The 57,671-nt window shown below is 40.4% G+C and carries 49 protein-coding genes, 3 tRNA genes and 3 pseudogenes (1 of these 55 running past the window's edge); 39 read left to right on the forward strand and 16 right to left on the reverse strand.

All coding sequences use genetic code 11. The annotated features are described in order from the left end of the window. Nucleotides 1-23: 23 nt before the first annotated feature. Nucleotides 24-125, reverse strand: a pseudogene (locus WCP75_RS02935) (type II toxin-antitoxin system HicB family antitoxin); the annotation flags it as partial. A gap of 193 nt (nucleotides 126-318) precedes the next feature. Here WCP75_RS02935 and ssb point away from each other — a divergent pair. The 4 genes and pseudogenes from ssb (at nucleotide 319) to WCP75_RS02955 (ending at nucleotide 1,887) form a co-directional block, all read left to right on the forward strand. Then, nucleotides 319-747: a single-stranded DNA-binding protein gene (gene ssb, locus WCP75_RS02940; RefSeq protein WP_336276766.1), complete on the forward strand. Its 429-nt coding sequence runs from the start codon at nucleotides 319-321 to the stop codon at nucleotides 745-747. Between the two features lie 10 nt (nucleotides 748-757). Beyond that, nucleotides 758-958, forward strand: a pseudogene (locus WCP75_RS02945) (hypothetical protein); the annotation flags it as partial. A 208-nt stretch (nucleotides 959-1,166) separates the two neighbouring features. Continuing rightward, a complete protein-coding gene (locus tag WCP75_RS02950) occupies nucleotides 1,167-1,385 on the forward strand; it encodes a hypothetical protein (RefSeq protein ID WP_336276767.1) in 219 nt (72 codons plus the stop codon). Nucleotides 1,386-1,517: 132 nt separating this feature from the next. Then, nucleotides 1,518-1,887: pseudogene (locus WCP75_RS02955) on the forward strand (XRE family transcriptional regulator). A gap of 101 nt (nucleotides 1,888-1,988) precedes the next feature. Here the strand turns inward: WCP75_RS02955 and WCP75_RS02960 are convergent. Together WCP75_RS02960 and WCP75_RS02965 are read right to left on the reverse strand one after the other, a co-directional pair. Beyond that, a tRNA-Ser gene (locus tag WCP75_RS02960) sits at nucleotides 1,989-2,078 on the reverse strand. A 698-nt stretch (nucleotides 2,079-2,776) separates the two neighbouring features. Continuing rightward, nucleotides 2,777-2,852 (reverse strand) — tRNA-Val (locus WCP75_RS02965). 199 nt (nucleotides 2,853-3,051) lie between these two features. Between WCP75_RS02965 and WCP75_RS02970 the strand changes: the two genes are divergently transcribed. From WCP75_RS02970 to mfd, 22 genes are all read left to right on the forward strand, one after another. After that, a tRNA-Asp gene (locus tag WCP75_RS02970) sits at nucleotides 3,052-3,128 on the forward strand. 289 nt (nucleotides 3,129-3,417) lie between these two features. Continuing rightward, complete coding sequence (locus WCP75_RS02975; protein ID WP_336276768.1) at nucleotides 3,418-3,783, forward strand: NADH-quinone oxidoreductase subunit A; 366 nt, start codon at nucleotides 3,418-3,420, stop codon at nucleotides 3,781-3,783. After that, on the forward strand, nucleotides 3,774-4,355 hold the full coding sequence (locus WCP75_RS02980; RefSeq protein WP_336276769.1) for a NuoB/complex I 20 kDa subunit family protein: 582 nt from the start codon (nucleotides 3,774-3,776) through the stop codon (nucleotides 4,353-4,355). The genes WCP75_RS02975 and WCP75_RS02980 overlap by 10 nt, the downstream gene beginning before the upstream one ends. Before the next feature lie 18 nt (nucleotides 4,356-4,373). Next, nucleotides 4,374-5,003, forward strand: coding sequence for an NADH-quinone oxidoreductase subunit C (locus WCP75_RS02985; RefSeq protein ID WP_336276822.1), 630 nt, complete (start codon nucleotides 4,374-4,376; stop codon nucleotides 5,001-5,003). Nucleotides 5,004-5,104: 101 nt separating this feature from the next. Continuing rightward, nucleotides 5,105-6,295 (forward strand): NADH-quinone oxidoreductase subunit D, encoded by a 1,191-nt coding sequence (locus WCP75_RS02990; protein WP_336276770.1) that lies wholly within the window; start codon nucleotides 5,105-5,107, stop codon nucleotides 6,293-6,295. Next, a complete protein-coding gene (gene nuoE / locus WCP75_RS02995) occupies nucleotides 6,295-6,966 on the forward strand; it encodes an NADH-quinone oxidoreductase subunit NuoE (protein WP_336276771.1) in 672 nt (223 codons plus the stop codon). Before WCP75_RS02990 ends, nuoE begins: the two co-directional genes overlap by 1 nt. A 137-nt stretch (nucleotides 6,967-7,103) precedes the next feature. Next, on the forward strand, nucleotides 7,104-8,411 hold the full coding sequence (gene nuoF / locus WCP75_RS03000) for an NADH-quinone oxidoreductase subunit NuoF (protein WP_336276772.1): 1,308 nt from the start codon (nucleotides 7,104-7,106) through the stop codon (nucleotides 8,409-8,411). A gap of 62 nt (nucleotides 8,412-8,473) precedes the next feature. Then, nucleotides 8,474-10,546 carry an NADH-quinone oxidoreductase subunit NuoG gene (gene nuoG / locus WCP75_RS03005; RefSeq protein ID WP_336276823.1) on the forward strand — a complete coding sequence of 691 codons (2,073 nt, stop codon included), beginning with the start codon at nucleotides 8,474-8,476 and terminating at the stop codon, nucleotides 10,544-10,546. Between the two features lie 15 nt (nucleotides 10,547-10,561). Continuing rightward, nucleotides 10,562-11,608, forward strand: a complete 1,047-nt coding sequence (gene nuoH, locus WCP75_RS03010) for an NADH-quinone oxidoreductase subunit NuoH (protein ID WP_336276773.1) — start codon at nucleotides 10,562-10,564, stop codon at nucleotides 11,606-11,608. A 14-nt stretch (nucleotides 11,609-11,622) separates the two neighbouring features. Next, the gene (nuoI, locus tag WCP75_RS03015; RefSeq protein WP_336276774.1) at nucleotides 11,623-12,114 is read left to right on the forward strand and encodes an NADH-quinone oxidoreductase subunit NuoI; all 492 of its coding nucleotides are present in this window, start codon (nucleotides 11,623-11,625) and stop codon (nucleotides 12,112-12,114) included. A 92-nt stretch (nucleotides 12,115-12,206) separates the two neighbouring features. Further along, the gene (locus WCP75_RS03020) at nucleotides 12,207-12,827 is read left to right on the forward strand and encodes an NADH-quinone oxidoreductase subunit J (protein WP_336276775.1); all 621 of its coding nucleotides are present in this window, start codon (nucleotides 12,207-12,209) and stop codon (nucleotides 12,825-12,827) included. A 9-nt stretch (nucleotides 12,828-12,836) separates the two neighbouring features. Further along, the gene (gene nuoK / locus WCP75_RS03025; protein ID WP_336276776.1) at nucleotides 12,837-13,145 is read left to right on the forward strand and encodes an NADH-quinone oxidoreductase subunit NuoK; all 309 of its coding nucleotides are present in this window, start codon (nucleotides 12,837-12,839) and stop codon (nucleotides 13,143-13,145) included. A 6-nt stretch (nucleotides 13,146-13,151) separates the two neighbouring features. Beyond that, entirely contained in the window at nucleotides 13,152-15,116 is a 1,965-nt protein-coding gene (gene nuoL / locus WCP75_RS03030; RefSeq protein WP_336276777.1) for an NADH-quinone oxidoreductase subunit L, read from the forward strand. After that, nucleotides 15,116-16,585: an NADH-quinone oxidoreductase subunit M gene (locus tag WCP75_RS03035; RefSeq protein WP_336276824.1), complete on the forward strand. Its 1,470-nt coding sequence runs from the start codon at nucleotides 15,116-15,118 to the stop codon at nucleotides 16,583-16,585. Before nuoL ends, WCP75_RS03035 begins: the two co-directional genes overlap by 1 nt. A gap of 15 nt (nucleotides 16,586-16,600) precedes the next feature. Continuing rightward, nucleotides 16,601-18,058, forward strand: coding sequence for an NADH-quinone oxidoreductase subunit NuoN (gene nuoN, locus WCP75_RS03040; RefSeq protein WP_336276778.1), 1,458 nt, complete (start codon nucleotides 16,601-16,603; stop codon nucleotides 18,056-18,058). 5 nt (nucleotides 18,059-18,063) lie between these two features. Next, nucleotides 18,064-18,867, forward strand: coding sequence for a biotin--[acetyl-CoA-carboxylase] ligase (locus WCP75_RS03045; protein ID WP_336276779.1), 804 nt, complete (start codon nucleotides 18,064-18,066; stop codon nucleotides 18,865-18,867). Between the two features lie 60 nt (nucleotides 18,868-18,927). Next, nucleotides 18,928-20,604, forward strand: coding sequence for a ribonuclease J (locus tag WCP75_RS03050; RefSeq protein WP_336276780.1), 1,677 nt, complete (start codon nucleotides 18,928-18,930; stop codon nucleotides 20,602-20,604). Between the two features lie 221 nt (nucleotides 20,605-20,825). Continuing rightward, on the forward strand, nucleotides 20,826-22,151 hold the full coding sequence (gene proS / locus WCP75_RS03055) for a proline--tRNA ligase (RefSeq protein WP_336276781.1): 1,326 nt from the start codon (nucleotides 20,826-20,828) through the stop codon (nucleotides 22,149-22,151). 22 nt (nucleotides 22,152-22,173) lie between these two features. After that, entirely contained in the window at nucleotides 22,174-23,442 is a 1,269-nt protein-coding gene (locus tag WCP75_RS03060) for a lipoprotein-releasing ABC transporter permease subunit (protein ID WP_336276782.1), read from the forward strand. Next, a complete protein-coding gene (locus WCP75_RS03065) occupies nucleotides 23,442-24,122 on the forward strand; it encodes an ABC transporter ATP-binding protein (protein WP_336276783.1) in 681 nt (226 codons plus the stop codon). The genes WCP75_RS03060 and WCP75_RS03065 overlap by 1 nt, the downstream gene beginning before the upstream one ends. 72 nt (nucleotides 24,123-24,194) lie before the next feature. Further along, nucleotides 24,195-24,488 carry a succinate dehydrogenase assembly factor 2 gene (locus WCP75_RS03070; protein ID WP_336276784.1) on the forward strand — a complete coding sequence of 98 codons (294 nt, stop codon included), beginning with the start codon at nucleotides 24,195-24,197 and terminating at the stop codon, nucleotides 24,486-24,488. A gap of 5 nt (nucleotides 24,489-24,493) precedes the next feature. Continuing rightward, nucleotides 24,494-27,985, forward strand: a complete 3,492-nt coding sequence (gene mfd, locus WCP75_RS03075) for a transcription-repair coupling factor (RefSeq protein ID WP_336276785.1) — start codon at nucleotides 24,494-24,496, stop codon at nucleotides 27,983-27,985. Between the two features lie 152 nt (nucleotides 27,986-28,137). Here mfd and WCP75_RS03080 read toward each other — a convergent pair whose 3' ends face one another. After that, nucleotides 28,138-29,949: an extracellular solute-binding protein gene (locus tag WCP75_RS03080; RefSeq protein ID WP_442894943.1), complete on the reverse strand. Its 1,812-nt coding sequence runs from the start codon at nucleotides 29,947-29,949 to the stop codon at nucleotides 28,138-28,140. Nucleotides 29,950-30,250: 301 nt separating this feature from the next. Here WCP75_RS03080 and WCP75_RS03085 point away from each other — a divergent pair, with 301 nt between their 5' ends. Further along, nucleotides 30,251-30,865, forward strand: a complete 615-nt coding sequence (locus tag WCP75_RS03085) for an invasion associated locus B family protein (RefSeq protein WP_336276787.1) — start codon at nucleotides 30,251-30,253, stop codon at nucleotides 30,863-30,865. 83 nt (nucleotides 30,866-30,948) lie between these two features. Here the strand turns inward: WCP75_RS03085 and WCP75_RS03090 are convergent, their stop codons facing one another. Further along, nucleotides 30,949-33,591, reverse strand: coding sequence for an Rne/Rng family ribonuclease (locus WCP75_RS03090; RefSeq protein WP_336276788.1), 2,643 nt, complete (start codon nucleotides 33,589-33,591; stop codon nucleotides 30,949-30,951). Between the two features lie 609 nt (nucleotides 33,592-34,200). On the opposite strand from WCP75_RS03090, the gene WCP75_RS03095 reads away from it, so the two are divergent. The 3 genes from WCP75_RS03095 to prfB all read left to right on the forward strand — a co-directional run bounded on the left by WCP75_RS03095 (nucleotide 34,201) and on the right by prfB (nucleotide 39,387). Beyond that, complete coding sequence (locus WCP75_RS03095; RefSeq protein WP_336276789.1) at nucleotides 34,201-35,418, forward strand: N-acetylmuramoyl-L-alanine amidase; 1,218 nt, start codon at nucleotides 34,201-34,203, stop codon at nucleotides 35,416-35,418. Nucleotides 35,419-35,576: 158 nt separating this feature from the next. Beyond that, the gene (locus tag WCP75_RS03100; protein WP_336276825.1) at nucleotides 35,577-38,042 is read left to right on the forward strand and encodes a penicillin-binding protein 1A; all 2,466 of its coding nucleotides are present in this window, start codon (nucleotides 35,577-35,579) and stop codon (nucleotides 38,040-38,042) included. Between the two features lie 216 nt (nucleotides 38,043-38,258). Beyond that, nucleotides 38,259-39,387 (forward strand): peptide chain release factor 2 gene (gene prfB, locus WCP75_RS03105; protein ID WP_336276790.1). Its coding sequence is split into 2 segments (ribosomal slippage): nucleotides 38,259-38,327 and nucleotides 38,329-39,387, totalling 1,128 coding nucleotides; the frame shifts between segments, so codons are not numbered across the junction. Between the two features lie 119 nt (nucleotides 39,388-39,506). On the opposite strand, the gene WCP75_RS03110 is transcribed toward prfB, so the two are convergent. The 3 genes from WCP75_RS03110 to WCP75_RS03120 form a co-directional block, all read right to left on the reverse strand. Then, complete coding sequence (locus tag WCP75_RS03110) at nucleotides 39,507-39,986, reverse strand: peroxiredoxin (RefSeq protein ID WP_336276791.1); 480 nt, start codon at nucleotides 39,984-39,986, stop codon at nucleotides 39,507-39,509. A 220-nt stretch (nucleotides 39,987-40,206) separates the two neighbouring features. Next, nucleotides 40,207-41,460: a tyrosine--tRNA ligase gene (gene tyrS / locus WCP75_RS03115; RefSeq protein ID WP_336276792.1), complete on the reverse strand. Its 1,254-nt coding sequence runs from the start codon at nucleotides 41,458-41,460 to the stop codon at nucleotides 40,207-40,209. Between the two features lie 252 nt (nucleotides 41,461-41,712). Continuing rightward, nucleotides 41,713-42,393 carry an alpha/beta hydrolase gene (locus WCP75_RS03120; protein WP_336276793.1) on the reverse strand — a complete coding sequence of 227 codons (681 nt, stop codon included), beginning with the start codon at nucleotides 42,391-42,393 and terminating at the stop codon, nucleotides 41,713-41,715. A gap of 179 nt (nucleotides 42,394-42,572) precedes the next feature. On the opposite strand from WCP75_RS03120, the gene WCP75_RS03125 reads away from it, so the two are divergent. The 6 genes from WCP75_RS03125 (at nucleotide 42,573) to WCP75_RS03150 (ending at nucleotide 49,123) form a co-directional block, all read left to right on the forward strand. Continuing rightward, the gene (locus WCP75_RS03125; protein ID WP_336276794.1) at nucleotides 42,573-43,733 is read left to right on the forward strand and encodes a cysteine desulfurase family protein; all 1,161 of its coding nucleotides are present in this window, start codon (nucleotides 42,573-42,575) and stop codon (nucleotides 43,731-43,733) included. A 148-nt stretch (nucleotides 43,734-43,881) separates the two neighbouring features. After that, on the forward strand, nucleotides 43,882-45,393 hold the full coding sequence (gene sufB / locus WCP75_RS03130; RefSeq protein WP_336276826.1) for a Fe-S cluster assembly protein SufB: 1,512 nt from the start codon (nucleotides 43,882-43,884) through the stop codon (nucleotides 45,391-45,393). A 50-nt stretch (nucleotides 45,394-45,443) separates the two neighbouring features. Then, nucleotides 45,444-46,199, forward strand: a complete 756-nt coding sequence (sufC, locus tag WCP75_RS03135) for a Fe-S cluster assembly ATPase SufC (protein WP_336276795.1) — start codon at nucleotides 45,444-45,446, stop codon at nucleotides 46,197-46,199. A gap of 11 nt (nucleotides 46,200-46,210) precedes the next feature. Further along, nucleotides 46,211-47,476 carry a Fe-S cluster assembly protein SufD gene (sufD, locus tag WCP75_RS03140; RefSeq protein WP_336276796.1) on the forward strand — a complete coding sequence of 422 codons (1,266 nt, stop codon included), beginning with the start codon at nucleotides 46,211-46,213 and terminating at the stop codon, nucleotides 47,474-47,476. Nucleotides 47,477-47,484: 8 nt separating this feature from the next. Then, nucleotides 47,485-48,729, forward strand: a complete 1,245-nt coding sequence (locus WCP75_RS03145) for a cysteine desulfurase (protein ID WP_336276797.1) — start codon at nucleotides 47,485-47,487, stop codon at nucleotides 48,727-48,729. Beyond that, nucleotides 48,722-49,123 (forward strand): SUF system Fe-S cluster assembly protein, encoded by a 402-nt coding sequence (locus WCP75_RS03150; RefSeq protein WP_336276798.1) that lies wholly within the window; start codon nucleotides 48,722-48,724, stop codon nucleotides 49,121-49,123. Before WCP75_RS03145 ends, WCP75_RS03150 begins: the two co-directional genes overlap by 8 nt. A gap of 430 nt (nucleotides 49,124-49,553) precedes the next feature. On the opposite strand, the gene WCP75_RS03155 is transcribed toward WCP75_RS03150, so the two are convergent. The 5 genes from WCP75_RS03155 to WCP75_RS03175 all read right to left on the reverse strand — a co-directional run bounded on the left by WCP75_RS03155 (nucleotide 49,554) and on the right by WCP75_RS03175 (nucleotide 52,936). Next, nucleotides 49,554-50,066, reverse strand: coding sequence for a superoxide dismutase family protein (locus tag WCP75_RS03155; protein ID WP_336276799.1), 513 nt, complete (start codon nucleotides 50,064-50,066; stop codon nucleotides 49,554-49,556). Nucleotides 50,067-50,422: 356 nt separating this feature from the next. Further along, nucleotides 50,423-50,728 carry a hypothetical protein gene (locus WCP75_RS03160; RefSeq protein WP_336276800.1) on the reverse strand — a complete coding sequence of 102 codons (306 nt, stop codon included), beginning with the start codon at nucleotides 50,726-50,728 and terminating at the stop codon, nucleotides 50,423-50,425. Continuing rightward, nucleotides 50,721-51,065, reverse strand: coding sequence for a hypothetical protein (locus WCP75_RS03165; RefSeq protein WP_336276801.1), 345 nt, complete (start codon nucleotides 51,063-51,065; stop codon nucleotides 50,721-50,723). Before WCP75_RS03165 ends, WCP75_RS03160 begins: the two co-directional genes overlap by 8 nt. Nucleotides 51,066-51,225: 160 nt before the next feature. Beyond that, nucleotides 51,226-51,699 carry an NUDIX hydrolase gene (locus tag WCP75_RS03170; RefSeq protein WP_336276802.1) on the reverse strand — a complete coding sequence of 158 codons (474 nt, stop codon included), beginning with the start codon at nucleotides 51,697-51,699 and terminating at the stop codon, nucleotides 51,226-51,228. Continuing rightward, nucleotides 51,686-52,936: a UbiH/UbiF family hydroxylase gene (locus WCP75_RS03175; RefSeq protein ID WP_336276803.1), complete on the reverse strand. Its 1,251-nt coding sequence runs from the start codon at nucleotides 52,934-52,936 to the stop codon at nucleotides 51,686-51,688. Before WCP75_RS03175 ends, WCP75_RS03170 begins: the two co-directional genes overlap by 14 nt. A gap of 211 nt (nucleotides 52,937-53,147) precedes the next feature. Between WCP75_RS03175 and pcsA the strand changes: the two genes are divergently transcribed. Genes pcsA through WCP75_RS03190 form a run of 3 tightly spaced genes read left to right on the forward strand, consistent with a single transcriptional unit; the run spans nucleotide 53,148 to nucleotide 55,416 of the window. Further along, nucleotides 53,148-53,918, forward strand: a complete 771-nt coding sequence (pcsA, locus tag WCP75_RS03180) for a phosphatidylcholine synthase (RefSeq protein ID WP_336276804.1) — start codon at nucleotides 53,148-53,150, stop codon at nucleotides 53,916-53,918. 26 nt (nucleotides 53,919-53,944) lie between these two features. Continuing rightward, entirely contained in the window at nucleotides 53,945-54,991 is a 1,047-nt protein-coding gene (locus WCP75_RS03185; RefSeq protein ID WP_336276805.1) for an enoyl-CoA hydratase/isomerase family protein, read from the forward strand. Next, complete coding sequence (locus tag WCP75_RS03190; RefSeq protein ID WP_336276806.1) at nucleotides 54,988-55,416, forward strand: DUF6163 family protein; 429 nt, start codon at nucleotides 54,988-54,990, stop codon at nucleotides 55,414-55,416. Before WCP75_RS03185 ends, WCP75_RS03190 begins: the two co-directional genes overlap by 4 nt. A 414-nt stretch (nucleotides 55,417-55,830) precedes the next feature. On the opposite strand, the gene WCP75_RS03195 is transcribed toward WCP75_RS03190, so the two are convergent. The 3 genes in view from WCP75_RS03195 to metG are tightly spaced (at most 9 nt apart) and all read right to left on the reverse strand, a layout consistent with a single transcriptional unit that may run on beyond the window. After that, on the reverse strand, nucleotides 55,831-56,643 hold the full coding sequence (locus WCP75_RS03195) for an MBL fold metallo-hydrolase (protein ID WP_336276807.1): 813 nt from the start codon (nucleotides 56,641-56,643) through the stop codon (nucleotides 55,831-55,833). A gap of 9 nt (nucleotides 56,644-56,652) precedes the next feature. Then, the gene (locus WCP75_RS03200) at nucleotides 56,653-57,426 is read right to left on the reverse strand and encodes a TatD family hydrolase (protein WP_336276808.1); all 774 of its coding nucleotides are present in this window, start codon (nucleotides 57,424-57,426) and stop codon (nucleotides 56,653-56,655) included. Further along, nucleotides 57,416-57,671 carry the final stretch of a methionine--tRNA ligase gene (gene metG / locus WCP75_RS03205; protein WP_336276809.1) on the reverse strand. It continues 1,304 nt past the right edge of the window, so the window shows 256 of its 1,560 coding nt (coding positions 1,305-1,560); its start codon lies beyond the right edge, outside the window; the stop codon is at nucleotides 57,416-57,418. The genes WCP75_RS03200 and metG overlap by 11 nt, the downstream gene beginning before the upstream one ends.

Here is a 57,671-nt window from a genome sequence, read left to right on the forward strand (position 1 = left end):
CATTATTAAAGGTGGGAAGGTAGTTATACTGCATCTTTGATTGTAATAACTACTTGTTTGCCAAGAACTGTTAATGCTTGCTCGAGTGTTTGAAGCTTAGTCGGATAATTTGGATCAAGAATGCGTCAAGCTAAAAAAGCATAATATGCAACAACAATTAAAATGACAATTAATTATTTATTTTTAGTTAGTTATTTATGTTTTTTATTTGAAAACTTTAATAGTTTTGTGGTATTATAATACAGTTTTAAAGTTTGTTTTTTGTACGTGTATTCTGTTTCAGCACATAAAAAAATCCTCAAAAATGGATATGAAAATATGCTCAACAAAGTTACATTAATAGGACGTCTTGGCGCTGATCCAGAAAGCAAAACGATGGCTTCAGGAGCCGAAGTGGTTAATTTCAGTATGGCTACTTCCGAGAGCTATAAAGATAAAAACACCAATCAAAAAATAGAGAAGACGGAATGGCATTCTGTCACAGTTTTTAATCCTCATCTTGCAAAAGTTGCTCTTCAATATCTCAAAAAAGGCAGCAAAGTTTATATCGAGGGGCGATTACAGACACGCAAATGGCAAGATAAAAAAGGCATCGAGCGTTACACTACAGAGGTTGTCTTACCACAGTTTAAAGGCGAATTGTATTTGCTTGATGCAAAGAAAGATAATGATACCCCTTCACAGCCTACCACTGTAGCACCGATACAGCGTCACACTGTATCTGCATATGATAACGTTCCATTTTGATTGAGAAAATATGGCAAAAAGAAAAAAACGAGCAAAACGTGGACGACCACGGATTAGGGGCTGTGTGAGAGAACAAAATGGACGTGTTTCACGGGCAAAAACGCCTCGAGAGCCTGCTAATAAATTAACAATTGAAATGCGTGCTAAGCATTTTGGTTTAACTGTGGAAGAGGCAAAAAATCCTCTTTCTGGCACATATATTGGGCGCTTGTTGAGGTGAATAATGAAGTTAACAAGAAAAGTGATGGTGCTGTGCGTGCTGAACTTTCTCATTGGGTGCGTGACGAATGAACGTTCTGCCTGTGTTGGTTGGATGCCAATCTATTTGGATTGTAAAGACCTCAACGTAATAAGTTCAAGCTTAGCAAGAGACATCTTAAAGCATAACAAACAGGGCGAACATTTGTGTGGATGGAGATATGGTTAAAAAAAAAGTTGAAAAGTACACAGAGCTTACAGATGCAGAAAAAGAAATGCTGCAAGAAATAATAGCTACTTACCAAAGTGTAAAGATGATGTCTCGCTTTATGAAATGGATTGCACTCATTATCTTTTTATTTATTCTTGAATTTTCACACCTCATAGAGGCGTTAGATAACATTCTAACACATCTAAAGCAGTGGATAACGAAAAATTAGATGAATCAAATTTCTTCTCAAAATAGCTAAAAAAGCACTTCGAAAGGAAGTCCTTATTCACAACTTTTGAAGAAAGCCTCAAAAATATTTGTTAGAATCACAAAAATATTTTTTTCTAACAGGACTTTTAGAATGCTTACATTTTTTGGCAAAACCTTACGCAAACTTTGTATTGATCACTCAAAACGCCTTTTAGACATGGCTGAAAAATTAGATATATCTGTAGCATTTTTATCTTCAATCGAGATTGGCAAAAGGTTCTGTACCGGTTGGTATGGAAGAAAAGATCATAAAGCTTTATGCTTTAGATCAAGAAACAGCACGCATTTTAAGAAAAGAGGCTGATTCTTGCCGTAAGAGTTTCACAATAAAACCTTCTGATTCATTTGGGCGTGAAATTGCTGGCATGTTTGTCAGAAACTTAGAGAATTTTTCACAACAAGACTTAGAAAGATTGAAAAGATTGTTGGAGAAAGTTGGCAAAAAAAGATGTGCTCTGTAAAGGTATATTGCAAAATCCTATTCCCGAACCTTCATTTATTTATCCCGCACCTTAAAAAAACACCTATAAAATCAACAAGTTGTAGCACGATAAAAGTGCAGTGGCGGAGGGGGTGGGATTCGAACCCACGGTACAGTCTCCTGCACGCCGGTTTTCAAGACCGGTGCCTTAAACCGCTCGGCCACCCCTCCAAGTTAGGTATGACTTTTTGCAAAGTTTTTGGAAAAGGTCAATTGGTTAAATGTGCTTTTAAACGTTTTTGGCAATATTGATTTGGTTTGGATGAAAATAACCGCTCACTTTGTTATCTTAAACTCAGTTTTCTGATTTTAAGATAAAAAATCTGTACAAAAAAGGTTGGCATTTTAAGTCCTAGATAAAACATTGAACATGTTCATTATAATGGCAATTTTGGAGCAGGCTTTTTTCTGAAATAATTTTTCGTATAATTCTGATGCATGAGAAAATCCAAGACGGGACATATTTTCTATTATTCGTTTTTATTGTATGTAATCAGTGAAATAGAACTGTGTTCTGACTTTAATTGCTAGGGATCGCATATTTTGCAAAAATACTTGATGTAGTATCGTACACGCTCAAAATTGCGAATTTCACCCCTCTATCAGAACTACTTATGACGGTTCAGTTCAATAATTCCGGACTATTTAAGCTTTTAAGGATTATATTAACTTAACAAAATTTTGATTGTAGATTCATCCTTTTTTGAAGCTAAGTCTAAACTTTGGGGCGCCTTCCGGTCTTATTTCTAAAAGCCACCCAAGACGAAGAGATACTGTGTTACGAAGAAATGAAACAATACAAACCCCGCGAAGCCTGCTCTCTATTTTCATACGGGGCTTCACCATGATAAAATTAGGCGGTAAATTGATGGTGGGCGATGAGAGACTCGAACTCCCGACATCCTCGGTGTAAACGAGGCGCTCTACCAGCTGAGCTAATCGCCCGGCTGCAATGATCTGCAGCTGAGTGAGCCCTGTTTAGGAAATTTTTAAAAAAAACGCAAGAACTAAAGACACCTTTGGGGAGTAAAAAATATTTTTTTGTTTTTTTTAAAAAAAATACTGAATATTTCTTGACATAAGAGACTTAAGTCCTTACACGACCGGCTATACCGGTCAGTTGATTGGTTCAAACGAAGAGTGCGCGGGTGTAGCTCAGTTGGTTAGAGTGCTGGCCTGTCACGCCGGAGGTCGCGGGTTCGAGCCCCGTCACTCGCGCCATTTGTATTTCTTGGCTTTTTGTGTTGTGCATTCCTCCTCTGCAGAGTTGTTGGGGGTTTTGGTGTTGTCTGCGGGGTTTGAAGCTGAATTTTTCTTTTTCCATAGTTTACATGAATGAGGGCTTGCGTCTTTCTTCGCTCTGCGGTACCTATGTTGGCGGAAAATATTGTGCGGCATGACCTTGGATTCGTACGAGAGGGGTTGGCGAAGCGGTTGTTTTGACTGTTTTGTGTCGGGTGGTGTTGGATGGTTGTATTATTCGAGCATCTTATCGAGGTGGAAGAGGATTATGACTCATTTACTGAGCTCTTATTTACCGATATTTATTTTTATTGTTGTTTCGGCGGTCATTACCGGGGTCCTGTTGATCATGCCTTACGTAGTGGCTTATCGTTCGCCTGATCCTGAAAAGTTGTCGGCTTATGAATGTGGGTTTAATTCGTTCGATGATGCTCGCATGAAATTTGATATTCGGTTTTACTTAGTTTCGATTTTGTTTATCATTTTTGATCTTGAGGTTGCTTTTCTTTTTCCCTGGGCTGTTTCGTTTAGTTCAGTAGGTATGTTTGGTTTTTTCTCTATGATTGTATTTTTAGCGCTTTTGACTATCGGGTTTGTATACGAGTGGAAAAAAGGAGCTCTTGAATGGGATTAATATCTAGAAATTCAGCAATTTCCCCTTTGCTCCGAGAAAAGATTGTTGGGCCTAACGCAGGAAGATCAGTGGTTTCTGATGATGAGTTTTTTCGTGATATCAATGCGGAGCTGTCAGATAAGGGGTTTTTAGTTACTTCCGCAGATGCTTTGATTACTTGGGCGCGTACTGGTTCTCTTATGTGGATGAGTTTCGGCTTAGCTTGTTGTGCTGTTGAAATGATGCAGTGTTCGATGCCTCACTATGACAATGAGCGTTTTGGATATGCGCCGCGCGCTTCACCTCGTCAGTCAGATGTCATGGTGGTTGCTGGCACTTTAACAAATAAAATGGCTCCAGCGTTGAGAAAAGTTTATGATCAGATGCCTGAGCCGCGTTACGTAATTTCTATGGGGTCATGTGCGAACGGCGGTGGGTATTATCATTATTCTTATTCGGTTGTGCGTGGGTGTGATCGTATTGTTCCAGTAGATATTTATGTTCCAGGGTGTCCGCCTACAGCGGAGGCGCTGCTATACGGCATATTATTGTTGCAGAAAAAGATTCGTCGTACCGGTTCGATAGAACGATAGGGAGTTTTTATGGTCATGATGGGTGATGCTCTGTCCAAATTGTCTGCCTATTTAGAAAATCAATTGGGAGACAAGCTTGAAGAGGTTACACTTGCGTTTGGTGAGTTGACTATTGTATCGCGCCTTGATGCAATCGTAGATGTTTTGACGTTTGTTCGTGATGATAGCCGTTGTCAGTTTATTAGTATTACAGACATTAGTGGGGTCGATTATCCTTCTCGTGATAAACGTTTTGATGTTTCTTATCAGTTGTTGTCTCCCCGTAATAATTTACGGTTGCGTGTTAAGGTTCGTACTGATGAAAATACTCCCGTTTCTTCTGTTTGTTCGGTTTATCCTGGAGCAGAATGGTACGAACGTGAAACGTACGATATGTACGGGATTTTATTTTCAGGTCATCCGGATTTGAGGAGGATATTGACCGATTATGGGTTTGAGGGGCATCCTTTGCGTAAGGATTTTCCCGTTACGGGATTTGTTGAGTGTCGTTATGATAACGAAGCGAAGAGGGTCGTTTATGAACCCACTGTTTTGCGGCAAGAAATGCGTAGTTTTGATTTTCTTTCCCCTTGGGAAGGAGAGCGCTGTGTTTTGCAACATGATAAAATGCAGGTGGCTGAAGATGACGTTGAAACTGACAGAAAGTGATATTGAAATAATAAATTTCAAAAATAGTTAAATGTTTTCGGTGTGGTAGAGTTTTTGTTAACATCTGATATAAAGTTTATTTAGAGAATAAGAGGTTGGTTTTGGCTGAGGTCAATGTGCGGAACTTTAACATCAATTTTGGTCCACAACATCCCGCTGCGCATGGTGTTTTGCGTATGGTTTTGGAGCTGGATGGTGAGGTTGTTGAGCGTGTAGATCCACATATCGGGTTGCTGCATCGTGGAACAGAAAAGTTAATGGAAACGAAGACTTATCTTCAGGCTGGTCCTTATTTAGATCGTCTGGATTATGTTGCTCCTATGAACCAGGAGCATGCTTTTGTGCTTGCTATAGAAAAGTTATTAGGTGTTGAAGTTCCTAAGCGGGGACAATTGATACGTGTTTTGTTTTCCGAGATTGGGCGTATTCTGAGTCATTTACTTAATGTGACAACTCAAGCAATGGATGTTGGCGCTTTGACGCCTCCGCTTTGGGGTTTTGAACAGCGCGAGAAGTTGATGATTTTTTATGAGCGCGCGTGTGGCGCGCGTCTTCATGCAAATTATTTTCGTCCTGGTGGTGTTCACCAAGATTTGCCGGAGTCTTTAATTGAGGATATTGGCAATTTTGTTGATCCGTTTCTTGTCGCTCTCGGTAAGCTTGATGCACTTGTGACGCCAAATCGGATTTTTAAGCAACGTAATGTGGATATTGGTGTAGTTAGTTCTGACGAGGCATGGGGGCGTGGTTTTTCTGGTGTGATGATTCGCGGTTCTGGTGTGCCGTGGGATTTGCGTAAGAGTCAGCCTTATGAATGTTACGATGAAATGGAGTTTGATATCCCTGTGGGTAAGAATAGTGATTGTTATGACCGCTATCTCATTCGTATGGAGGAAATGCGCCAATCGGCAAAAATTATGTGCCAGTGTGTTGATCGTTTACTTGGCTCCGAAAAAAACGGACCGGTTTCGAGTTTGGATAGAAAAATTGTTCCGCCAAAGCGGAGTGAGATGAAAAGCTCAATGGAAGCACTTATTCACCATTTTAAACTTTATACAGAGGGTTTTCATACTCCTCCGGGTGAAGTTTATGTTGCTGTGGAAGCGCCGAAAGGGGAGTTTGGCGTTTATCTTGTTTCTGATGGAACTAATAAGCCTTATCGTATTAAGTTGCGTGCTCCTGGTTTTGCTCATCTTCAGGCTATGGACTTTTTAACTCGGGGTCATATGTTGGCGGATGCCGCGGCTATTCTGGGATCGATTGATATTGTTTTTGGGGAGGTTGATCGTTGATGTCTGTGCGTCGTCTTGCAGATGATGTTCACCAGCCTGGGGAGTTTTCTTTTACAAAGGAAAATCAGGTGTGGGTGCAAAATACTATAGAGAAGTATCCTGTTGGTCGTGAGAAGTCCGCTGTGATTCCGTTGTTAATGCGTGCTCAGGAACAGGATGGTTGGGTGACGCGTGCTGCGATTGAGCATGTGGCCCAGATTCTTTCGATGGCCTATATTCGTGTTTTGGAAATTGCGACTTTTTATACTCAGTTTCAGCTTCGTCCAGTTGGAACGAGGGCGCATATTCAGGTTTGTGGAACGACGCCCTGTATGCTGCGCGGTTCTGGTGAATTGATTAAGGTTTGTCAAAAAAAAATCCATCATGAGCCTTTTGTTACCAATCAGGATGGGACATTGTCATGGGAAGAAGTAGAGTGTCTTGGCGCTTGTGTGAATGCCCCGATGGTTATGATTTTTAAAGATACTTACGAAGATTTGACGGCTGAGCGTCTCGAAGAGATTATCGATGCGTTTGAAGTTGGTAGGGGTTCGGAGATAGCTGTTGGTCCTCAAAATGGCCGTCAATCGTCAGAACCGATTAATGGGCTAACCTCTCTTATTGAGGATGAGGGGATAGAGAGGTCGTTTAAGTCTTCGAAAAGGAAAAATAATGAAGGGATAGGGACGTAGTAAGTATTTCGAAAAAAAATGTTTATTACCATTTAATTAGTTTACTTAGATTGAAAATGAAAATCTTTGAGAGATGTTTCGAGTGTTGCGTTTGAAAGAATGCCGAAATGCTAAGAGCAAGAGAAAAGAGGGGAGCTATGCTAGCTGATAAAGATCGCATTTTCACCAATATTTATGGTTTGAAGGATAAATCTTTAAAAGCTGCGATGTTGCGTGGGCATTGGGATGGTACTAGGGCAATTCTTGAAAAAGGTCGTGATTGGATTATTGATGAAGTAAAAGCGTCGGGTTTACGTGGCCGCGGTGGTGCTGGTTTTCCCACGGGGATGAAGTGGTCTTTTATGCCCAAAAAAAGCGATGGTCGTCCGCATTATTTGGTTGTTAATGCGGATGAATCAGAGCCTGGAACATGCAAAGATCGTGATATTTTGCGGCATGATCCCCATACTTTGATTGAGGGATGTGTTATTGCTACTTTTGCTATGGGGGCTAATGTCGCTTTTATTTATATTCGTGGCGAATATATTCGTGAGCGTGAAGCACTTCAAGCCGCTGTTGATGAATGTTATGAGGCTGGTTTTCTCGGCAAAAAAAACAAATATGGTCATGCTTGTGATATAATTATTCATCACGGGGCTGGGGCTTATATTTGTGGTGAGGAGACAGCTCTTCTCGAAAGTCTTGAAGGGAAAAAAGGTCAGCCCAGGCTTAAGCCGCCGTTTCCTGCGAATATGGGAATTTATGGCTGTCCTACGACTGTGAATAATGTAGAGTCCATTGCTGTTGTTCCAACGATTCTGCGTCGGGGGGCTTCGTGGTTTTCGTCGATTGGACGTGCAAATAATGTTGGAACAAAATTATTCATGGTTTCTGGGCATGTTAATGCGCCGTGTACGTTTGAAGAAGCTCTAGGCATTTCTTTTCGTGAGTTAATTGAAAAGCATACGGGAGGAATCCGAGGTGGATGGGATAATCTGTTAGCAGTTATTCCCGGTGGAGTTTCTTGTCCGGTTGTTCGTGGTGAAGACATGGTGGATGCGATAATGGATTTTGATGGAATGCGGGATGTGGGGTCTTCTTTCGGTACGGGCGGTGTGATTGTTATGGATAAATCGACAGATATTATCAAAGCAATTTGGCGTATAGCTGCTTTTTTTAAGCATGAAAGCTGTGGTCAGTGTACACCGTGTCGCGAAGGCACTGGTTGGATGATGCGCCTTTTAGGGCGGATGGTTGAAGGAAGGGCGCAAAAACGTGAAATTGATCTTCTGTTTGATGTATCTAAACAGGTTGAAGGACACACTATTTGCGCGCTTGGTGATGCTGCTGCATGGCCCGTACAGGGGTTGATCCGCAATTTCCGTTTAGAAATCGAACGAAGGATTGACGATTACACGCGAAATGCAGTCCAAAGAAAAAATATTGCTTTAGAAGATGTTGTATGAAGATTTTTCTTTGATGATGGTGAAATGCAAATTTAATAAATTACCCGCGGGCTGGATCGATGATGATAAGTATTAAAGTTGATGGTAAAGAGATTGAAGTTCCTGATTACTACACGCTGCTTCAGGCGGCTGAGGCTGCTGGCGCAGAGGTGCCACGTTTTTGTTTTCATGAATCTTTATCAGTCGCTGGAAACTGCCGTATGTGTTTAGTTGAGGTCAAGGGAGGTCCTCCGAAGCCTCAGGCTTCATGCGCTGTCGGGGTTCGTGATCTGCGATCAGGTCCAAATGGTGAAGTTCCTGAAATTTTTACCAATACGGCAATGGTAAAAAAAGCGCGTGAAGGTGTAATGGAATTCCTCCTCATCAATCATCCTCTAGATTGTCCTGTGTGCGATCAGGGGGGGGAGTGTGATCTCCAAGATCAGGCGATGCTTTATGGGCGAAGTTGCTCTCGTTATACAGAAGATAAACGTGCTGTAGAGGACAAGTATATTGGTCCGCTTGTAAAGACCGTTATGACGCGGTGTATTCATTGTACGCGCTGTGTTCGTTTTACGACAGAAGTGGCGGGCATTTCCGAACTCGGTTTGATTGGTCGTGGTGAAGATGCTGAGATTACGACATATCTTGAAAGAGCTATAACGTCTGAGTTACAGGGTAATATTATTGATCTTTGTCCGGTTGGTGCTTTAACTTCAAGGCCTTATGCATTTCACGCGCGTCCATGGGAATTGGTTAAAACAGAATCAATTGATGTGATGGATGCTGTTGGTAGTGCCATCCGTATTGATAGTCGAGGACGCGAAGTTATGCGCATAATGCCTCGTACGAATGAAGATGTAAATGAAGAATGGATTTCAGATAAAACTCGTTTCATTTGGGATGGGTTACGTACCCAAAGACTTGATAAGCCGTACGTTCGCAAGGATGGAAGGCTTCGGCCCGTAAGCTGGACGGAGGCTTTCACAGAAATTAGAACAGCAGTTTTAAAGTCGCTTCCAGAAAAGATCGCTGCAATTGCTGGTGATCTTGCGTCTGTTGAAGAAATGTATGCGCTTAAAATGTTGTTAATTTCATTAGGCTCACGGGTATTTGATTGTCGTCAAAGGGGGATGATTTTATCTTCTGAGTTTGGACGTTCAAGTTACATTTTCAATCCGACAATTGCTGGTATTGAACAAGCTGATGCGCTGCTTATTGTTGGGTCTAATCCACGTTACGAAGCTGCTGTCTTGAATGCACGTATTTTAAAACGTCAACGAAGGGGGCAGTTTCCTGTTGCGTTAATTGGAGAAAAATCTGATTTGCGTTATCCGTATTCTTACCTTGGAAGTGGAACTGATGCGCTGAATGCGTTGATTTGTGGAGAAAGTGCGTTTTTAGATATTTTGAAAAAAGCTGAAAGACCGCTCATTCTTATTGGGGAAGGGGCAGTTTCGGGAAAAGAAGGTTTGTCCATTTTGAAAAGCCTTGCAAAAATGGCTGATAGTGTTGGGGCTCTCAGTGAAACGTGGAATGGATTCGGGATTCTTCATAATGCTGCATCAGCTGTTGGAGGATTGGATATTGGTTTTACTTCTGAGTTCGGGGTAAAGAAGATTATTGAAGATTGTGAAGTTTTGTTTTTGCTTGGTGCTGATGAGGTAGAATTAGCTAATAGAAGAGCTTTTACAATTTACATAGGTAGTCACGGTGATAACGGTGCACATGCTGCTGACGTCATCTTACCAGCTTCGGCTTATACTGAAAAATCGGGGATTTATGTAAATACAGAAGGACGTGTTCAAATGACTAATCGGGCTGGTTTTGCTCCGGGTGAGGCAAAAGAAGATTGGGCTATTTTGCGTGCCTTATCTGATGTTTTAGGACAAAGGCTTCCTTTTGATACGCTTTCTCAGTTGAGGCAGAAACTATTTAGCGATTATCCGCATCTTTGCACTATTGATGATATAGTGCCTTCTGATATAAACGACCTTAAGGTGCTTGGTTCACAAACATTTGTTATAGAATCGCAGCAAGTATTTACTTCTATGGTTAAAGATTTTTATTTGACAAATCCTATAGCGCGTGCTTCTTCAGTTATGGCTGAATGTTCGTCTCTCGCAAAAAATAGCGCTATACATGCTACAGAATAGGGGCAAAGGGTAGTTATGTACGATTTCTTTACGACCTGGTTGTTGCCGTTATCTATTATGGTTGGGAAGACGCTTCTTCTTTTGGTGGTACTTCTGGTTTTTATTGCCTATCTTCTTTATGCAGATAGAAAAATTTGGGCCGCTGTACAATTACGACGTGGTCCAAATGTTGTTGGGCCATGGGGATTATTACAGTCCTTTGCAGATCTAATTAAATTCGTTGTTAAGGAACCGATTATCCCTGCCGGTGCTAACAAAGGTGTTTTTCTTTTAGCTCCTTTTGTTTCTGCTGCGCTTGCGTTATCGAGTTGGGCTGTAATTCCAGTTAATGAGGGTTGGGAGATTGCAAATATCAACGTTGGTCTACTCTACATTTTGGCTGTTTCCTCTCTCGAGGTTTATGGTGTTATCATGGGAGGATGGGCTTCCAATTCAAAATATCCGTTTTTGGGGGCTTTGCGTTCGGCTGCGCAGATGATTTCTTATGAAGTTTCTATTGGGTTTGTGCTTGTTACTGTCATTTTAGTGAGTGGTTCGTTGGATCTTACAACAATTGTTCATAAACAAACTTCTGGTATTGGCACGACTCTTGGTCTTCCATTCAGCAGTTTTCTTGATTGGAATTGGCTAATTCTTTTTCCCATGTTTATCATATTTTTTATCTCTGCGCTCGCAGAGACTAATCGCCCGCCATTTGATTTAGTTGAAGCAGAATCTGAGCTTGTTGCGGGGCACATGGTTGAATATTCTTCAACTCCCTATATGCTTTTTTTTCTTGGTGAATATGTTGCTATTGTTTTGATGTGCGCATTAACAACTATTTTATTTTTAGGCGGCTGGTTGCCCTTTTTGGATGTTTGGTGGCTTAACTGGGTTCCAGGTGTTGTTTGGTTTGCTTTGAAAGTTTGTTTTGTGTTTTTTTGGTTCGCTATGGTCAAGGCATTCGTTCCGCGTTATCGTTACGATCAGTTAATGCGGCTAGGTTGGAAGGTATTTCTTCCGCTTTCGTTGGCAATGGTTGTGGTGACCGCTACTTTTTTAAAATATACTGGTTTAGCCTAAGAGGAGGTCTCACTGTGTCAGGTCTTATTCAGGCAGCAAAATCGCTCCTTTTGTTAGAATTTTTGAGCGCTTTTTGTTTGGCAATGCGTCAATTTTTTTCACCAAAACCCACCATTAATTATCCTCATGAAAAAGGTTTTGTTTCTCAACGTTTTCGTGGCGAACACGCTTTACGTCGTTATCCAAACGGTGAGGAGCGGTGTATTGCGTGCAAATTATGTGAGGCAATTTGTCCTGCTCAGGCAATCACAATCGAAGCAGGGCCGCGACGCAATGATGGTACACGGAGAACTGTTCGTTATGATATCGATATGGTCAAATGCATTTATTGTGGTTTTTGCCAGGAAGCTTGCCCGGTTGAAGCTATTGTTGAAGGTCCTAATTTTGAATTTGCGACAGAGACCCGTGAAGAGCTTTATTATGACAAAGAAAAGCTTTTGATGAATGGAGATCGTTGGGAGCGAGAAATCGCTCGGAATATATTGGTGGATGCGCCTTATCGTTGAGAGGTTGAGTGGTCGGATGGTTTTTCCGATAGTTTTTTTGGTCTGGTATGAATGATCGTGCCAATCGTTTTTTTTGAATCGAGGAGAGGCCTATGTTAACAGGTCTAGCGGCGGCGTTTTTCTATTTGTTTGCTTTCATCATGCTAGCGAGCGCAGTTGTTGTTATTGCAGCGCGTAATCCAGTGCATTCAGTTTTATTTTTAATATTGGTTTTTTTTAATGCCGCAGCTTTGTTTTTGTTAGCGGGTGCTGAGTTTTTGGGGCTACTTTTGCTGGTTGTTTATGTCGGTGCTGTAGCAGTTTTATTTTTGTTCGTTGTTATGATGCTTGATGTTGATTCAGCCGAACTAAAGAGTAGTGCATTTAGGTATGCTCCTATCGGTTTTTGTGTTGGAATTGTTATTGCTGTTGAGCTCATTATTATTTTTTTAAACAGCCATTTTTCTTTTGCTCTTAAAACGCGTATTACTCAATCGATGCCAGATTTGGCGCAACGAACAAATACACAGGCATTAGGCGATATCCTTTATACGAATTATGTTTTTTATTTTCAGACTGCTGGGTTGATTTTATTGGTTGCAATGATTGGCGCTATTGTTTTGACTCTTCGTCATAAATCCGGTGTAAAACGACAGTCCGTCGCGATTCAGGTTTCTAGGACGGTGGAAAGTGCTGTTGAAGTTAAGCAAGTTGAATCAGGTAAAGGCGTTTAAGGGGGAATCATGCACATTGACATTACTCATTATCTTATTGTTTCTGCATTGATGTTCACGATTGGTGTTGCTGGGATTTTTTTAAATAGAAAAAATATAATCGTTATTCTTATGTCAATTGAACTTATGTTGCTTTCTGTTAATCTTAATTTTGTTGCGTTTTCTGCATTTTTCCACGATCTTGTTGGTCAGATATTTGCCTTATTCATTTTGACAGTAGCGGCTGCAGAAGCTGCAATTGGTTTGTCGATTCTTGTGATTTTCTTCCGTAATCGCGGTTCTATTGCGGTTGAAGATGTTAACGTGATGAAAGGGTGATCAGTGATGTATCACACAATCGTCTTTCTCCCACTTTTAGGTTTTTTAATTTCTGCTGTAGGTGGAAAAACTTTGGGTGCTCGCGCCTGTGAGTTGGTGACGTGTAGCTTTATGCTCGTTGTTGCTGCATTGTCGTGGGTGGTATTTTTTAATATTGCTATCGGTCATGCTGCATTGATTAATATTCCGTTATTGTATTGGGTTAATATCGGTGTCTTGAATTTTAACTGGGTATTGTACATTGATACATTGACGGCTGTCATGTTCGTTGTTGTAAACAGTGTTTCGGCGTTGGTGCACATTTATTCAATTGGTTATATGCATCGTGATCCTTCGAGACCTCGTTTTTTTGCATATCTCTCTTTGTTCACGTTTATGATGCTTATGCTGGTGACAGCCAATAATTTGGTGCAGATGTTTTTTGGATGGGAAGGTGTTGGGCTTGCATCTTATTTATTAATTGGTTTTTGGTTTCAGAAGGCTTCTGCCAATAAGGCTGCTATGAAGGCCTTTATAGTTAATCGTGTCGGGGACTTCGGCTTTCTTTTAGGTATCTTCAGCATTTTTGTTTTGTTTAAGTCTGTTGATTTTTATTCTATTTTTGAAAAGGCTGCGGATGGCAGTTTTGCACAAAATATAACTTTTTTGGGCTGGAATCTTGATGGACAGGCGGCGATTACTATCACGTGTCTTTTGTTGTTTGTTGGAGCCATGGGGAAATCGGCACAATTTTTGCTGCACACATGGCTTCCTGATGCAATGGAAGGACCGACACCTGTATCGGCGCTTATTCATGCGGCTACAATGGTAACAGCGGGTGTTTTTATGGTCGCACGTATGTCTCCGATTTTTGAACTCTCTTCTGTTGCTTTGACGGTTGTTATCGTTGTTGGAGCTACAACCGCGTTTTTTGCGGCCACTGTGGGGCTGGTGCAAAATGATATTAAGCGCGTCATCGCTTATTCTACGTGCTCACAGCTTGGCTATATGTTCGTTGCGTTAGGCGTCGGGGCTTATGGAGCAGCTGTTTTTCATCTTTTTACTCATGCTTTTTTCAAAGCTTTGCTGTTTCTTGGTGCTGGGTCTGTGATTCATGCAGTATCAGATGAGCAGGATATGCGAAAAATGGGAGGTTTGCGCAGGCATATAAAAGTAACCTATTGGATGATGGTGATAGGTACTATTGCGTTAACAGGTGTTGGAATTCCGGGAACACTTTTTGGAACGGCTGGATTTTTTTCTAAGGATGCAATTATAGAGTCAGCATTTGTCTCTCATAATGTTGCTTCAGGGTATGCTTTTTGGCTTCTCGTTTTTGCAGCATTATTGACCAGCTTTTACTCGTGGCGTCTTTTGTTCATGACGTTTCATGGCAAGCCACGTGCAACTGTCGACGTTATGCATCATGTTCATGAATCGCCTCCGGTTATGTTAGTGCCGCTTTTTATTTTGTCTGTTGGGGCACTGTTTTCTGGTGTAGTTTTTCAACCTTATTTTTTCGGTGATTTGTACAATGCATTTTGGAAGAGAGCTTTATTTACAGGGGCGCATAACCATATCCTTCACGAAGTGCATAACGTTCCAATCTGGGTTAAATGGTCACCGTTTACAGTGATGATTTTTGGGTTTGTGTTAGCATACTTATTTTACGTAGTTGCTCCATTTATTCCGAAAAAAATTGCAAAGTTTATGCCTTCTATACATCGGTTTTTTTATCATAAATGGTATTTTGATGAATTGTATGACATCTTGTTTGTTCGTTTTTCTTTAAAAGTTGGTCGCTTTTTTTGGAAAGTTGGTGATGGTAAGGTTATTGACGGTTTTGGTCCAGATGGTGTTGCCGCACGTGTCGTCGATATCACAAATAAAGTTGTTCGGATGCAGACGGGTTATCTTTATCATTATGCGTTTGCGATGCTCGTCGGCGTTGCGGGGTTGATTACGTGGATGATGATCGGGAGCTTGAGTTGATGACTGATTGGCCTATTCTCTCCACGGTTACGTTTTTACCGCTTGTTGGTGTAATTTTAATTTTGCTGATCAAAGATGACAGCGAGGCAGCAAAACGCAATATACGTAATGTTGCGTTTTTCACGAGTGTATTTGTTTTTATCATCTCTTTGGTAATTTGGGCTGGGTTTGATAATACAAATCCTGATTTTCAAATGACTGAGAGATTCAATTGGTTGGGCAGCGATATCTATTATCACATGGGTATTGATGGCATTTCCGTTTTATTTGTTGTCCTTTCGGCTTTTCTTTTGCCTTTTTGTATTTTAGCAAGTCAGGAAACTGTTCAAGATAAATTAAAAATTTATATGATTTCTTTTTTGCTTCTTGAAGTCGCTGTTATTGGAGTTTTTTGCGCTCTCAACGCGATATTGTTTTATGTTTTTTTTGAAGGCAGCCTCATCCCTATGTTTATTATTATTGGTGTTTGGGGCGGAGAGCGTCGCGTTTATGCTAGTATGAAGTTTTTTCTGTATACTTTTCTTGGTTCGGTCCTCATGCTGGTGGCAGTTATGGTTATGTATTGGGAAGCAGGAACACTCGATGTGCCGACTTTAATGGATTATCAATTTCCTTCACATATGCAAACATGGTTGTGGCTTGCATTTTTTGCTTCTTTTGCCGTTAAAATGCCGATGTGGCCTGTGCATACGTGGTTGCCGGATGCTCACGTGGAAGCTCCAACGGCGGGGTCTGTTATGTTAGCTGGTATAATGCTTAAATTGGGCGGTTATGGCTTCATCCGTTTTTCTTTGCCGATGTTTTCTGTTGCTTCAGCTAATCTTTCTTCTCTAATTTTCGTATTATCGCTTATTGCTATCGTTTATACTTCGTTGGTTGCTCTTGTTCAGACTGATATGAAAAAGCTCATTGCTTATTCATCAGTGGCTCATATGGGATATGTGACTATGGGTATTTTTGCCGCGAATGAGCAGGGCGTTCAGGGTGCTATTTATCAAATGTTGTCTCACGGGATTGTGTCAGCAGCTTTATTTCTTTGTGTTGGGGTTGTATATGATCGTCTGCATACACGTGAAATTGCTGCTTTCGGTGGTTTGGTAAATAACATGCCTAAATACGCGGTTGTGTTCCTGATCTTTACTATGGCAAATATTGGTCTGCCAGGAACGTCGGGATTTTTAGGCGAATTTTTGACTTTATTAGGTGTTTTTCAAATTAGTAAATTAGTCGCAATTTTTGCCACAACAGGTGTTATTTTATCTGCTGCTTATGCGCTTTATCTTTATAGGCGCGTAGTCTTTGGTGCCTTAAATAAGGAAAGTTTGAAGGTCCTCACGGATCTTTCTTCTAGAGAGAAGATCATCCTCTATCCGATGGTTATTCTCACGATATTTTTTGGTGTTTATCCGACCCCTATTTTAAAAACAACGGCGCTTTCTGTAAAAGCTCTTATTAACAAACTACACTAGAAGAGAAGAATGCTCATGCAAACTGAATTAATGACTCAATTAGTGTTAATTTTCCCGGAAATTTTAATAGCGTTAGGTGCCGTCGTATTGCTTTTAATTGGCGTTTATTCTGGTTCGCGCTCCTATTTGACTGTGACTGGTTTAGCGATTGCCCTTCTTGTAGCGACTATCGTCGTGATCGTCATTTTTCCTCAAAATGGGTCATTTCAAACCAATGCGCTTATTATAGATTCTTTCAGTCGTTATATGAAGGTTTTAACTCTCATTGCGGCGCTTTTTTCTCTCATTATGTCGGTTGGTTTTACCTGCACTCAAAAATTTGATACATTCGAATTTCCAGTGTTAGTTCTTTTAGCAATTCTCGGCATGATGTTCATGATTTCTGCGGGTAATATGCTGTCACTTTACATGGGGTTGGAGTTACAATCTCTTGCTTTGTACGTTCTGGCTGCGATTAACCGCGACAATGTGAAGTCTTCTGAAGCAGGTATTAAATATTTTGTTTTGGGAGCTCTGTCTTCAGGATTGCTGCTTTATGGTGTTTCTTTGCTTTATGGTTTTACTGGCCAAATTGGTTTTCACGAAATTGCAGTTACTTTGAAAAATGAAGATATGAAATTAGGTGTTATTTTTGGAATTGTCTTTATTTTGGCTGGCTTAGGCTTTAAAATCTCTGCAGTTCCGTTTCATATGTGGACCCCTGATGTTTATGAGGGGGCGCCGACGCCTGTTACAGCATTTTTTGCTGTTGCTCCCAAAATTGCTGCGATGTCTTTGATGGTTCGTACCGTTGTTGTGGCTTTTGTTCCATTAAGTTCCGGTCCTGATGGTGTTATGCCTGCATGGCAGCAGATTTTGATATTCATGGCAGTTGCGTCTGTGATTCTTGGTGCATTTGCAGCGATTGGCCAGAGCAATATTAAGCGTTTAATGGCGTATTCCTCGATTAGTCACATCGGATACGCGCTCATTGGTCTGGCTGCTGGAGATGTGCTTGGGATAAAAAGCGTGATCCTTTATATGACTATTTATCTCGGTATGACACTTGGCTCATTTGCTTTTATTCTTGGAATGCGGTCGAGCAGTGAAAATATTGAAAATATTTATGATCTCTCGGGGTTGATAAAGACTAATCCTTTTATGGCTGTTGTGATGACAATACAGCTTTTTTCTCTGGCAAGTATACCGCCTATGGCTGGTTTTTTTGGGAAGTGGTATACATTTTCTGCCGCTGTCAATGCTGGTTTTGTCCCGTTTGTTATCGTTGGTATGGTTGCATCCGTTATTGGAGCTTTTTACTATTTACGGATTGTCAAAATTATGTGGTTTGATGATGAGAAGATTGGTTGTTTTATTTTGTCGACCGAGCTTCGGTTTTGTCTTGGTTTTTTTGCGTTATTTACTCTATTTTACATGTTCTTTGGGTCCTGGTTTTCTGAATTAGCAGAAAAAGCCGCAGTTGCGTTATTTTAGCGAATATGACTTATGTTTTGTCAGATTTTGCGCGGGAGCAAGGATATGTTGTCGAGTCGCATGAAGTTGTTGATTCGACAAATTCTGTTGCGCGAAAAAGGGCGTATGTAGGTCATTTGGGTCGTCTTTGGATTGTAGCGAGAGAGCAGTTACAGGGAAAAGCAAGAAGGGGAAGGGCGTGGTATAGTCCGAAAGGAAATCTGTATTCTAGCCTTTTGTTGGTTGATGATACCGTTCATAAAACTGCTGCTCAGTTTGGTTTTGTTGCCGGAGTTAGTGTGGCAGAAACAATAAGAGAGTTTATAAAAGATAAAAAACAAGTGAATGATATCATTAGCTTAAAATGGCCAAATGATATATTGTTAAAGGGGGCTAAGAGTTCGGGAATCTTGCTTGAAAGTTTTGAGGTAACGTCACAACGGTATGCGTTAGTTATTGGTATTGGAATAAATGTGAGTCACCATTGCGAAAATGCGCCATATCCCACTTCAAGTTTGAAAAATATTGGCCTTCACGTTGATGTGAAGCAGTTGTTTACAGTTTTGACTGAATATTTTTCTAAAAATTATCTCCTTTGGAAACAACCAGGGGGAAGAAGTGTGATCCGTAAAAAGTGGCTCTCGTATTCAGCTCATCTTGGGAAGCATGTCAAAATAGTCAATGATAAAAAAATTATCGAAGGTGTTTTTGATGGTCTTGACAGTGATTTTAACTGCATCATAAAGCAGAACAGTGGTCGGCGGGCAGTCGTAACGACCGGGGATGTTCATTTTGGTTCGGCAGCTTCTGTTAGCGCGAGCCGTCGTTGATTTATAAAATTATGAAATTTTATCTTGCCACTGAATTATTTAATTCTTTAGGAGAAGTTTATGGTTGCGGCTAATGGAAATGAATTCACTTTTTTACCGTTCGGGGGAGTAGGTGAAATAGGGATGAATTTAGCTGCTTATAGCTTTGGTTCTCTGGATTTTCGTGAATGGCTGCTTGTTGATATGGGGGTTAGTTTTGCTGGTCCTGAGTTACCGGGCGTAAATCTTATTTTGCCAGATATTCGTTTTTTGGAGAGCGAAAAGCACAATATACGCGGCCTCGTTTTGACGCACGCTCACGAAGATCACTACGGCGCCGTCCTCGATTTATGGCCAAGGCTTAAAATCCCACTTTACTGCACTCCTTTTACGGCAGGATTATTAGAGGGCAAAAATCAATCAGATTTCGGATCATATAAAATTCCGTTAAATATTTTTCGAGCAGGCGATTGTTTTCAGGTTGGCTCTTTTTCTGTTGAAGCCATTGCAGTTAACCATTCTATTCCCGAATCCGTGTCCCTGGCAATTACAACATCTTTAGGCACTATCATCCATACTGGCGACTGGAAAATTGATCGTACGCCTTCGCTTGGAGACGCAACAGATGAAAAACGATTTCGCGTCTTAGGAAAAAAAGGTGTTTTGGCGTTGCTTTGTGATTCTACTAATGCGTGCCGGGATAGTGTATCGCCATCTGAGCGAGAGATTCAGGGAAGCCTTTCTGAAGTTTTTTCAAAAGCTGAGGGGCAGATTGCTGTCGTAACTTTTGCATCTAATATTGCTCGAATACGTTCAATCGCTCTTGCAGCTGAAACTGCTGGGCGCAAAGTTCTCGTTGTTGGACGCTCCCTTAAGAGAAGTATCGCAGTTGCACAAGAACTCGGTTATATGAGTGGCTTAGCGCCATTCATTACAGAAGAAGATTACGGTTATATTTCGCGAAAAGATATTGTTTTGATCGTAACGGGTAGTCAGGGTGAGCCGCGTGCAGCTTTGGCAAAATTGTCACGGAAAGAAATGGGTCATATCGCGCTTTCGGCCGGTGATACTGTCATTTATTCGTCTAGAACAATTCCAGGAAATGAAAAAGCTATCATTGAAATACAGAACCGCTTTATAGATTTGGGGGTTAAAATTATTACGAATAATGATGCACTGACACACGTTTCGGGTCATCCTTATCGTTCAGAGCTTTTACAGATGTACGATTGGGTGAAACCACGGATACTTGTTCCTGTACACGGTGAATCGATTCATATTGCTTCTCAAGCAAATTTAGCACGCCAAGCGGGTATTAAAACCGTTGTTGATATCAGAAACGGGAGTATGTTGCGTCTCGCACCAGAGCCTGTAGAGGTTGTTGATCAAATTTCTGTTGGGCGTATTTACAAGGATGGTTGCCTCATTGGTGATGAAGATGAGCTGGGAATTCGTGAGCGTCGAAAATTAAGTTACGCTGGTTATGTTGCTGTTTCTTTTCAAATGGATAGCAGGCATGATCTTTTTGGTGATATTTGTTTGACCACATTTGGTTTACCTGAAAATGATGGAAAGGGTAAGATTCTAAAAAATGTGCTTTTAGACGTCGTCGAAAATACCATTCATAGTATTCCGCGTGCCACGCGAAAAAATAATGAACTTATTCGAGAAGCGGTGCGGCGTGCGGTAAGAGCATCAGTTAATGCAATATGGCAAAAAAAACCTGTTTGCACAGTTTTTTTGCATCGATCCAAATAAGATATTTTGGTGTCATGTGATCTCTTTTTGATTAAAGAAATAGAAGGAGCTTGTTAGGTTGTCTTATTGCTGAAACATGATCAACAAAAAATAGAGTACATAAATTTCTTAATAATGTGGTTACTATGCTTGAAAGTATTCAGAATGTAGTTATAGATCGGTGCGTAGTATATTTTGAATTGTTTCGACGTGGTGTATTTGGTTAGGAGTTAATTACTTCAATGCGTCTTTCTCGATATTTCCTCCCTATTTTAAAAGAAAATCCTAAAGAAGCAGAAATTGTCTCTCATCGCCTCATGTTGCGTGCGGGTATGATTCGCCAGCAGGCATCAGGGATTTACTCTTGGCTACCCTTAGGTAAAAAAGTTCTTGATAAAGTTTGTAAAATTATTCGTGAAGAGCAGGAGCGGGCTGGTGCTATAGAAGTATTGATGCCCACTATTCAATCCGCTGATCTTTGGCGTGAAAGCGGTCGTTACGATGATTATGGTCTAGAAATGTTGCGTATCAAAGACCGTCAGGGGCGTAATTTACTCTACGGTCCAACCAACGAAGAAATGATAACAGATATTTTTCGTTCATACGTTCGTTCTTATAAGGATCTTCCGCTTAATTTGTATCATATTCAATGGAAATTTCGTGATGAAATCCGTCCACGCTTTGGTGTTATGCGTTCCCGGGAATTTTTAATGAAAGATGCTTATTCATTTGATTTTGATCATGAAAGTGCAAAGACATCTTATCACCGTATGTTCGTAGCTTATTTACGCACTTTTTCACGCATGGGCTTAAAAGCAATTCCTATGCGTGCTGATACGGGTCCTATAGGCGGTGAACTTAGTCATGAGTTCATTATCTTAGCAAATACAGGTGAGAGCGCTATATTTTGTGACAAGAGGTTTCTAGAACTTACTATTCCGCGCGCCGATGTTGATTTTACTGATAAGGTTGCTTTAGCCGACATTGTGAGAGAATGGACGTCTTTTTATGCAGCTACGGAGGAAATGCATAATGAAGAGGAATGGGCTGAGGTTTCCGAAAACAATCGTTTATCTACTCGTGGCATTGAAGTTGGGCATATTTTTTATTTTGGTACAAAATATTCTGGCCCAATGGGAGCAAAAATTATGGGGCAGGATGGAAAAGAGCATATGGTCTCTATGGGATCTTATGGAATTGGTCCTTCGCGTCTTGTTGCCGCGATCATTGAGGGTTCTCACGATGAAAATGGTATCGTTTGGCCAAAATCAGTGGCACCGTTTGATTTTGGTATTGTCAATATGAATCCAGACGACGAAAAATGTACTTGCACGTGTGAGACTCTTTATCAAGCAGCAATTAATGCTGGTCTCGATCCATTATTGGATGACAGAAATGAGCGCCCTGGATCAAAGTTTGCGGTGATGGATCTAATTGGTGTGCCGACGCAAATCATTGTTGGTCCCAAAAATGCCGCGCAAAACGAAGTTGACGTTAAAGATCGAAAAACGAATGTAAAAAAAATCTTAAAAGTTGAAGAAGTACTCAATCAATTTTCTACTATTTGACGGACGATGTATGGACAATGTTATGAATAGGTTGAGGAATGAGTGGTTTTCATCTTATGAATGGATGATAGCTTTTCGTTATATGATGCCGAATAGAAAACATGTGGTTGCGTCCGTTATTTCAATTATTTCTTTAATTGGAATTATGCTGGGGGTATTCGCTTTGGTCGTTGTTATGGCTGTGATGAATGGTTTTCATACAGAGCTTCTCAGCCGTATCCTTGGTATGAACGGACATCTTATCGTACAAACAGCTGATTCTGGTTTTTCGGATTATAACTCTCTTATTCCTTCTTTAGAATCCGTGAATGGCGTAAAATTTGTTCTTCCCGTTGTTGAAGGTCAAGCACTTGTGCAGGGTGAATTTGAGGGCGGTTCTGGTGCTTTGGTTAGAGGTGTACGTAAACGAGATTTAGAAAAACTTAAGATGGTATATCGAAATATAAAGTTTGGTACTCTTTCTAAATTCGATGAAGAAGAGGGGGTTGCGATCGGAAGCGGTTTGGCAGCGAAATTGGGGCTTACAATAGGGAGCGATCTCCGTATCATTACGCCAGAAGGCGATGTAACCCCTTTTGGAGTTACGCCGCGTGTTAAGGCCTATAAGGTTATCGCAATTTTTGAGGTTGGTATGTCTGAGTATGACTCAATATTCGTTTTTATGCCTCTTCGACAAGCGCAAATGTTTTTTAATTTAGAAGATAAGATAAAATCTTTAGAATTATTTTTGGATGATCCAGATGCTGTCGATCAGATAAAGCCGTTGATAGAAAAAGTCGTTAATAAGCAAGTCTATTTAGTTGATTGGCGCACACGCAATCAAGCTTTTTTTTCAGCTTTGCAGATTGAGCGGAATGTTATGTTTTTTATTCTTTCCCTTATCATTCTCGTTGCTGCTCTAAATATTACTTCGGGGCTTATTATGCTAGTAAAAGACAAAAGCCACGATATTGCAATTCTGCGTACGATGGGAGCGCGTAAAAACGCGATTCTGCGTATCTTTATTGCAACTGGGATGATGATTGGATTTATTGGAACAATATTAGGTCTGATTTTAGGTATTATCGCTGCTGCAAATATCGAGCATATTCAGAATTTCATATCTTGGCTATTTAATGTTGATGTCTTTAATCCTCAGTTATACTTTTTAACAAAATTGCCAGCACGAATTGAGTGGAGTCAGACGGTTGTGGTTGCTATAATGTCTTTATGTCTGTCGTTTCTTGCTGCGCTCGTTCCGGCGTGGCGGGCTGCTAGATTAGATCCGGTGCAAGCTCTAAGGTACGAGTGATGGCAGCTATTTTAGAGCTTGTTGAGATTGATCAGTGTTTTTTCGAGAGTGGGAAACCTTTGGTTATCTTGGATAAGGCTAATTTCACTCTTAATCGTGGGGAGCTCGTGGCGCTTGTTGCACCATCTGGTGTTGGAAAATCTACTCTTCTCCATATTGCTGGGTTGTTGGAAAGACCAACAGCGGGTGATGTGGTGTTACGGGGGGTTGTTTGTACAAAGCGTCCTGATGATGAGAGGACAGAAATCAGGAGAAATGATATTGGTTTTGTTTATCAATTTCACCATTTACTTCCAGAATTCACAGCCTTGGAAAATGTCATGATACCACAAATGATAGCTGGATTAAAAAAGTCCGTAGCGGAGGATCGTGCGTTTAAACTATTGACATACTTGCGTGTTTCTCATCGCGCCAGACATCGTCCATCGGAATTATCGGGCGGTGAGCAACAGCGTGTTGCTATTGCGCGTGCGATAGCAAATGCTCCTTCAGTTCTTTTAGCCGATGAGCCTACTGGAAATCTCGATCCTATAACCTCAGCTTACGTATTTCAAGCTTTGTCTGTGCTTGTCCGTCAATCGGGGCTCTCTGCCCTTGTTGCGACGCATAATTACTCTTTGGCTAAGCAAATGCATCGCAGAATTACACTAAAAGAAAGAAAGATTATTGAATTGCCTTAAGGCGAGGTAAAAAATTTGTTTTGTAAATTGGTATTGTATTGATATTATTTTTCGCCTACTAAGGAGCTTTTTATGACGGGTTTTGTCGTTGGCGGGAGTCGGTTGAGCGTGCGTCGTCGCAGATTGGTTTTTCGTGCGTGGCATCGGGGGATTCGTGAAATGGATTTAATTTTAGGGAGCTATGTGGACGCTCATATTGCTAATATGAGTGGTGAGGCTGTCTCTGAGCTTGAGTACATTATGTCCTTTGATGATCGCGACTTGTTTATGTGGATTACTGGGGAGATTTCACCACCGTCTGAAATTATTAATAGTCCACTTTTTCACGACATTGTAAATTATCGTGTTTACACAAGTTCAAATTGATCCTTATGCCTCTATTTAAAAAAATTGTCGTTCCCAAAAGTATTTCTACTTTCATGGTTTTTGACGGGGTCGCTGATGGATTTGAAGCTTTTGCGCTTATTAAATTGAGTTCAGAAGTCGCGAAAAATAAGCCGCTTGTTTACGTCGTTCGTGATGGAACTAATATTCCTTGTCTACAACAGATTTTAAATTTCATTGAACCAAATTTGCCTGTTATTCAATTTCCTGCTTGGGATTGTTTGCCTTATGACCGCGTGTCGCCCGGAGTTTCTGTTATGGCACGTCGATTATCGGCTTTGGCGCGTATATTAGATCTTTGTAAAAATCCGCGTTCTGCCATCATATTAACAACAGCAAATGCAATTATGCAAAAACTGCCTCCCAAGAATATAATTGAAGATCAGGTTTTCCGCGCGCGTGTTGGACAAAATATTAACGTGGAACATTTAATTCAATCTCTGGAGTCTAGGGGGTTTGAGCGCGTCACGGTTGTTCGTGATGTCGGTGAGTTCGCTGTGAGGGGGGATATCATTGACATTTTTTCTCCCATGGATATCAAGCCTCTACGTCTTGATTTTTTTGGAGATACTCTAGAGAATATACGTGTATTCGATACTGCTACACAAAGAACGACAAGCCAAAGAACTGGATTGTTATTACAGTCGATGAGTGAGGTTATTCTTGCTCCTGAGTTTGTTAGTAAATTTAAAAGCAATTACGTCCGCGAGTTTGGTGTATCACAGAAAAATAATATGCTTTACAAAGCAATTTCTCAAGGGCGGCGTTTTTCTGGTATGGAGCATTGGTTACCGTTTTTTTATGAAAAACTTGACACTTTTTTTGATTATTGCTGTGATTTTACCGTTGTTTTTCAAAACCTTGTAGAAGAAGCCCTAATAGAGCGTTATCGTCTTATTGAAGATTATTACGCTACCCGTAAAGAACACGAAAATGACGAAGAAAGTTCTGCTTTTTATCATCCTGTGAAGCCTAACCTTCTTTATCTAACGCCAAACTCTATTTTAGAGCGAGCACAACAATTTGTGCAGCGTATTGATTTCACACCTTTTAATGCTCCGCAAATTCCGGGACGAACGATTGTGCACGCAAATGTTAAACCGGGGTATAATTTTGTAAAAGAGCGTAGTGTGCAGGAAAAAAGCGTCTTTTCAAGCGTAATTGACCACATTGCTTCGTTACATGCTTCTGGTAAAAAAGTACTTTTAGCTTTCTGGAGTGAAGGGTCTCTCGATCGTTTATTACAAGTTTTTTGTGATCACGGATTGACAAAGGTAAATATTGCAAAGTCATTAGAAAATATCAGGGAAATGCCATACGATTGTGTATCTGCGGCCGTTATAATGATTGAGCATGGTTTTGAAACCGAGGATTTCGTTATTATAACAGAACAGGATATTCTGGGAGATAGATTCATAAGGTCGCCAAGACAGCGCAAACGTAATGCTACAAATTTCATTTCTGAAGTCGCTGCTTTAAATTCTGGCGATATAGTTGTGCACCTTGATCATGGTATCGGGCAATTTGTTGGTCTTAAAACCATTATGACAACCGGAATTTTGAGGGATTGTTTAGAAGTCAAATATGCGGGAGGCGATCGACTTTTTTTACCGGTTGAAAATATCGAACTCCTCTCACGTTATGGAGCGGAGGGGACAGACGTAATCCTAGATAAGTTAGGTGGTGTCGCTTGGCAGGCACGTAAAGCACGGCTGAAAAAATATTTATTAGAAATAGCGGGACAATTGGTCCGCGTGGCTGCGGAGCGCGCTGTACGTTCTGCACCTATTTTAGTTCCAGAAAACGGGTTATTTGATGAATTTGTTGCATGTTTTCCTTATGAAGAGACGGAAGATCAAATGGATGCAATCGATGCTGTATTATGTGATATGGCATCAGGAAAGCCAATGGATCGTTTGATATGTGGAGATGTCGGCTTTGGAAAAACCGAAATCGCCATTAGGAGCGCTTTTGTTGCGGCGTTGGGGGGATATCAGGTTGCTGTTGTTGTGCCGACCACTTTGCTTTCACGACAGCATTACAAGACTTTTCTCTCACGCTTTCAAGGAGTACCTGTTAAAATTGGTCATGTTTCAAGGCTCGTGGATGCTAAAGAGCTAGCAAGGGTTAAAAAAGGAATTTCAGATGGTACTATTGATATCGTTATTGGAACGCACGCGTTACTGAGTAATGCGGTCAATTTTTCGCGCTTGGGGCTCCTTATTATTGATGAGGAACAGCATTTTGGAGTAAAGCATAAAGAGCGCCTAAAGGAACTTAAGAGTGACATTCATGTTCTTACGCTTTCAGCGACACCAATTCCAAGAACTTTAGGATTAGCATTATCGGGAGTACGTGAACTTTCATTGATAACGACTCCACCCGTTGATAGAATGGCGGTGCGCACTTTTATTTCGCCTTTCGATTCGCTCGTCGTACGAGAGACGTTGCTCCGAGAATATTACCGCGGTGGACAAAGTTTTTACGTTTGCCCCCGTATTTCGGATCTTGCTTTTGTGGAAGAATATCTAAAGACGTATGTGCCGGAGCTTAAATTTGTTGTAGCTCATGGGCAGATGCCAGCTGTACAACTTGATGATATTATGAATGCGTTTTACGATGGCCAATACGATGTTTTAGTGTCGACAACTATCATTGAATCTGGTCTTGATATTCCAACGGCTAACACGTTAATTGTGCATCGCGCTGAGATGTTTGGTTTATCTGCACTCTATCAATTGCGGGGTAGAGTAGGGCGCTCAAAGCAGCGTGCTTATGCGCTGTTTACGTTTCCTTCTGGTAAAATTTTAACCCCTGCTGCTGATCGTCGTCTTAAAGTTTTGCAGTCTCTTGACACTCTGGGAGCCGGTTTTCAATTGGCAAGTCATGATATGGATATTCGCGGTTCGGGCAATTTTTTAGGCGAAGAGCAATCAGGACATATCAAAGAAGTTGGATTCGAATTATATCAAAAGATGCTCAAAGAGGCTGTTGCTGATTTAAAAGATGGTAAGATAAACGGGGACGAGCAATGGTCACCTCAAATCTCTCTTGGTGTAACAGTCATGATACCGGAAAGTTTCGTACCTGATTTGTCGTTGCGTATTGGCCTTTATCGCCGTTTAACAGAGCTAGATAATCTAGAACAGATCAATGAATTTGGGGCTGAATTAATTGATCGTTTTGGTCCTTTGCCGCCTGAAGTTCGATATCTTCTTAAAGTTTTTCATATAAAAATATTATGTCGAAAGGCGCATGTAGAAAAACTGGATGCTGGACCAAAGGGAATTGTTGTGCAGTTTCGTGATAATTATTTTAAAAACGGTGTTGCTCTTGTTCAATGGATTGGAAAACAGGGCGCGATGGCAAAAATCCGACCAAACCAGAGTATCGTTCTTATTCGCAATTGGGCGACGATAGACGAGAAACTCACCGGGTCCGCAAATATCATGGCACAACTTGCAGAAATGTCTGAATGATGACGACTATGATAATATTACTCTATTTAACAAATTTGTACCGTATATAATTACAGACATTGAAAAAAATTTTTTGATGAGCGTTTGCCATTATCAAACGGTAATTTCATAATTAGGAGTAACCTGATGTGGTGTTTCTGTAAAAAAGTTGTTCATTCACGCCACCAAGCTGGAAGGCGGTATCCGTAAAGTGGGGTATAAGTAGGGTGCTTAATATATGACCAACGGGCTATCCACTGCTTAGGCAAATGGTAAAGTGGTATGTAGTAACTTCCAGAAATAAGAATCCTATCCAAAGCACGAACCGCTGCGATAAAATCAACATCTGAACGTGAATCGAGCATGGCTGCTATCATCGCGTCTACAGCGGGATCGGCTACTCCGGCAAAATTAAAACTCCCTTTTAAATTTTGAGAAATTGATCCCCAGCGATTTGTTTGTTCATTTCCTGGCGATAGGGAGTTTCGTAATCTTCCAATAATCATATCGTAATCAAACATCCCCAGGCGACTTTGATATTGACTGTCGTCGACGGTTCTTATTTCTGCGTAGATGCCGAGTCGTAACAAAGTACTTTGAAATGCCAGTGCGATTTTCTCTTCCTCAAGCGATCTGGTCATGATCTCAAACTGGAAAGGTAGACCATTGGGGAGAACAACCATACCGTTTTTTTTGGTAAAACCAGCTTTCTGTAAAAGTTTCCAAGCCCTTTGAATAGCCAACCTATCCATCCCTGATCCATCTGTTTTCGGTACACGCCAACTCCCGTCCATCACCTCAGGAAGAACGGCGTCAGGATAAGGTGCTAAAAGCAATTCTTCTTTTTTGCTCGCAGGCCTTCCGATTGCTGAAAGAACAGATCCGTCCCAATAACCCTCTGTCCTAGTATAGACGTTATTGAACAAATGGCGATTGGTCCATTCAAAATCAAAAAGCATCGATAATGCTTGTCTTACTCTTTTGTCTTTAAAAATAATGCGGCGTGTGTTAAAAACAAATCCCATGACGTCAGCTGGTGTTCCCTTTGAAAAGCTTTCCTTGATAATCCGCCCTTCACGAACGGCGGGGAAATTATAAGAGTGTTTCCAGCGGCTTGGGTTTGTTTCAATGAAAATGTCAATAATGCCTTTTTTAAAGGCTTCAAAGCGCGCTGTATCGCTGCGAAAATACTCGATTTGAATGGTATCAAAGTTATTTAGTCCTTTATTAATGGAGAGATCTTTTCCCCAATAATCAGGATTACGTTTGTAAATTATCCGTTCTCCTGGATCAACACGCTCAATGACGTAAGGGCCACTTCCTAGAATTTTATCTAAACCATTCTTCTCAAAATCGTCAGCATTGATAGTGTGCTTTGGCAAAATGGGCATTACACTTGCTAAAAGAAGTGGAAACTCACGATCTTTCGAATGTGGAAAATATATTTTTACACCGTTATTTCCAATTTTTTCAGTAGATTCTATGCGTTTCATATACTGATTAAACGGAAGTCTTCCCTTATCCTTGAGGAGTTCTATCGTGAATAAGACGTCGTCGGGGGTTATCGGTTTTCCATCAGAAAATCGCGCTTCTGGGTTAAGAAAGAAGGTAATTTCGGTACGTTCGTCATTTAATTCAACCCTCTCTGCCAAGAGACCATAAAGCGTGAAAGCTTCATCGCGAGAACGCACCATCATTGTTTCATAAACGAGGCCGGAGAACTGTTCATCAGCGAACAGCCCCCTCGCGGTCGTTCGAAAACCACGGACAACAAATGGATTTAGTCCGTCAAATGTCCCAACGACACCGTAAGTTATTTTCCCTTTTCGGTTTGCTTCAGGAAATGCATAAGGAAGATGATCGAATTCATCTGATAATTTTGGCACTCCATGCATCGCGATACCTGCTGTTAGCGCCCCATGACTAAAAAGGAAAGTCATAAATGCAAAAATAAATTTAAAATGGCGGTATTTATAAAATAACATAAAAGCCCACTTTAAGCATGTTGCAATATCGATTCGTTTGTGTAATTTTACTTTATGTATTAGGGTATTTTGTAGATAAATATTGTACAAATAGCTGCTGTGATAAAGGGGGCACGTGGGGATTCGTAGGAGCTTTTTTGGTTTGTTGTGGTGTTTTTTTCTGAATTGAATTTTTTTTTGGAGTAAGAAGCACGTAAGCGGGTGCTGTGTTGTTGGTTTAAGCGAATACACCAGAAGGATGTACGTGATGTTCCTAACAGCAGGGCCTTTGTAAAAATATGTTGAAAGGATTAACTAAGTTATGTTGCACAAAAATGTCTATTCTGCTATTTCGGTACTAGCTGGGGGTGCAGCTTTGTTTTTCGCGGTTCATATTCCTGTAAATGCGCAGACTTTGTCTCAAGGCTGGTACAAGGTTTGCAGTAAGCAGCATGACGTTGATATTTGTAATACGATGAACACTGTTGTATCAAGTACGGGCCAGCCTTTAACAGCTTTTAATCTGGTAGAGATAAAAGGAAAACAAAATGAGAGGCGTATAGGGATTCAGGTCCCCACAGGTCGCTTTTTGCCAGAAGGTGTTCGCATTCAAATTGGAGATAATTTTTCTAAAAAAGTTCCTTACATTATTTGTAATGGGCCGAGTTGTATTGCCAATGATATTTTAGACGATAAGCTTGTTGCGGCTATGAAAAACGGCACAAAAATGACTGTAACCACGGTTAATTTCCGGGGGTCTGCTAATCCTATTGAGTTTTCTTTAAATGGATTTACGGCTGCGTATACAGGTCCTGGTATGGAAGAAAAAGATTTTCAACAAGAACAAATAAAGTTGCAACAAGTTATCCAATCAAAGCAAAAAGAGATTGAAGATCGTATGAGGGCTGAACAAGAAAAAGCCAAACATGAACGATAGAATGGGGCGAGGGGGAAGCGAGAGGCTTTTCGCGTTCTGCTGTTTATTTTGCCACAAATCACTTTGTGGCAATTTTTTTGCACTTAATTTTTAGAACGAATTCTGCGTTTCCACCAGCCGATACGTTTGGTTTTTGGAGAATCAACACCACTAGACATTGCTTCAACGTCATTAAATGTTGATGAAGAGATAACAGATTGGTTGGACACTCCTTCATTTTCTACGGGGGAAGGATTGGGAATTCTCTCTGTTACGGGTGTGGGTTCTTGCTCTAATATCTTCTTTACTTGCATTGATTTTTCAGCATTCGATTTTTTCTGTGCTCTACGCGTTACTTTTTTAGCTTTTTCAGAAGATTCTTGTACCACTTCACGCACAGGGTCCTCTGCTTCCTTTTTTTCAGTTTTTTGTTCTACATCCACTGTAGTTTCTTTTTCAAAAAAGTTTTGTATTTTTGTATTTTGATTGTTATCGGAAGTCTGTTTACTTTTTGTTGTTCTTGCAGGAACTGCTTTACGCTTTTTGGGCTTAGTGGTTGAATTAGTGCCTGCAATTTCACTTTTTTGTGTAACCAAAGATTGTATTTCATTTTTAATTTCTTCAGGTTCAACGGATTGGACGTGGCTCTCTTCAACTCCTGGTAAATTTTGCTTGGAAAAATCTCCTACCAGCTCTGTATGAGAAATACGAGATTGGTTTAGGCTATTATCTTTGTCCGGACGACCACCGGAACGCCCTCGGCGGCGTCCTCTACGACGGGAAGCTTCTTCGCTTGAAGTGTCGTCTTTTTTATGAACAACTGAAAGAGAATTATCACTAACCTTGCTTTGACGATTTTTGCGGCAACGCCGTTGCTTTGTTTCAGTCGATGTTTTTTCCGTGTCGGATTCACTTCCTATTAGAGCTGAGGATTCATTTTTTTCCTTGCTGTTATTTTCAGATATTAATGAAGATTGAACGGCAGACTCCGCCACTGTACTTTTTGAAATGACAAGATGTTGTGTCCCTATGCTATCATCTGCTTCAATATTGATGCTGAGCTTGAAGCGTGTCTCTAGGTTAACAAGGATATTGCGTTTGTGATTTAAAACATAAAGTGCTGTTGTCGCAGGTGTACGTACGATAATATTATGCTGTGGATTATGAAGAAGATGTTCCTCAATTGAACGCATGACATGCAAAGCAATTGATGATTCAGAACGTATGCTTCCCGTCCCGTAACAATGTGGGCATTGTTGCATTGTGCTTTCTAGGACTGATATGCGAATACGTTGGCGACTCATTTCTAGAAGGCCAAAATGTGAAATGTGACCAACTTGGATGCGAGCGCGATCACTTTTTAAGCAATCTTTTAATTTTTTTTCAACCATTTTCACATTGCGTTCTTCAAACATATCAATGAAATCAATCACAATTAATCCAGCCAAATCACGTAAGCGCAATTGACGTGCTATTTCTTCTGCAGCTTCAATGTTGGTCTGTAATGCGGTTTTTTCAACTGAATGTTCTTTGGTGGAACGACCGGAATTGACATCGATGGCGACGAGTGCCTCCGTTTGATTAATAACGAGGTAACCACCGGATTTTAAAAAAACTTTTGGGTGCAACATTTTATCAAGTTGAGTTTCAATATTGTTGCGCACGAAAATAGGAATAGGGTCACGGTAAGGTTGAACGACTTTTGCGTGACTCGGCATGAGCATACGCATAAAATTTTTTGCTTCGCGATATCCTGGATCACCAGACACAAGAATTTCGTCAATATTTTTATTGTAGAGATCTCGAATGGAACGCTTGATGAGGCTACTTTCTTCATGAACGATGCATGGAGCGATTGATTTGAGTGTTAAAGTGCGAATGGTATCCCACAATCGCATGAGGTATTCGTAATCGCGCTTGACCTCTGCTTTCGTTCTATTTGCTCCGGCGGTTCGCAGAATAACTCCCATGCCTTTCGGAACTTCTAATTCTTTTACAATTTCTTTAAGACGTTTACGATCTTGTACACTCGTAATCTTTCGTGAAATACCACCCCCCCGCGCTGTATTTGGCATTAAAACAGAATAGCGACCTGCTAAAGACAAATAAGTTGTGAGTGCTGCACCTTTGTTGCCGCGCTCTTCTTTGATGACTTGTACCAACAAAATTTGACGCCGTTTAATGACTTCCTGAATTTTATATTGGCGTTCTTGCCTACGTTGATAAGTAGGAAGTTCCTCACTCACATCTTCTACACCAACCATTTCAATTTCATCGTTGGAAGTATCGTCATCAAAAACTTCTTCGACACCATCAACTGTGATTTCTTCGGATATTACGTCATTTTCAGAATTTGCTGCTGCGAGGCCGTTCTTTTCATTTTTTTTGTCTCTTCTAGAACGTTTTTTACTTTTTTTTGTTTCTTCTAAAAATCCATCTGCATAATTTTCCCGTTCTGCAGCCTTTTCTTCTTCTTCGAGGAGGGCAAGACGGTCGGCAACAGGAATTTGATAATAATCAGGATGAATTTCTGAAAATGCCAAAAAACCATGGCGGTTGCCACCATACTCCACAAAAGCAGCTTGGAGAGATGGTTCTACACGCGTAATACGCGCTAAATAAATATTTCCTTTGAGCTGTTTTTTATGTTCTGACTCAAAATCTAATTCTTCAATTTTGTTGCCATGAACAACGACAACACGTGTTTCCTCCGGGTGGGAGGCATCTATAAGCATTTTGTTTGACATAAGTTAAAATCCTAAAGGCAGCACGTACCACTTTATTCAGACGAATGCTACGATCATTCGGAAATACAAAGGGCCGTCTGCCACAAAAAAGGGGGGCCGGTACAACAGAGTGGGTAGTTACATGCGAATGCATCACAGCATATGCAGTTTCTATGATCATCACATCCACTTGTTTTATATGACTCATATTTTTATAAGTCTCCGGCAAGAAATCTCGAGAATAGTTCGGATATAGAAATCGGCGAACCTTTAATAACGCGACCCTAGCTTTTGAAGTTTGAAAACTTTTTTACCCAAAAAAAGCCCAGATGCACGATGTGCGACAAACCTCCTAAAGACAGCTTAATACGGGCTCCAGATGAACTGAATTAATACCAAAGCTGCCATCGGCTAGAAAACGTAGATATTCTTTTATGTTGATATCACGCTTTTGGCAAGTAACAATATAAATGTGCACTGTTATAATGCCCTCATGACATCAATTTAGTTTTTTGCTGTTTTTGGTTAAAAAGTTCACTATTTATAAAAAAAATCAAAATCTGGAGCATCATTTATATATGACGGGGTTGTTGTTGCTTTGGAATTTTAGAACAAGAGTACTTTATTAAAATGATAGGAAAATTTTCTGCCGAAGGTCTAAAATCAGTTCATTCGAAAGCCTGTTTTGCATGTTGCTTGCTATTCCTTTTAACGTTCCAGTCCTATGTCCAGGCTTCTGACGCTTTGAGGCTTGTTGCTTTGCGAACCATTGGTGACAGTACGCACACACGTATTATCGCAAATTTTAATAACAAGCCAAATGCACGCACGCAAATTTTGGATAGACCTGCACGTTTAATTATTAATTTGCCTACAGTAGATTTTTCGAAAAATACATCCTTAAACAAAAAGAGCTCTCCATCAGATATGATATCAGATGTGAAGTATGGTTTCTTCGATATGAAAACCTCGCGCATTGTCCTGACGAGTAAAGTTACTTTTGCCATTAAAAGAGTTACGGAGCAAAAGTTGAGAGATGGTTCATGGCAGCTTCTGATTGATATTTCACAAAGTACACAAGGAAAGAATCATAGTACTTTCAAAAATAAAGAAAACTTTAAAAAAAATACAGAGGAGAAAAGTAGAGTAAATGATTTTCGCGTCGTTCTCGATTCAGGGCATGGTGGAATCGATAGTGGTGCACTGGGAATCACTGGAATTTTAGAAAAAGATATAACGCTTGCTTTTGCACATGCATTGCGAAATGAATTAAAAAAATATCCTCATATCACTGTCGCTCTAACGCGTGATTCTGATATTTTTCTGAGATTAAGCGAGAGAGTTAAAAAAGCACAAGAATTTAATGCTGACCTTTTTGTATCTATTCATGCAGATAGCATTGATGCTTCTTTTCTTCGTGGTGCTACGGTATATACCATTTCCGATGAGGCATCTGATATGGTTGCAAAATCCTTGGCTGAAAATGAAAATAAGGTTGATCTCCTTGATGGACTTCCCGCTGAAGAGTTTATCGAAATTACAGATATCTTGATCGATCTCACCCAACGTGAAACACATGCATTTTCGGTTAATTTTGCCAATCTTGTTATCTCAAATTTACTGAAAAGTCGCATTAATTTGATAAACAACCCTCATCGATATGGTGATTTTCGAGTTTTGAAAGCTCCAGATGTACCCTCTGTCTTAATAGAGATAGGATATTTGTCAAATAAAGAGGATGAACAATTGCTAAACAGCTCCGAATGGAGAAAACAAATGGCCGCTTCTATCGCCGATTCTATTCGCCAATTTGCTGAATATAAGCAGAAAATGATGCAGCCTCCCTGATCTCGTAAGATATGGTACCGATAACAATTTTTAATATTAAAAGTAAAAATAAGAAATAATTTTAGTTTTTATGTTGGTTTAAGGGTGATTATATCTTATTTTTACGTGAGGTAGTATGTTTCTTTTGGCTGATTTTGAAGAAAGCGATATCCATTTTGATTAAGGACTTTTTTAGATATTTTCTTGAATCTGTTGTTATCATTGGGCTTTTAGGGGCTTCGGTGCAGTTCGGAATAGTAACAAGCGCTCAGGCGAGTGCGCTTCCTGATTATGAAGTTCTTTCGTTGTACGAACCGCCTGTGATGAGTCGTGTCCACGCTGCTGACGGCAGTCTCATAGCAGAATTTGCAACAAAATATCGTCTTTATTTGCCAATCCAATCTGTGCCAAAGCTTCTTAAAGAAGCTTTTATTTCTGCTGAGGATAAAAATTTTTATAGCCATTTTGGTTTGGATCCTGAGGGACTTTCTAGAGCTTTGATAAATAATATTCGCAACGTTGGTTCCGGCAAACGTCCAGAAGGAGCGTCAACCATTACACAGCAAGTTGCCAAAAATTTTCTTTTAAATTCAGACGCAACGTTTGAGCGTAAGTTTAAAGAAGCTATTTTGGCAATGCGAATTGAGAAAACTTATTCGAAAGATCATATTCTCGAACTTTATCTCAATGAAATTTACCTTGGTCGTGGTGCTTATGGCATTGCGGCGGCTTCTTTGGTCTATTTTAATAGGTCCGTTAGTGATCTTACCCTAGAACAGTGCGCTTATTTGGCTGCTCTTCCAAAGGGACCAGCAAATTACGATCCGTTTAGGCACACAAAGCGTGCTATCGATCGACGCAATTGGGTTATAGATCGGATGATTAAAAATGGATACGTGACGTTTGAGCAAGGTAAAAAAGCTAAAGAAAAGCCCTTAGGAGTATCCATACGTGACGGTGATAATCATGTTTTTACCGCTGATTATTTCGTTGAAGAAATACGTCGTAATTTAATACGGGATTATGGAGCTAAAACACTTTATGAAGGTGGGCTTTCAGTTCGCACAACACTTGATCCCCATCTACAGTTTATTGCGCGACGTGCCTTGCAAAAGGGGTTAGTTAAATTTGATCATTCACAAGGATGGCGTGGAGCCTATAAACATATAGATAAAAAAGGTGATTGGGGTTTAGCACTTGCAAATATTCCAGGATTAAATGATGTTCCAGAGTGGCGGTTGGCGGTTGTTCTTTCGGTTAGTGCAAACAAAATAGAAATTGGCTTACAACCGCAGTATGAATCCTCAGGATTGTTATCAAAAAAACGGGAAATTGCTGTTTTGTCCGAGGACGATTCAAAATGGGCACTAAAATCTGCTCATGAGAATGAAGACCAGAAAATTTCTGAAAACTTATCTCATGTTTTGCGGGTTGGAGATGTTGTTTTTGTCGAAAAAGTATCCAACACAGGGCATGCTTATCGCCTGCAACAAATCCCTAAGGTTGAAGGTGCGCTCATTGCAATGGAACCCCGTACGGGGCGCGTTCTTGCGATGATAGGAGGCTTTTCATTTTCTAATTCTGAATTTAATCGCGCGACACAAGCTTATCGCCAGCCTGGTTCTGCTTTCAAGCCTTTTGTATATGCAGCAGCACTCGATAATGGGTATACACCTGCATCTGTCATTTTGGATGGTCCCGTTGAGGTTCGCCAGATGAATGGCGAAATTTGGCAACCCAAAAATTATGGCGGTACATTTGCAGGGCCCTCAACGCTACGTTATGGAATTGAATATTCTCGTAACCTTATGACCATACGGCTTGCTCATGATATGGGAATGCCTCTTGTTGCTGAATATGCGGAGCGTTTTGGCATTGTTGATAGACTGCGTCCTTATCTTCCTATGGCTCTAGGCGCTGCAGAAACAACAGTTTTACGGATGGTTACAGCTTATTCAGTAATTGCCAACGGAGGGCGCTCTATCAAACCATCGCTTATTGATAGAATTCAAGATCGTTATGGAAAAACCATTTATCGCCATGATGAGCGTTTGTGTGCAAACTGTAATGTTGAGTCATGGAACAATCAAAAGGAGCCAACATTGATTGATGAACGAGACCAAATTCTTGATCCTATGACAGCTTATCAGATAACCTCAATGATGGAGGGAGCCGTTCAACGTGGAACAGCTGCGCATTTACATTATCTTAAGCGACATATTGCAGCTAAAACAGGAACAACGAATGATTCTAAGGATGTGTGGTTTATGGGGTTTACTCCTGATCTTGTTGTTGGAATTTTCATTGGTTATGATCGGCCGGCTCCGTTAGGGTATGGAACAGGGAGTTCATTGGCGGCTCCTATTTTTGGTGAGTTTATGAAAGCTGCTCTGAAAAACAAACCAAATCTTCCATTTAAGATGCCGGAGGGTATGATTTTAATGCCAATTAATCGTAGGACAGGTATGCTCGCTGAAGCAGGGGATCCCAATGTTATCATAGAGGCGTTTAAACCAGGAACTGGGCCCGCTGATATATATCAAGTCATTGATGGCAGTAATTTTTTTCAAGAAGGTCTCCCTTCAACCACTATTTCTCCTCAAGTTAATAAAGCCCTTGAAAGTGGAACCGGCGGGTTGTACTGATCAGTGGATACTTTTTTGCAATGTAGTCAAATGGGTACAAAAAAATCAACTTTCTTTTGTAATGTATGTACCCTTGTAATACATATAACGGAGTGTGCTTTAAGAAACTACGGCGCACGCTATTATGTGCTGTTGTGTTGATATAAAGTATTTAATTAAAACAACAAATTAAAGTTAACAGTTAAAATTTAAAATTAACAATTGAGGCATTAAATCATGCGCGCAGAAATCGAGACTCTGATTGACGAAATCCAACAAGCGATAGGCTTGTTAAGGAGGCATCTTTGACTGGGATCAATCACTAAAACGTCTTGGATATCTTAATCAAAAAGTAGAAGATCCCGCTCTTTGGGACGATCCTAGACAAGCACAGAATATGATGAAGGAGCGCCAGATTCTTGAGGATTCGGTAAATGATATTCAATCATTTACGAAGACGCTCGAGGAGTCTATTGAATTGATGATGATGGGCGAAGAAGAAAGTAATATAGAAGTTATCGCTGATGCAGAAAATACAATACGCGGTCTCAAAGCTGATATAGATAAAAAGCAGATTGATGTGCTTTTGTCAGGGGAAGCGGATTCGAATGATACTTATTTGGAAGTGCATGCTGGTGCAGGTGGCACAGAGAGCCAAGATTGGGCTTCCATGCTTTTGCGCATGTATACGCGATGGGCCGAGCAGCATGAAATGAAGGTTGAAGTGTTAGAAATTCACGACGGAGAAGAAGCTGGAATAAAGTCAGCTACTGTTCTTATAAAGGGATATAATGCTTACGGTTTATTGAAAACAGAATCAGGAGTCCATCGTCTAGTGCGTATTTCTCCGTATGATTCTAATGCAAAGCGCCATACTTCTTTCGCGAGTGTTTGGGTTTATCCAGTCATTGATGACGATATTGAAGTGGATGTCTCAGATTCAGATGTTCGTATTGATACTTATCGTGCATCAGGGGCTGGAGGACAGCATGTTAATACAACAGACTCAGCGGTGCGAATCACGCATATAAAAACAGGGATTGTAGTTCAATGCCAAACAGAACGTTCTCAACACAAAAATCGAGCGACTGCATGGTCTATGTTGCGTGCTAGGCTTTATGAAGAAGAGCTCAAGAAAAGAGAAGAAGAGACGGATGCCATTGAATCTTCTAAAACAGAAATTGGATGGGGACATCAGATTAGATCTTATGTTCTTCAACCTTACCAACTTGTTAAAGATTTGCGTACGGGTGTTGAAAATACGGATCCACAATCCGTTCTCAATGGAAGTTTAGATGAATTCATAGAGGCGTCGCTCGCTAGACGTATCCACGGAAAAGCCCAAAAACTTGAAGATATTGGCTAGCTACACGTTACACGCGATGACTTTTTCTATAAGCATAGTGTCTGTTTTTCTGATATTCGGTCTGCTCATTGGCTAGTCGAAGGGGGGGTTGTCTTCATTATGTGATTAACCGACTGGAGTTATACACTATTATGCAAAAGTTCGGCAGCGGATAAGACACTTTCTGCGTGCCCGGATACGCTAACCTTACGCCATTCTTCTGCTATCTTCCCAGTTGTATCAATGAGAAACGTGCTTCGTTCGACGCCCATATATTTGCGCCCATACATGCTTTTTTCTACCCAAACGCCGTAATTAGAAAGCGTCTTCTTTTCTTCGTCTGAAACGAGGATAATGTCAAGCTCATGTTTTGTTTTGAACTTGTCGTGTTTACTGACACTATCTGGAGATACGCCAACAATAACGGCTCCAATTTTGTCGAATTTTTCTTTCAGCCGCGTAAAGTCAAGCGCTTCACTTGTACACCCACTTGTGTCGTCTTTTGGATAAAAATACAGGACGACAATTTTTCCTCTGAGATCAGAAAGTGTCAATCTCTCTCCACCATCGCGCGGCAGATCAAAGTCAGGGGCAATGGCACCTTTCATTATCATCGTCATTTATTTATCTCTCTTTTCTCTCGAGTGTCTTCTATTTTATTAGGATACATAGAAAAAACGCTGTTTCAACTACCAAACTATAATTAGCTTAAAGAATTTTATCCAATAGAAAACATCAGTGCACGCATGAGAATCGAAGAAATCGAGCTATGTAGCTAATATACGGCCCCCGTTTTCAATGGAAGAAAAATTATGAAATGAGATAAAGATTATAAATAAATTATAAGATTTTAATTAAAGCGTGCTTTTTTTTACCTAAAGAAAGCTTGATTGTTCCTGCTGTGTCGGCATCTCTTTCGTTAATAAAATGCGTTTCGTCCTGAATGACTTGATCGTTTACACGAACACCTCTACCTTGGATATGTCTGCGCGCTTCGCTATTAGATTTGGCTAATCCTGTTTGCACCAGAAGAGACAGTAATCCTAAGCCTTTTTCTAATTTTATGGTATCAATTTCAATAGTTGGAAGACTTTCTCCAAGAGTTTTCTCTTCAAATGTTTTACGAGCAGTTTCTGCCGCTGCATCCGCAAGGCTACGTCCGTGCAACATGGCTGTAACTTCCGTTGCAAGAATTTTCTTCGCTTCATTAATTTCAGCGCCGTGTAATGCGGAAAGCTTAGTAATTTCACTTATTGGCAATGTTGTGTAAAGCTTTAAAAATCGTGCAACATCAGAATCTTCTGTATTGCGCCAATATTGCCAAAATTGGTAAGGTGAGAATACATCTGCATTAAGCCACACTGCGCCGTTTAATGATTTTCCCATTTTTATACCAGAAGATGTTGTCAGCAACGGTGAAGTTAACGCGTATAGTTGTGACGCCCCTAAGCGGTGTCCTAATTCGATTCCGTTAATAATGTTTCCCCATTGATCGGACCCACCCATTTGAACGCGTACCCCGTACCGGTCATGAAGTTCAACAAAATCATAAGCTTGCAGGATCATATAATTAAACTCAAGAAATGACAAAGAATGTTCACGTTCAAGTCTAAGTTTAACAGAGTCGAATGATAACATACGGTTGACGGAAAAATGTCTTCCTACATCCCGTAGAAACCCTAAATAATTTAAATTACATAACCATTCAGCATTGTTGATAATGCATGCGTCGTTCTCTTTGTCGCCAAATGTTAAATAACTGGCAAATACTTTTTTAATACCGGCGATGTTTTTAGCAATATCGTCCTGCGTCAAAAGACGCCGAGCTTCATCTTTAAAGGAAGGATCACCAATCATGCCGGTTCCTCCACCTATTAAAGCGATAGGGCGGTGTCCTGTTTTTTGTAACCAGTAAAGCATCATAATTTGGATGAGACTTCCAGCATGTAAACTTGATGCTGTGGGATCAAAGCCAATGTAGGCAGTTACCATTTCTTGCGCAAAAAGGTCATCCAACCCCTTTTCATCTGAAATTTGGTGAATGAAACCACGTTCGCTCATAATGTTTAAAAAATCGGATTTAAAAGCATGCACGGATTCTATTTCCTGATCAAGTTGTTGTTGGACGATGGGTAATTGTACGCTACCCCTAACATAAATAGCGTGTAGCCCACAAGTTAACGAAAAACATTAGAAGAAAAAGCAGCACAAGCACTATTTCGTGGTGTTTGGTCTACCATTGATAATGAAGCGATCGCCATTTGTGTAAAAAAAGCGCCTCCGTCCCAAACACACAGACCGCCGGAGAACAAGCCAAACCTTTGCGGGATCTTGACACTTTTAGGCTCAGGCGAGAAGGGGGGGCGCGTGCGGAAGGACGGGCACCTCCCCGGTCATATGGCTGTCGAGATACCGCGCACACCGCTCGATGAGCTCCTCATTACGCCCGCTGAAAAAGTGATTGGCGCCTTCTAGTATTTCTTGCGTGATGATGATGCCTTTTTGTGTTTTTAATTTGTCCACTAAACCCTGAACATCTTTAGGCGGAGCTACCTTATCGATATCACCGTGAATGATAAGTCCGGAAGAAGGACAGGGAGCGAGAAATGAAAAATCGTAGATATTAGGTTGAGGAGCGACCGATATGAAGCCTTCAATTTCTGGTCTGCGCATAAGAAGCTGCATGCCAATCCAAGAACCAAACGAATACCCCGCTACCCAACAATTTTTTGAATCGGGATGCTGCGCTTGTATCCAATCTAGCGCGGAAGCGGCGTCCGAAAGCTCTCCTATTCCGTAATCAAACTCACCTTGACTACGACCAATACCACGAAAATTGAAACGTAACGTGGTAAAGCCGCGTTGTTGAAACATATAAAATAAATCGTAGACAATTTTATTATTCATCGTTCCACCGAATTGGGGATGTGGGTGCAGGATAATCGCAATTGGTGCATTTTTTTGTTGCGAAGGCTGATAACGCCCCTCGAGACGACCTGCAGGACCGTTAAAAATAATTTCTGGCATTAAATATTCCTTAGATGCTATGAAGGCTCTCGTTGACCTTGGTCTGTTTCTGCTGTAGTTCTCGCAGTTTACATGATCATTTCATTTTAGTGAACTTTAGATATTCTGTTTTTGGTGCATTTTTCAAGAAAATTGCGCTATTTTTTTAATCCAACCCATGTTAATAATTAGACTGTAAAATGGTTGTAAAACGCCGATATTTTGATCATAATGCTACGACACCGCTTAAAAAAGCAGCGCGGGCGGCTTTATTAAAATCCTTAGAAATATTTGGGAATCCGTCGTCTGTACATACAGAAGGACGAGCTGCTAAGGCTTTATTGCAAAAAGCGCGCCGACAGATTGCAAGTAGAGTCAATATAAATCCGGATTATATTGTATTCACATCTGGTGCGAGTGAAGCAGCAATGACATTGTTAACGCCTTTTTATAATATGGGTAGCTCTAAAGTAAAATTTTCTCACCTTTATATCGGAGCAACTGAACACCCATGCGTTGCAGAAGGGGGACGTTTTCCAAAAGAATTAATCAGTGTGATCGCTGTCGATAAGCATGGCTTGATACAACAAGATGACTTAACTTCTCTCTTAACTGCCCATGACAATACAAAGGGTCTTCCTCTTGTTGCCATTCAGGCTGCAAATGGTGAAACTGGCGTTATTCAAAAAATAAAAGAAATAGCCTTCATTGTAGGCAACCTTGGAGGTGTTCTAGTGGTCGATTTGACGCAGTATGTAGATAAAAATTTTATTGATATCAGTCAAATGGGAGGAGATTTTTTTATACTGTCTGCTCATAAAATCGGAGGTCCTAAAGGAATCGGTGCTTTTATTTCGCGTGGGAACCTTTTGATGCCTAGCCCCCTTATTACTGGAGGAGGGCAAGAAAAGGGATTGCGCGGTGGAACGGAAGCTTTGCCTCTTATTGCAGCTTTTGGAGAAGCGATAGTAGATTGCTCTACTCAAAGAGAAATCGAACAATTAATTTACCTACGCGATAAATTAGAAAATGGGTTACAAAAAATCAGTAACGACGTTGAAATTTTTGGAAAAAAGTCCAAACGGTTACCTAATACAACCTATTTTTCTGTGCGCGATGTGAAAGCAGAGACTATGCAGATTGGCTTTGATTTGGCAGGATTTTCTGTGTCAGCGGGTTCCGCTTGCTCTTCAGGAAAAGTGAAACGGAGCAGAGTTCTGGAAGCCATGGGATACGAAACTCCGGACGGCGCAATCCGCGTCTCAATAGGAAGCGACACAACCTCCGAGGACATTGATGACTTTTTATTAGCTTTTTCTAAAATCATAGATAATGGTGGAAAAAATAATCCGTCTCAGTGATTCTAGAATTGTTTTAAAAAAATAAAATAAGCTTGATTGAAAATTCTCTGCTTTGTGTATAGTCTGAGAGGCAAGTTTCTCGTTTCAAGCTTATGGAAACAAGATTTTCGATCACCGGTTCTTGATGCCGGGAAGAATGGAGATAGCAATGCCGGCAGTGCAAGAAACTATACGCCAGGTACGTGAGATAGATGTTGATCGATACAAATATGGTTTTGAAACCAATATTGCAACAGACAAAGCTCCTAAGGGGTTGAATGAAGATATTATTCGATTCATTTCTGGTAAAAAACATGAACCTGAGTGGATGCTGAATTGGCGTTCACAAGCCTTTCATCGTTGGCTAGCGATGGAAGAGCCAAGTTGGGCTCGCATTCGATATCCGAAAATTAATTTTCAGGAACTTTATTATTACGCTGCTCCTAAAAATCATACGGGACCACGGTCCTTGAGTGAAGTGGACCCCGAGCTTCTGGCGACTTATGAAAAACTTGGAATTCCTCTCAAAGAACAAGAAATTTTGGCGGGTGTAAGAAAACAGGGGGATCCTTCCGATATTGATGATAGTGTTTATGCTTCAGGGAAAGTTGCTGTCGATGCTGTCTTTGATTCCGTTTCTGTCGTTACAACATTTAAGGAAGAATTGGCACGTGCTGGTGTCATTTTTTGTTCTATTTCAGAGGCGATCATTCAGCATCCAACTCTTGTCAAAGAATATTTGGGTACAGTTGTACCGATTAGCGATAATTATTATGCTGCTTTGAATGCTGCTGTTTTCACAGATGGTTCTTTTGTTTATGTTCCTAAGGGTGTTCGTTGTCCCATGGAGCTTTCTACTTATTTCAGGATAAATGAGCGTAATACGGGCCAGTTCGAGCGAACGCTAATCATTGCAGACGAGGATTCCTATGTCTCCTATCTTGAGGGCTGTACAGCACCCCAACGCGATGAAAATCAACTTCATGCTGCTGTTGTCGAGCTTGTTGCGTTAAAAAATTCAGAGATTAAGTATTCTACTGTACAAAACTGGTACCCTGGTGACAAAGAAGGTAAGGGCGGTATCTATAATTTTGTAACAAAGCGGGGAGATTGTCGAGGTGACAATTCCAAAATTTCATGGACGCAGATTGAAACTGGTTCTGCGATTACATGGAAATACCCATCTTGCCTGCTACGGGGTGATAACGCTCGCGGAGAATTTTACTCCATCGCCGTTGCAAACGGCCATCAGCAGATTGATTCTGGTACTAAGATGATACATTTAGGGAAAAATACTTCAAGCCGTATTATTTCCAAGGGCATTTCTGCGGGCTTTTCGAATAACACTTACCGTGGACAGGTTGCCGCATACCGGAAAGCAAAAAACGCGCGAAATTTTACGCAGTGTGATAGTTTATTAATTGGTAATGACTGTGGTGCTCATACGGTTCCTTACATTGAAGCAAAAAATGCAACGGCTCAATTCGAACATGAAGCAACGACATCAAAAATATCTGATGACCAGCTTTTCTACGTTATGCAACGAGGAATTCCTGAGGAAGAAGCTATTGCATTAATCGTAAACGGTTTTGTAAAAGAAGTTATTCAAAAACTTCCAATGGAGTTCGCTATTGAGGCGCAAAAGCTCATCGGTATTAGCCTTGAGGGCAGTGTTGGTTAAGCGTTCATTAAGAGTGTGCTGAGGATGAGTTGCAGGGATAGGATTATGTTATGTTAGAGATAAAAAATTTGCATGCCCGCATTTCTGAAACTGATACAGAAATCATTCGTGGTTTGAATTTAACTATTCAAGACGGTGAGGTTTCTGCCATTATGGGGCAAAACGGAGCCGGGAAATCTACTTTGTCTTATTTGCTTGCTGGTCGTGATGATTATGAAGTAACAGAAGGTGATATTCTTTTTAATAAACAGTCGCTCTTGGAAATGGACCCAGCCGAGCGTGCTGCGTTTGGGGTCTTTCTCGCGTTTCAGTATCCAATGGAAATCCCTGGTGTTGCAACAATGGAATTTTTGAAAGTTGCAATAAACTCTCAACGTAAAGCACGCGGTGATGAAGAACTTAAAACCCCTGAATTCATCAAGCGTGTTAAAGAAATTTCTTCCAAACTTGATATAGATATGTCCATGCTCAAACGTCCCCTAAATGTTGGGTTTTCAGGCGGAGAAAAAAAACGAGCTGAAATTCTTCAAATGGCTTTGCTAGAGCCGAAGCTTTGTGTTTTGGATGAGACAGACTCTGGTTTGGATATCGATGCGTTGAAAATCGTAGCAAATGGTGTTAACAAACTCCGCGATTTAGAACGTTCATTTTTGCTTATAACGCACTATCAACGTCTGCTTGATTATATCATTCCTGACACAGTGCACGTTCTTCATAAAGGTCGCATCATCAAGAGTGGTGATAAGTCGTTAGCGCTTTACTTAGAACAGAATGGGTACGCTGATATTATCGGTGAAGCGGCTTGAGGTCATTTGATATGCGCGTGAGTTCACAACGGGGATTGACAGAGGTTGAAGCCGATATAGTAGACAATTTTAATCGGTGTATTGATTATTTACCTGGAGATGAGGGGGTGCGTGCGATACGCAGAGAAGCTGTCAGATTATTTCAAAAAGTACAGCTTCCTACGCGTAAAATAGAAAATTGGCATTATACTAATCTGCGTGTTTTATTGAAAATTGTTAGCAATTTTTCAAAGATGAATGATGTTCAATTGGTTGATGCCTTACTTCCGGAAAGTGTTGTCTTTTCTATTGAAAACGGTAAAGCGCTTGTGCAACCAGAAAAATCAAATATCTCGGCAGAGCGCCTCGTAGATGCATTGGCAAAAAGTCTTGTGCAGATCGCTCCAGTTACTGCCGCAGAAGATTTTATTGGACAGTTGAATACAGCATTTTTTACAGATGGTTGGCTTCTGCGCATCCCTGAAAATATAAAACTAGATTTTCCTGTAGAGTTACAAAACATCCAAAAAGGTGGACAATCGCACATTTTTTCGGAAATAAAAATAGAAAGAAATAGTCAGGCTATTATTGTTGAGCGCCAAATCGGCAATGATGAAGATACTTTCGTCAGCTCAATAGCTTCGTTGCATGTCGCAGATCATGGAAAAGTAACATGGTTTCTTATTAGAGATCGCGGAATAAATTCCACCCAATTGAGTCGATTACGTGCCGAACTTGGAAAAAATGCTCAATTGTCACTTTATGTGATTAATATAGGCAGCCAGCTCAATCGTCAGGAAATTGATATTGAGTTGCTAGAAGATGCCAATTTTCAATTACGAGCAATCAATTTGCTGTCTGAAAAAACACATAGCGACCTTACGATGACAGTCCGTCATGTTGCAGAAAAATCAACTTCAACGGAAATTGTCCGCAATATTGTTACAGGTAAAGCGCATGGTGTTTTTCAAGGGATGATACGTGTGGCAAGAGAAGCTCAAAAGACAGATGCACGCATGGCATGCAATAGCCTCATCCTTTCAGACGATGCAGAATATGATGCAAAGCCTGAGTTGGAGATATTTGCCGATGATGTTACATGCGGTCATGGTGCAACTGTTGCTAAAATTGATCGTGATCAGCTTTTTTATCTCATGGCACGCGGTATTCCTTCTAAAATTGCTCGAGAACTTTTAATTAGAGGATTCGTTTCAGAATTGATTGACGATATAAAACAGGATGAGATCCGAACTACTCTCAATGAGATTATCGTTCAGTGGCTAAAAGACAATATTTAAGGAAAAAAATGGAAGATAATGTATCGGCACCGAATTATGATGTAGAGGCGATTCGCCGTGATTTTCCCATTTTACAATGTAACGTTTATGGTAAAAGGTTGGCTTATCTTGATAGTGGTGCATCTGCTCAGAAGCCGCAATTTGTCCTTGATGCAATGAATGATTTTTGTAGATGTCGTTATGCAAATGTCCATCGGGGGATACATTTTTTGTCCAATGCAGCTACACAATCTTATGAAGATGCCCGTGAGAAAGTTCGTGTTTTTTTAAATGCTCAAACTGCAAGAGAGGTTGTTTTCACAAAAAGTGCAACAGAAGCTATTAATGCTGTTGCGTATGGCTGGGGTATGTTTAGATTAAATGAAGGCGATGAAATTATTCTAACCGTTATGGAACATCATTCAAATATTGTTCCTTGGCATTTCATCCGTGAACAAAAAGGTGTGAGGCTTGTTTTCGTTCCAGTTGATAAAGATGGTAATTTACACATTGAAGATTTCCAAAAAGCTCTGAGTAAAAAAACAAAACTTGTTTCTGTTACTCATATGTCCAATGTATTGGGAACCGTGCCTCCTATCAAAGAGATCATTAGATTGGCCCACCAAAACGCCATTCCAGTTCTTGTCGATGGTTCACAGGGGGCTGTACACTTGACGGTCGATGTACAAGATATTGGTTGCGACTGGTATGTTTTTACCGGTCATAAATTTTACGGACCAACGGGTATCGGCGTACTTTATGGAAAGGAACACCGCTTGGAGGAAATGCACCCTTTTCAAGGGGGAGGAGAAATGATTGAGGATGTAACTACTGAGGGGGTTTCTTATAATGCCCCTCCATCTCGCTTCGAAGCAGGTACTCCTCCTATAACCGAAGCAGTTGGTTTGGCGGCTGCTATTGATTATGTACAAAAAAAAGATAAAAATGCTATTCACGCGCACGAAGCGGATCTTTTGATTTATGCCCATGAAAGACTTGAGTCCGTTAAGTCATTGCGTATTTATGGTCGTTCTTCCTGTAAAGGTGCTATTGTATCTTTCGAAATCGGAGGAATTCATGCACATGATGTTGCTATGTTTATTGATCGACAAGGTGTCGCTATACGTGCGGGAACACATTGCGCACAGCCTTTGTTGCAGCATTTTGGTTTGACGTCCATTTGTCGTGCGTCGTTAGCCATGTATAATAATTATGAAGATATTGACCAACTAGCAGAAGCGTTGGAAAAGGCGAGGGTATTTTTTAATGGCTAAATTGGTTGATGCATGTGATTCTACTGAATTTTCTGAGGCAGATTGCAAAGAAGAGGGGTCATGCGTATCAGCGATTCCAGAGTTTGAGATTGAACGTATAACAGATGATATTATTGCTGCTCTCAAAACGGTTTACGATCCAGAAATTCCTGCGGATATTTATGAATTGGGATTAATTTATCGTATTGATATTGAAGATGATCGGTCTGTAAAAATTGAAATGACACTCACAGCACCAGGATGCCCGGTTGCGGGACAAATGCCGGGTTGGGTGGAAAATGCCGTGAGTACAGTTGAGGGTGTACTGCGCGTTGAGGTCATCATGACATTCGATCCACCGTGGACGCCTGATTGTATGTCAGAAGAAGCGCAGGTTGCTGTTGGATGGTATTGAGTATTTAGGATGATCTTCCTCGTTCATGGGAAGAGCGCCATCAGCTCCTTCTATTGAAAATAAAAACACAACCTTCGTTATCCAGAAAACTGATTCCTACAACCGGTCTCTTGTTGCACAAAGCGGCGCGCGGCGCAGTACAGTGTTCACGGTTTCTCGCAAACGCCTCAGTGCGAAGGTGGAAATTAAAAGGATTACACCTAGAAAAGACACTTGCACCCAGCCAACAGATACATTTGAGATGACAAGAAAACAATATATTCAAAAAGAACAGCGGAATCCGGGGAGGTCTCCGCCGATATTTATTTCAAAATGTCACAAACACCATAAAACGCGCGGCGGAGGACAATTCCTTAAAAAACCATGCAGACAAAATTTAGGGGAGGTGGCGCACCGCTCAAAAACCGAGTTCTACTACAGTTTTTCAGATTCAACCTTCAATAATTCCACATGCTAAGCGCATGCCGCCTGGCTTATCTGAATAATTGTCTCCTTCTGCATGAATCATCAATGAGTGTCCCTGAATTTCAGAAATCTTTTTGATTCGTGGTGCAAGAACGCTCATTGTCGCTTTTCCTTTTTGATCAACATAAAGTGCAGGCAAATCACCAAGGTGACCACTAATGTTATAAGGTCCAAGATGCTTGTTGGTGTTTAGTGGGTCATAATGCCCCCCTGCAGCAGCACCAACTACACCGTTTTTTTCTCCACACGAAGGATTTTCGTGTACATGAAATCCATGTAAACCGCTTGGAAGCATCGACAAATCTGGTATAAAAATTAAACCATGTGCATTTTCTTCAATTTTTATTATGCCTACGGGAGTTTTGGTATCTTTTTCCTCTAATTTGTAAATTTGCACTTCAGTTGACGTTGCAAAAACAGTACCATTGCAAGTTAAAAGCGCAGCCGAAGTCAACAATGGAAAAATAAATTTATTCACAATAACACCTCAATTATACTCAATTAACAAACGCCAGACTACGCAGCATAAGCTCATATTTACGCATAAACATTCGCACTCTGTTTATATCTAGAATAAACTCTTTATAAAAAAGAAAAGCCCTGATTCTCATACTTTCGGAGAAAGTTACTTCGCAAAACTAGCGAATTTTTCACACATTTCTCGGGAGGACGATCTCTAAAGAAATAGACTTTTTTATGGTGAAGAAAAAATCAGATAATAAATATTGATAATTTAATTAATATGTTTGCTTATGGCGCAGATACTGGTGATGATGGCACATAATTTTTTAGATTATTACGCATTTTACACAATATTTACGAGCAGTATATTCATCATATGTATAAGCTGCTCATAAAAATGCAAATTGTTCCAATAAAAATGCCCATTATCAATCCCACTAGCGCACCAATCACTGTGCCAGTGAACAATGCTATTTCTATACCCATTGTTATAATTGGGCCAAATCCTGGAAGGGCGACATAACCATGAGCTGCGAGGATTGCCGCAATTGCCCCTGATATGCTGCCATTTAAACCGCCAACAAGTGCAAGTTCTTTAATGGATTGAAGGATTTTTTTTAAAAAAGTTCTTTTGTATTTGCTTGAATCAATATTTTCGTAGACCTTAAAATTAGTCATACTTATATCTTCCATCTTGTACATGAATCGCTCCAGAATAATCGACTGATATGAGAACATGACGCTTTTCAAATTCTACCAAAGCACGCCAAATCCCTTTATCATCCAAACGCAATCGTTTGATATCTTTAAAGCCATTTTGCATAAGGTGATTTTTTACTTGCGAAGAGGTGAATGAATTTTTTCCTGATTTACTACCATCTTTGGTAAAAATATGCTTAGAGGTCAGGAAAGGGGGATTGCGGAAAATGTTACTCATCGAATAACTAGCTGTAGATGAGATAGGTAAAATCATTATAAGAAAAGCACTTAATATCAAATTGTTTTTTATTCTCATCTTACCACCATCTTTTTAGAAGATGTTTTAAAAAGTTTATCTCGTACGCTGAGTTAACTTTTGTATTTATCACAAGTTCCAAAAATTATTTTATTTTTAATGCTTATGCTTATTCTTTGGTTATTAAAATGACCTACGGAGAAACTCTACTGCGGCGTGCTTATTTCATATCATTTATCATGTGTTTATAGCGTAAGAGCAATTTTTTAAGCTGCAGCTCGCGTACACGCCTCGCAGCTTCTGATGGCGTGACCCATTCATACGCACGCTGGCCTTGTTCAGGCCATTTTTGTTCTTGACGCAAATAAAGCATAGAAAAAACATAAACACAAAATTTTTTGTTTTTTTCTGATGAAAAATCCAATTTCTCGTATTCATACGTGCCTATAGGAAACATTTTAATAGCGCCCCGCATCCCCGCTTCTTCATAAGCTTCTTGTAACGCTGCCTGAGAAAGAGATTTTTTTGGAATTGGCCATCCCTTTGGTATGATCCACCGGCCAGATTTCCTGCTGGTAATGAGCAGAAACTCTAAATTTTTATTTCTCATGCGATAAATTAACGTACCGACTTGCAAAAAACATCCATTAGCTAGTAAAATACGCTTATTGTTAGCTACATCAGTGCCGTCCATTTTTCATCACATCGATATATTTTTTAAAACGATTGATTGGGGATATTCGTGTAATTTTTTTCAATCCATAACCAGGAGAAATACCTTCTCGCATACAAAAGCTCCGTAATGGTGAATGATGACGCAACAGCCCAAGCCCAATACTGCGCATGATATGAACAGGTAATACGCTGGAAAGTAGGGCGCGGTTGAGCATATGGACGGATCCACTCCGAATAAATACGTCGGGTTTCCGATATCGGTTATAATGCGTAACGACTTCTTCGAAATTAATTTCCGATATTTTGTTATGCAGAACATCGATCAAAGTCCGAATGTCACTAAAACCCAAATTCAATCCCTGAGCTCCAATAGGAGGTAGAACATGAGCTGCTTCACCTACTAAAATTGTTCGGTTAGCGGCGAAGTGACGGGGAAGTAATCCTGAGAGGGGCCATGCTTGAATTGACGTTTCTATCGTTATTCTTCCGAGGACTGACTGCATCTTCTCTTCAATTACTTCTGCGATTTCTTTTTGTTCCATACCCAAGAGTTCGTCAGCTCGAGAATGGGAAACAACCCACACAAGGCTAGATCTATGTCCTCTGAGTGGAACTTGCGTGAACGGACCGTCTTCCGTATGAAACTCGATAGATGTGTTTTGATGGGAAAAATCATGCGAAAAGTTCAAAACTAACGCTGTTTGAGGGTAATTCCATTTTTTTATACCTATACCAGCGGCTTCGCGCGCCAAGGAACGCTGTCCATCAGCAGCAACAATGAGTGGGGACTGAACGATTTTTCCATCTTCAAGGGAAATACATACACTATCCTCTCGATGCTGGAAATTTGTTGCCGGAGAAAAAAGTCTTGTAATATTTGGTGTATTCGCAACAGAATTGGAGAGAGCTTTGTTTAATTGTACGTTAGGTATATTGTAGCCGAAGGCTTCTTCTCCAATTTCAGAAGAGCAAAAATTTACCGTGGGAGCGCGAGCAATCCTAGATGTAATATCGATGATTTTTATAAAAGATAAAGCTGCAGCATGATGCTTGAGACTGTCCCAAACATGTACGTCTTTGAGCATGCGAATCGCTGACATCATAAGAGCTGTCGTCCGTAGTTCGTCCGTGCGAGTGGGCGGACCAATAAGAAAAACGGAGAATCCATTGTGTGCCAGACTAAGTGCCGCCAACATGCCAACCGGACCTGCACCAATGACAGAAACATCCTTGAATTTATTTTCTGCAAATGTCACAACAAGCTGAGCCTTTCTGTTTTTTCGACCATCATAGTGTTTCTAAGCGAATAACTATTTTTCTTGTGTAAATTCCTTCTACTACACTATTTAATGGGTGGCGCGCTATAAACAAAGTAGTCTTTTTGTGTTTTTTACTAAGGTGTACTATGAAAAAACGGTAGCGTATCGTGAAGTGAATAAAGACTTTTGGGACCAAGGATAAAAAACTTTGAAACGTAAATTGGCAAAAAAAATTAAAACAAAAGCTGACTTGTTACGTCAGAAAAAAGTAACAATGCCGCAAGCAAAAGCTTTTTCTGTCCACTTACTGACAGCTTCCGGTTCATTTTTAGCGTTTCTTTCTCTCATATCTGCGTCTGAAAAAGAGTGGACTGCTATGTTCTTTTGGCTTGGGCTTGCACTTATTGTAGATGGTATTGATGGACCCATTGCGCGCAAGCTTGATGTAAAATACGTCCTTCCAGCGTGGTCTGGAGAGTTGTTGGATAATATTATCGATTACGTCACTTACGTGCTAATTCCAGCTTTTGCACTTTATCAAAGCGGTTTTATGGATTCAGGATTGTCGTTTTTTCTGAGTGCCATCATTGTTATTTCATCAGCTATTTATTACGCAGATACTGGAATGAAAACAAAAGAAAATTTTTTTAAAGGCTTTCCCGTAGTTTGGAACATGATAATCTTCATGCTTTTTGTAGTAAAACCAGAAAAATGGATGGTCTTGACCATTATCACATTATCAGCGATTACGTCCTTTTTGCCAATTTATTTTATCCACCCAGTAAGAGTTGTGCGTTTACGTAAGCTTAATTTTTCGATTTTTCTCTTGTGGTGTCTTTTTGGTACGGCAGCATTTTTTTACCAACTTAATGCACCATACTGGGTTAAAATAGGAATTTCGGTGACGGGTGTTTACATGTATTGCATCGGTGCTATCATGCAGTTATTTCCTCAATTAGGTAGACGAAAAAAGTCATGAAATAAATGCTTTGAGAAAGGTGGGTAATGCGGATTGATTTTGGAGCGGGTGACGATATTTCTTTCACGAGAGAGGGGTGTGTTGGCGTCATAAAGCTTACACGTCCTTCTTCGTTAAATGCTCTTAGTCATAGGATGGTTCTTTCTCTTAAGGAGGCTTTTAGGGCGTGGGAAGAGGATGACGATGTAGTCTGTGTATTGATAGAAGGAGAGGGGCGTGCCTTTTGTGCAGGTGGGGATGTTGTAGAAATTTACCACATGAGAGAGGCTGTCGCTTCTCACCAATATTTTAGTGATGAATATAGCTTAAATGTTTATATTAAGCATTTTTCGAAGCCTTGTGTTTCTTTTTTGGATGGCATTTGGATGGGAGGAGGAGTGGGTATTTCTGTATACGGTTCACATCGGATCGTTACAGAAAATACGCTTTTTGCTATGCCAGAAACTGCTATTGGATTTTTTCCAGATGTTGGTGCGGGTTTTTTTATGCCGCGTCTTCCCAATCATTTTGGTATTTATCTTGCATTAACAGGAGCGTATATCAGATGGGGAGATTGTTTAAATTTAGGCCTAGCAACTCACGCGGTTCCAGAGAGTGAACTTGGGATTGTTAGAAAAGCTATTATCGAACAGGGAAATCCTACTTTAGTTTTAAAAGAGCGAGCGGTTGCAAGAAATTATGAAACAAATCATGAAATCTTCCAGGTTATTGATACTTGTTTTGGTGCACATACGCTAGAAGAATGCCTTTTTTTGCTCAGCGAAAAGGGTAACGAGGGGCTGTTATTTGCTAGAGAATGTTGTAGCACTTTCCAATCACGTTCCCCAACAAGCTTAAAAATTACCTGGAAACAAATGAAGAAAAATTTGTTTCAGACTTTGGAAGATTGTATAAAAACTGAAAATCGTATCGCATATCACATGATCAATTCGCATGATTTTCGCGAGGGTGTGCGTGCGATGCTAGTCGACAAAGATAAGACACCAAAATGGCGTCCAGACAGTCTTTCAGGTGTAACGGATGAAATGGTCGATGCTTATTTTCAACCTATTGAACGGGAATTGTTACTTTGATAAATAACTCTCAAGAACGAATGTCAAAGATCGATATACTTCTGTTAGTTTATAATTTTTACTTGCGGTTTTTAGCGCTGGTCTGCTTAATTTTGGGTGCAGTTTATTGGTTACGTCTTGTTGGTGTTTTCTCTGGAACTCTGTGGCGCTTTGACTTGATGCCATGGCAATGGCAGTTTCTATCGACGACACTGGCTGTAGTTTATCCTGTCGCGTTAATTGGGCTTTGGATGTATTCACCATGGGGAATTGTTTTGTGGTATACAACAGTCCTCATTGAAGTGATAACAACCTTTTGTTCTGATGTCGTCTATCAACCAGTTATGCCAATATTTCATGGAATATTATTTTTGGTTCTTATAGCATTGCAAATTTTAGTAGTTTTCTCTAAAAGATGCTATACGGTTAATGCTACTGAATCATAAAGCAGGATCGAGTTGTTGCACAAAACCCGATCTTGCTTTCGTGGAAAACTCCAGGGAAAAACGCACTATAGAGGGCTATAATCGATTTTCCGGGAAGATTGTACAGCTAGTTATACCGAATTTTGAAATTAAGCGATTTTTTCGAAGTTCGGCTTTGTTCTGTCATAAAGATCAATAAAACGGTACCCACCATAAATCAAAGATGCTATTGTACTTCGTTGAGAATATCCATAATAACGTTGAAATCGCTCCCCAAATCGATGCTGCAACCATGCATATGTCCTTTCTACATTAAAAAGTTCCATAATATATATTATGCGACAATACGATATAAGCCGAAGACCAAAACTTCAGAACTTCACGAAAAATTCACGTTACAGATTATTAGTCACTTTTATGCCGCATATGTCACTTTTATAACAAAATTATGTCAAAAATAAGACCTTGATATGCAGGCTTGACGTGCGATGGAGTATAACTTTCTACCTTAGCGTAATCCAAGGATCTATCCATATGTGTCAATATAGCTCGCTTCGGTTTTAAATATTCTATCCATTGCAATGCTTGATCTACTGAAAGATGACTTGGATGAGGCTCGAACTGAAGAGCTTCAATAATTAAAACATCTAGATTCATTAATTTTAGTAAGGTTTTTTCAGGAAATTTACTAACATCTGTACAGTAAGCAACATTCCCGATACGAAACCCTAAAGAATGCGTAGAGCCATGAAATTGTAAATGTGCACCGATGGTTATTGCACCACCCTGCCCCTCAACTATAAATAGGCTCTCTTCATTTATAAGATGTTCCTGTAAAATAGGGGGATAAGATGAACCTTTTGCTGTTTGAAAGCAGTATCCAAAAGCATTCTTCAAATGCTTAAATGTAGATGTATCAGCGTAAATATCTATTAAACGTTTTTGTGCAAGCGCGTAACTGCGTAAATCATCAATACCATGCACATGATCCGCGTGAGGGTGTGTATAAATAGCAGCGTCAATATGATTTACACCAACGTCAATCATTTGCGATCGAAAATCTGGACCAGTATCAATAACAACCACTGTTTTTCTTCCTGATACGTCGATTCGCTCAACCAATAAGGAACTTCTATAACGTTTATTTTTTGGGTTACTCGGGTCACAGCACCCCCAATCACCGTTGGGACGTGGAACTCCTTGAGATGAACCACAACCCAATATTGTAAACCGGTACCGATCAGACATATCACTACCCTACTTCATTTTATTGAACAAACGAAAAGCATTTTGTGTCGTTATTTGAGCTATTTCTTCAATATCTAAACCAGAAACTTCAGCTAAAACAGCCGCTGTATAACGCACGAAAGACGGCTCATTTGTTTTTCCTCTGTAGGGAACAGGCGCTAAAAATGGTGAATCTGTTTCGACCAATAATTGCTTGTAGGGTACAATTTTTGCTATTTCACGAGTTTCAAGCGCATTTTTAAAAGTAAGAATGCCTGAAAAAGATATGTAGCCACCGAGTTCAATTCCCGTATGTGCAAGCTGCATTCCAGATGAATAACAATGAAAGACAAACGGGAAAGAGCCCTCTTTTATCTGTTCGCGTAATATTTTTTCCATATCTGAATCGGCATTGCGTGAATGAATGACAATGGGCAACTGTGTTTCTCGAGACGCAATTATATGTTCTCGAAAGGCTCTTTGTTGTTCTTCTGGTGAAGAATCATTATAGTGGTAGTCAAGTCCTGTTTCGCCAAATGCGACGACTTTGGGGTGCTTTGATAGACGAATAAGGTCTTCAGCTTTGATATTTTGTTCTTCGTAAGCATGGTTTGGATGAGTTCCGACGGAGCAGAATATGTGGTCGTGTTTTTGTGTAATTTCAAGAATTTTATCCAGCTCATTGACGCGCGTTGAAATTGTTATCATACGTTTAACGTCAGCGTCCAAGGCCCGTTGAACAACGTTATCAAAATCTTGCGAAAGGCTTTCGAAGTCAAGGTGACAGTGCGTATCAATTAGCATGAGGAACACCCTCCTTTTCTGAAAGATAACGAGGGAAAATTGGTTCTGGAAGCGGAAGATCAAGGCCCTTTTTAATCTTTGAATCTGTTATACGACTCAGTAACCGATCTTCTTTGGCAATTGCAAGACTATTAAGGATCTTATCTGCTGATCGTGGCATAAAAGGCAACAACATAATTCCTATTCGCCGCAAAACTTCTACTGTTACATAAAGGACTGTAGAAAATCTTTCTTGATTACTTTTA

Source organism: Bartonella numerosa (assembly GCF_037070845.1).
Classification (GTDB): domain Bacteria; phylum Pseudomonadota; class Alphaproteobacteria; order Rhizobiales; family Rhizobiaceae; genus Bartonella.

Coding starts and splice junctions, on each gene's coding strand:
- WCP75_RS03110 (WP_336276791.1), bottom strand. CDS start 39,986: ATGACGATGATAATGAAAGGTGCCATTGCCCCTGACTTTGATCTGCCG.
- WCP75_RS03020 (WP_336276775.1), top strand. CDS start 12,207: ATGTTAACAGGTCTAGCGGCGGCGTTTTTCTATTTGTTTGCTTTCATC.
- WCP75_RS03200 (WP_336276808.1), bottom strand. CDS start 57,426: ATGCTAATTGATACGCACTGTCACCTTGACTTCGAAAGCCTTTCGCAA.
- WCP75_RS03035 (WP_336276824.1), top strand. CDS start 15,116: ATGACTGATTGGCCTATTCTCTCCACGGTTACGTTTTTACCGCTTGTT.
- sufD (WP_336276796.1), top strand. CDS start 46,211: ATGCGCGTGAGTTCACAACGGGGATTGACAGAGGTTGAAGCCGATATA.
- WCP75_RS03160 (WP_336276800.1), bottom strand. CDS start 50,728: ATGACTAATTTTAAGGTCTACGAAAATATTGATTCAAGCAAATACAAA.
- proS (WP_336276781.1), top strand. CDS start 20,826: ATGCGTCTTTCTCGATATTTCCTCCCTATTTTAAAAGAAAATCCTAAA.
- sufB (WP_336276826.1), top strand. CDS start 43,882: ATGCCGGCAGTGCAAGAAACTATACGCCAGGTACGTGAGATAGATGTT.
- WCP75_RS02950 (WP_336276767.1), top strand. CDS start 1,167: ATGGTTAAAAAAAAAGTTGAAAAGTACACAGAGCTTACAGATGCAGAA.
- WCP75_RS03070 (WP_336276784.1), top strand. CDS start 24,195: ATGACGGGTTTTGTCGTTGGCGGGAGTCGGTTGAGCGTGCGTCGTCGC.
- nuoN (WP_336276778.1), top strand. CDS start 16,601: ATGCAAACTGAATTAATGACTCAATTAGTGTTAATTTTCCCGGAAATT.
- nuoF (WP_336276772.1), top strand. CDS start 7,104: ATGCTAGCTGATAAAGATCGCATTTTCACCAATATTTATGGTTTGAAG.
- mfd (WP_336276785.1), top strand. CDS start 24,494: ATGCCTCTATTTAAAAAAATTGTCGTTCCCAAAAGTATTTCTACTTTC.
- WCP75_RS03050 (WP_336276780.1), top strand. CDS start 18,928: ATGGTTGCGGCTAATGGAAATGAATTCACTTTTTTACCGTTCGGGGGA.
- WCP75_RS03095 (WP_336276789.1), top strand. CDS start 34,201: ATGATAGGAAAATTTTCTGCCGAAGGTCTAAAATCAGTTCATTCGAAA.
- WCP75_RS03150 (WP_336276798.1), top strand. CDS start 48,722: ATGGCTAAATTGGTTGATGCATGTGATTCTACTGAATTTTCTGAGGCA.
- WCP75_RS03065 (WP_336276783.1), top strand. CDS start 23,442: ATGGCAGCTATTTTAGAGCTTGTTGAGATTGATCAGTGTTTTTTCGAG.
- nuoL (WP_336276777.1), top strand. CDS start 13,152: ATGTATCACACAATCGTCTTTCTCCCACTTTTAGGTTTTTTAATTTCT.
- WCP75_RS03165 (WP_336276801.1), bottom strand. CDS start 51,065: ATGAGAATAAAAAACAATTTGATATTAAGTGCTTTTCTTATAATGATT.
- WCP75_RS02985 (WP_336276822.1), top strand. CDS start 4,374: ATGGGTGATGCTCTGTCCAAATTGTCTGCCTATTTAGAAAATCAATTG.
- WCP75_RS02975 (WP_336276768.1), top strand. CDS start 3,418: ATGACTCATTTACTGAGCTCTTATTTACCGATATTTATTTTTATTGTT.
- nuoH (WP_336276773.1), top strand. CDS start 10,562: ATGTACGATTTCTTTACGACCTGGTTGTTGCCGTTATCTATTATGGTT.
- WCP75_RS03045 (WP_336276779.1), top strand. CDS start 18,064: ATGACTTATGTTTTGTCAGATTTTGCGCGGGAGCAAGGATATGTTGTC.
- WCP75_RS03090 (WP_336276788.1), bottom strand. CDS start 33,591: ATGTCAAACAAAATGCTTATAGATGCCTCCCACCCGGAGGAAACACGT.
- WCP75_RS03185 (WP_336276805.1), top strand. CDS start 53,945: ATGCGGATTGATTTTGGAGCGGGTGACGATATTTCTTTCACGAGAGAG.
- nuoG (WP_336276823.1), top strand. CDS start 8,474: ATGATAAGTATTAAAGTTGATGGTAAAGAGATTGAAGTTCCTGATTAC.
- WCP75_RS03170 (WP_336276802.1), bottom strand. CDS start 51,699: ATGGACGGCACTGATGTAGCTAACAATAAGCGTATTTTACTAGCTAAT.
- WCP75_RS03080 (WP_442894943.1), bottom strand. CDS start 29,949: ATGTTATTTTATAAATACCGCCATTTTAAATTTATTTTTGCATTTATG.
- WCP75_RS03085 (WP_336276787.1), top strand. CDS start 30,251: ATGTTGCACAAAAATGTCTATTCTGCTATTTCGGTACTAGCTGGGGGT.
- ssb (WP_336276766.1), top strand. CDS start 319: ATGCTCAACAAAGTTACATTAATAGGACGTCTTGGCGCTGATCCAGAA.
- sufC (WP_336276795.1), top strand. CDS start 45,444: ATGTTAGAGATAAAAAATTTGCATGCCCGCATTTCTGAAACTGATACA.
- WCP75_RS03195 (WP_336276807.1), bottom strand. CDS start 56,643: ATGTCTGATCGGTACCGGTTTACAATATTGGGTTGTGGTTCATCTCAA.
- nuoE (WP_336276771.1), top strand. CDS start 6,295: ATGTCTGTGCGTCGTCTTGCAGATGATGTTCACCAGCCTGGGGAGTTT.
- WCP75_RS03060 (WP_336276782.1), top strand. CDS start 22,174: ATGAATAGGTTGAGGAATGAGTGGTTTTCATCTTATGAATGGATGATA.
- WCP75_RS03125 (WP_336276794.1), top strand. CDS start 42,573: ATGGTTGTAAAACGCCGATATTTTGATCATAATGCTACGACACCGCTT.
- WCP75_RS02980 (WP_336276769.1), top strand. CDS start 3,774: ATGGGATTAATATCTAGAAATTCAGCAATTTCCCCTTTGCTCCGAGAA.
- WCP75_RS03145 (WP_336276797.1), top strand. CDS start 47,485: ATGGAAGATAATGTATCGGCACCGAATTATGATGTAGAGGCGATTCGC.
- WCP75_RS03120 (WP_336276793.1), bottom strand. CDS start 42,393: ATGCCAGAAATTATTTTTAACGGTCCTGCAGGTCGTCTCGAGGGGCGT.
- nuoK (WP_336276776.1), top strand. CDS start 12,837: ATGCACATTGACATTACTCATTATCTTATTGTTTCTGCATTGATGTTC.